This is a genomic window from Nitrosospira multiformis, from assembly GCF_900111585.1.
GTDB lineage: Bacteria > Pseudomonadota > Gammaproteobacteria > Burkholderiales > Nitrosomonadaceae > Nitrosospira > Nitrosospira multiformis_B.
On record NZ_FOHI01000010.1, the window covers coordinates 1 to 57,671 of the forward strand.

Below are 57,671 nucleotides of genomic sequence, written 5' to 3' on the forward strand. Positions count from 1 at the left end.
AATCATCGGCAATACCATTAATACCACAGATGGGTGTATCAAATTTCAATTGCCGATGTCGAAAAAACTGTATCAGTTTTAAATTGCCGTTGACACCGTACGCTATGGATGAGCCTTATTGCAACATATTCAATATAATTGTTATGTATGAACCTCGCAATCGGTATTGTTTTTAGATAATAATTTGATGGCTATGCCTACGGTTGCGCTTCAACAAGTTACAAATCCTTTCGCTAGAAGGAATGCGAAAGGTACTTTAGAAAAACCAATCCACTTAAAGTACATCCAACGATTCCTGGTCGACGTAGAAATTCGTCAAGCACTTGAGCTGGTTTGCGAGAAAGGAACGGTATATATATGGGGCGCTAAGCTTGAACGGTTGAGTCAGTCATTCAAGATGTTTCCGCGTCAATGCCTATTCCTATTCAGACAAGGTGGACAGATTAACAGGGTAGGTGTTCTCAGTGAATCTATTGTTAGCCTGGAATTGGCCGAGAAACTTTGGGGTATGGATGGGGATGGCGAAACGTGGGGATTGATATTCTTTTTCCGCGAGATGATAGAGCTTTCAATACCTGCATCAGAGATTAATAGCATCCTTGGCTTCCGTGAAAATAATCATTGGCAGGGCTTGATAGCGAAATCATCCCCCGAGGCAGATGAAGTAATTAAGTACATCAAGGGCGAGCGGGCAAGGCAATTAGGTAGAATGACCCTCGGAAATAGAGATTGATAATGATCCCGCACGTCCCTCAGCATAAACACTTCGGGTGATCCGAGTCCTAAGCACAATTCATAATCTTAAACTCCTCTAACATTCAATGCTTATATCCACTGATTTTGTTCAATTTCGAATAAAACTCTGCCAATTCAGATAACCCCATACGTTGTAATCCCGCAATCTCTCTTTTTCCTGTCACTGTATCAACCATTTCGTTGTAACGCTCCCGCATCCAAGAATATTTGATTCGTATATCTGCTTTGAAATGATGCGTAGAACTCATTAATCCCTTCCGAATGATCTTTCCAAGATTATCAATATAAGCGGGAAAATCGTAATCTGGATCATCAAGCTCTTGATGAGCTTTAAAAAAATAGTCCACGTAATACATCCCATCAGAGTCCATTTCGAGTAATGATTCAACATATTTACGTTCTTCGCTAAGGATGTGACCCGGGCTGCGATGCTTTGCTCCAATTTCCACGATCTTACGCTCTAGAATTACCCGAGGGTACAGAGCTGCCTTGGTTTCCAACATATAGGCCTCAACAAGGGCAGGCCCAAATATATATTCATTTTTGTGAATCAACTTACCTTTAGTCACAGCACCCCGGCAGAGTAATCCTAAATTTAGCAATCCCATGATGATGTGCTTGATTTGTAGCAATGTATAAAAAACCTCACCCGGCTCATTTGCTTTGAAAGAAATAACAATCAAATCAGAAAATATAGTTACCTGTCTTGAACTCTTGTTAGCTAATAATTTATTAAGCTCAGCATCCTCTTCCAATATCTCCTTGATCAAGTCATAAGCACGGATAATCTGTTTTATTTTCTCAATATCGTCTTGGTTATCTTTAACTGTTTGATCAAGTAGTGACTTAAAACCAATAATATCAATGTAGGCTACTACTCTGTTTTCATAATTCATATGAATACCTAAGGTAACGGTACGGGCGTAGATTTTCCAGCGATCCAAAGCTGGCTATCCTTGCAGCTTGGGCGGCCGGTGGTCGGCATCGAGCTCCACCTGCTTGGCCATGACTTCGCCAGCGTGGTACCAGGACAGTGTCAATAAAGTATTCGCGCGTAGAAGCTGCATCGATCTGCTCGTTGATATCCTCCAACAGTTGATGGACTTCTTTGTCCGTCCAGACGTACTCGCGCTGATAGTCCCGAAAGATGCAGAAGCACTCCCTGAAGGCTTCCTCTATGTGCTGTACTTGTGGGTTTTCTATCTGCCATACCCGTTTTTCCTTGATTCCTGAATCCAGCTCGATCATGCTTGCCACCAGTGGGGCGGCGTCTCGTCTCGAATAATCCAGCCATCGACAGCTTTGGTTCCGTAGCGGTAGGTGGCCATAGGAACCAGCGCTTCAGCCGGCGCGCAGCCGCCGTGGTACCCATTTCGCTTGCTGGCGTAACGCAACTTGTTGTTCCAAGCCAACACAACCTCGTCCAGGCCACTGGCAGTCTTGATTCGCTTGCCCTTCAGGGCAATCTCGCCGGGATAAGACTCCAGATTCGGTTCGCGCCATCGAGCGTTCGGACTGGCTCCCTGCATCATCGTGTCTTGGTCAAGCACGTGGCCGTGGTCGCTAGTGAATGTCACGGACCTGTCGGAGGACCGTGCTTCCGCCAACAGCGCATCCAGCCCCTTGAACTGGGCAATGTCCCAGCGAAGGCGAAGTTGGTCAGACTTCATCAAGTGATCGTCCACCGCATTGATCACAACGGCTACGACCCGTTGCCGCGTGTCGCTCAGCGCCGTTCTCAGATCATCCGAAAGGGTGACGCCAGAACTGTCGAGCAAGTCTCGCTTGTGAAAAATGGCCGGCGGCTTGCCCGCAACAGACAGGGCCACGAGCGACGGGTAGGCACTGAATGCTGACCTCTCCGTCGATGCCGAACCGGCACAAGGGGTACCGCAAAGCAGAGAAGTCCTCGATGCCTCTGTCGTGGAAGGCAGCATGGCCAACAAGGTTGAGCATGACTCCTCGGCACGTTCGAACTGAACCCAACCATGTTCGGACAGGCTGTGGTGCAGCTCCAAGAAAACGGGGATGCTCATACCGTCCACCACGATGAGCAAGCTGCGACCAGCCGCAGCAACCGGTGCGACGCATTTGTCGAGCGCGTCCTCGATCGGAATCAACGATGTCCCGTTTGGCTGATCGGCCGACAGCGATTCGGCGAATCGCCGATCAAATAAGTCCCTTCGAACGCGCGTGTTCTCTCGCAGCAGTCCGTAGGCGTTTGCCAAGTCAGCGGAGTCATCGCCTTCCAGCAGTACCGTTTGCGCCCAGTCCACCCAGGCAATCTCGTTACGATATTGCTCAGCAAGCGCGTTCAACGCTGAGGGAAAGGCAGTGGCAGTTTGCGTGAGCCAGCTCACCAAGCGCACCGCCATCTTGCACCTAAGCTCCGAGCGGCTGTTCAGAACTGGCCCGCGATGGGCCATCAGACGACCAAATCGCGAAATGGCCTGGGACAGGTTGAGTTCGTTCAGGGCGCTGGCGAATGCCTTCGTCTTTTCGCGCAGTGCTGCGCTTCCGTACCGTGCGTGCGCCGCCAGTGACTCTGCTTTCAGCTGCGTCACCAAGGACTCGTACCGTGCGACCTGCTGCTGTTTGGCAGCCTCCGTGGCGCGCTCGAACCAAGCGTCGGCGGCTCCTGCCAGTTGGTGCGTCGTGTGCGACGAGATCGTCAGACCATCAAACAGGACTTCCAGGCGCGCGGCGACTTTCGCCCGATTCGCTTCTGTGCCAGCGGTCTTATCCTCCAAGGCTTCACAAAGCATCGCAATGGCAACCAGCTCGTCGGCACTGCCCGTGTCGATGGCCGCAAAGACGAAGCTCACCAAGTCGCCCAGCGTTTCACGCAGCCGTTGGACTGTCTCCTGACGGGCGGTGTCCTCCAGGCTCTTGAACTGATCTCGCCGTTGGGCATCACCAGCCCACTTCAACAGGTCAAGTTCGGTCGGCGGATAGGACTCGAAGCCCAGGACAACACGAAATAGCTCTTTCCAGGCGCGGTCCTGATCCAAGACGAGTGACCGAACTGGGGCATATCCCTCTGCTGGCATGTATCGCACGAGCAGCTCAGCCAACCATCGGTGGCGGGCCAATCGCGGATCAATGTGCGCCGCCCGAAACAGCGCCAAGACGGTCTGCCAAAGGTCGTGTGTGATGGCGCGCCGCTTGGCGCAGCGAGCCAACACGTCAGCGCCCAAGCCACCCTCGTCGCCGGAGAAGAGCAGGACAACGGGTGTCGTGCTGATCGAATGACGTCGCATGGCGTCGCGAACGGACAGTGGCGAGCTGCAGGCCGAGACTGGCCAGCTCTCGGCGTTCACATCCACCGCTGCACCTTCAAAGGCATCTGGCGGCAGTCGCAGCAGGATGAACCTTGCCGGCGGGTCCGCCTCGTGGGCCTGCTTGGCCTGAAGACTGATCTGATGCGCTGGGACCTTCATTCCTGTTCCCGGATCACGATCTGAATATCCACACTGACCTCGCCCAGCCCTTCAAGCAGCGCGCGTGCATCGGCCAATGCTTGCAGGGCATCGGTCTTGACCAGCCTGGCGCGCTCCATTCGCTGCGGTGCTTTCATGCCGGGTTCCGGCTCTGGCTCCGGTGTGGGCTGAGCCTGCGGGGTCGGTGGCGTTGCCCGGTTGGCAACATCAGCCAGCAGGGTTCCCGCATCGCGTTCGAACTGGGCGACGGCGGTTTGGAGTCCGTCGACGTATTCGTAGCGGAGAACAGCGTGCGCAAGACCCTCCAGAATCTGATTGGCACGCGGTGCGAATTCACCGCTGCCGCCCGCGATCGAGCGCAGGCTGTTGATCAGATAGTGCTTGGCCTCAACACGCGCCAGCGCCTGCACACCACCGAGAACCGCCTTGGCTTCGGCGACTTCCTCGGTGCTGAAATCCAGTCTCGACACGATGTTGACGAGGTCAATCTCAAAGCTGCTGGACTCCATGGCGACAAACCAGTCGCGCAGACGTGTCGCACCTGTCTTGCGCAGGGCAGGCTCGCCCCTGGCGACGACATCGGTCTGCACCAATGTCATCAACTGCTCGACCACGCGCAGGTAGTTCGGCAAATGAGCTGCAGTGTCAGTCACGCGCTTGCGTGCCGCGCGTGAAAATTCAACCAGCCCTGGCGCTGATCGATACAGCGCCGCCATGGCGGGGTCCAGCATTTCGCCAGCGAGCTTGGTGGCCTTGTCCCACTCTGCCGTTGTCGGCAAGGGCTGCTCGCGCACCTCGCATTCGTTGGGCACGTTGCCGATTTCGCCCTTGAACGGTTGGCCGAAGTGGTACAGGGAGCGATTGCTCTTGGCCAGCCAGGTCAGGATCACCAGATCTTGCAGGTCGTCGCGCAGGCCGCGCCGGTCGGGAAGGTCGAGCCAGCGGCGCAGGTCAGTCACGGTGGGCTCGCGGCCCGACTGCTGGGCGATTTGTCGGGCAAAGTGCTGCGACCAGTCATCGCGCAACTGCAGCGCTGCTTCGCCCACCTCGGCCAGATCAAGCTTGGGAGCAATGCGCTTGGCGTCGTCCCGAAGCGAGGCTTCGAGCTCGACCCGATGGGCCGGCTTTTGGGCTGCCAGCACCATCAGATCAGCGAGGCGTTTCACCGCAATCGGCCTGGGCTCGGCGTCAAAGTGCGGGTGGGCCGGAAACTCGTAGTCGAGGGCTTGCTCGGCCAATTTTTCGAACGCGTCTTTGAAGTTGGCCGCTACAGGTGGGCGCAACACCAAAGACGGATCGAGGCTGAAATAGTGTTCGTCGACGGTTTGTGCGGGGTCCAGCGCCTCCTGAGCCACACTGTTGAGTCCATAGGCCGTGTAGAGGCAATTGTGAATGAACTGGCGCAGTTGGTCCCGCTGGTTGGTCAGCAGTACGCGTGCCTGCTCACGGTCGGCTTGCGACAGTTGGCTGGCGTACTGGTCCAGGTTGTTGCCACGCAGGACGAAATTGATGACCACCAGTCGCCCCAACTGGTCCTGGGTGTTGGGGGACAGGAAGGACGGCAGCCAGGCCATCGATCGACCGACCCGGCCGTCGTTAAGAAAACCGTTGATCTTGGCCACATCGTCTTGTGGTCCGTGTTCGGGTTGGTGGTCGAACGGGAAGTCGATCAGGATGCGCCACGTCCCCTCACGGCCCTTGAGGGTGTCGAAAGACTGCTCACGGACATTGCCAAACAGGATCTCTGCGTTGCGGCGCGAGCCGCGCCAGCTGATCTCCATCTCGGGCGGCAGCAGGCTGGAGCCGACATCGGCCAAGCCCAAACCGTCGGTGATCAACTGCCTGACTTCCGCCTGCCGGTTGCCCTGCGTGTCGAAAGACATCGCGTTGGCCAGGATGGCGTCGGTATCGACCTTGGCGACTTCCACCGACAAGGTCGGGTTCGGCGAGTCGTCGGCAATCTTGATCTCACCCGCCTGACCAGCCCAGCGCTTGAGCTTGGTCAGTACCGTGATGCCCTCACTACCGGGAACCGGCGTGCGGATCGTGCCGTGGTTCAGTGCAGCCAGCTTGGTCGGTGTCAGGTTCTTCAGCGCTTCAACTTCGGGCGCCAGTGCCGCCAACACCAGGGTCTTGAGCAGACGGGCGTCGTTTTGCAGCGCGGCCGCCTTCTTGGGATCGGCCTTGCCTGACTCGATGTCTTCCCTGGTCACACCGTGCTGGGTTTCCAGAATCGGCAGCAAGCGACGACGCCAGAGCTGCTTGGCCTGCTCAAAGAAGAGCTTGATGCCGTGGGTGAAGGGCTCGTCGCCGTCGGCGATCACGTCGAATAGATCGCCCACCGGGATGACGTCGCCAATCTCCAGCGTGTCGGACTTGTCCACCAGCATCTGCTGCATCAGCTTGAGCGCGGTGCGTTCGCGCTGCAGCATCGACGACACGGTGATCAAGGTTTGAACCAGCGCCGGCGTGAAGGGGTACAGGTCCTGCAACATCTGCTGATCGCCGTCGCGTGTCAGCAGGGTCTGCAGCACCTCGGGCTGGCTGCTGAGCAGCTTGTTGATGGCACCTTTAAGCAGTGTCTCCTCAGCGGGGCCGCGCGTGCGCAGCAGGCGCTTTTTGGCGATCTCAGGAAGGTTGCGGTCTTCCAAGTTCACCTTGTCGAAGCGAGCCTCCCAATACTGCAGGGTGTCGGCAAACGACAACTGCTCCGCACCGGGCATGTGTTCGCCCACCAGTTCTCGCAGATCGCGCTGGCGGGCCATGAAACTGATGATGGGCGTTGGGCGGTCAGCGTTGCTCGACTCCACCAGCTTCGCGACCTTTTGTCCTTCGCGGGCAATCCAGGCCACGTCGGCGGCTCGGCTGGCCAGCCAAAGGATGAACTCGTCCAGGAACAGGATGATGCCGTCGTAGCCCAGGTCTTTGGCGTGATGTGACATCGCCGACAACCCCTCGTCGAGCGAGGTGTACATCTCACGCTGCGAGGAAGACAGGTGGCTCACGCTGCCGTAGAAGGCGCGGGTCAGCGCCCCGACCAGTTGGAAGCGCTCTGGGCTGCCGGGAGGCACTTTCAGCGTGACCTCGAAGCGTGCGGCGGCCCAGGTCTGCGCGACACGACCCCAGCCGCCGCCCCCTGTGGCCGCACCGGTCGCACCGTTCAGGGTGCGGAAAAAGGCCTCGTCTCCCATCTGCGTGCGCAGCTTCTGCGCGTCGTTGAGCATGCCCTCGCTCTGGTAGAAGCCAGGGCTCGGTGCGTTCGGGTGCAGGCGTGCGGTCAGCTCGGCATAGCCCGAGAACAGTGCCGATTCCAGCGTTTCGGCATTGATCATGTGGTACGGCACGACCAGGAACTTTTTGCCCTGCGTCCAGCCGTTGTGCTTGGACACCACCGAGGCCAACTCGGGCTTGCCACGGGCGGTGGTGTCACCACGCAACAGCAGCGACAGGATGGCCATGAAGTGGCTCTTACCCGAGCCGAAACTGCCGTGCAGGTACGCGCCCTTGCTCATTCGGCTGTCGATCGCGCCCTTGACCACCCCGAGAGCCTGGTCAAAACACCTCACCAATTGGGGGGTGGCGATGTAGTCGCGCACGGTTTCCGCAGGGGCATTCAAGCCGTCCGTCAGGCGAAGAACAAAGTCGCCCTGGTGGACCTGTTCGGGCAGGTCAAATATCTCGCGTAGTTTTGGCATGTTGTTGTATCCCTCGTGATTCGTGTCAGGGCTGCACGGCTGCGCTGGAACGCCTGCCTCGTGTGTGGCGTACGGGCGCAGGGGCGCGCCAGGTGCGCACTGCCTCCAGCGTCAATCCGTGCTGAGCCAGCTGTGCATCGAGCAAGCCCTGCAGGTAGTCGCCTGTGCTCATGCTCAGGTCGTCGTCAATCTCTGGGTGCCATTGGTGTACCCAAGGCAGCAGTTCGTCCAGGCCAGCCAAGGCAGGCGTCAAGCGGGCGGCGTCGACGCCTTCGCGTTGCAGCATCTCGTATAGGTAGCTGGTTAGCGCTAGCGCGCGGGCCTTGGCGTCGTAGCCGGCCCATAGCAGCATTGGGCTTCCGGCGTCGTTGCCTCGTTCCAGACCCGGAAAGTTCACAAAACGCTCTTTAGGAACATCGAGTGCGCCACGCGATTTCCAGTAGGCCCCCTCACGAAAGTCTTCCGGCTTGTATTTCGGTGGAACAGCAATCGCGCCGACCTCCGCCTTCTTGCGCCGCTCTTGCTCGTTCGAGATGTCTTCAGCTGCGGCGCCAGCCATCTGTCGAACAACCTCCGCATCAATCGCATCCTCACGCCGCTGCAATGCCCAGGTCTTTTGCCAGACTGCATGCTTGCGTAAACCGCTTTCGCTGTAGCGCATTGCGCTCAGATAGGGCACGCAAGACTGCTGGATGAGTGCAGCCAAAGTGGCGTGTGCGTCACTCCCCCATCCTGCGTAAAGATCAATAGCCCGTCGGAACTCATCGTTGCCAGAAAGTGCATCCACCAACTCGCGTACCGAGCGCAGTCTGGGGGCGGGACTTGCGTCGCGTGGCCAAAGGTCGGGAGCTTCCAGACGGGTGAGCAGCCAATTCTCCAACGCAGCCTTCTCCAATGTCTCCCACGGTTCAGCGGCCCAGCGTCGCTTGCATTCAGGTCGTTCAATCAATGCAAGATCTCGATTGCGCCGAATGCCAGCAATGCGGCGCTCAACCAAATCCTGGTAGTCCTGCGGCCAGTGACTCGGTACTGTCGTAGTGGGGATGCCGTTGTGTCGCTCGAACCAAATGGTGGTCTTGCTGCCTGCCGCGCAGTCTTGAGCCAGGACAATTTCAAACGCACGCTCACCAAATTTAACTTCTGGCGGGTTACCGCTATACGTAAGGTCTTGGTCCAGTACGCCGTAGTACTGGTAGATCTCCCAATCCAATTCCTCCTGCCACGAAATCATTTCGTTCCTCACCCGCGTCGCCTGGGTACGTGATTGAGCAATTTCTAATTGACCTGGCACAGATGTCTTTAGTAACTGGTTAGGAAGTAGGCTGGAGTATTGCGTCGTAAGTCGATCGATTTCACGCGCTTTGACAGTTGGTCGCTGCGCAGCGACCGGAAACTGCCCAACTTTCGTGCCGTCAAAGGCATATCGCTCGTCCCATCCATTTTTGGTGTCTTTTTGAAAGCAAACTTGCTTGAACCAAAAACACGCCGTCGATGAATTCAATAAGCCAAGCAAACCATAATGGTCGTTCAAGCTAGCTTGTGAAGATAGCTTGATCACAGGTGCCGTTTGCTTAAATACATTGCCACCAGAGTCATGCGCAAAATGGTTATTCGTAGCAACTTCGGCAAATGAAATCACGTTTGTGTATTCAAGCCTGCTAACCGTAATTTGGTGCCAACTCCACCACTGTTTTCCATCAGAAAAGTATGTCCCCTGACCAAAAGTGGCGCGATTTCCAAGAAAAGTCCTGTTCGGCCACAAATAGCGATGTAGGTTGGGTGTATTTGAAATGGCTAGGCAATTTCCATTTACATACGGAACAATACCTTCCGTCTGACAGCGAATACTCCAATCCCTGACGTTGTCCCCTTCAATCAATGGGCGCACTGCTATTGATTCAATTTGAAATCTACTGAATGTCCCTTGCTCAGCAATAAAGGCATCGTCAGCGCTTGTACGGCCAGTTCCGCCCCAAACATCGGCTAAAGATGATAGGGATGTACTGCCAACATGATTCATTTTGTCTAGGAGTTCTGTTGCGCCACCGCCTTTAAGTGACCAGGGATGCACATGAAATTTTTCGCGTGATTGGTCACTGACGCTAATCCACTCTGTAACGGAATCTCGCAGGTCTATTTGATGAACAATCGATTGCCAAACACTACCAAGTGCGGGATATGTTGGTATGCCTGGGTCGCCCTTTATGCCTAATGCAGCTCTCACCGTTCCGCTGGTTGGGCCTCTTGCCCGACCGAACATGATGACGGTGTCTTTCTGATGGCCAGGAATCGTGGCGCCCGACGAATCGATGACATGCGTCAAATCAATTTTTGGAAAAAAACCTTCGACCAGCTTCTTGCCGAATTCTCGTTTCATGAACGAGTTAGAGGCGATCAATCCCACAAAGCCACAACGTTGGCTCTGGTTTTGATAACGGCACAATGCCCAAAATCGTTCGCAAAAAGGCGCAACTAAAGCGTATTGTCGGTAACAACTTTCGTATCTCTCGCGATAAAGGGAAGAAACGGCAGCATCACCGACATTGATGTACGGCGGGTTACCGACAACCACTGCGTACTTGCGGCCAAGGATCGAGTTTGTTGCCGCCAAATCTTCCGCCGCAAAGGCGTGCTGATACAGGTGGTCAGCCCCCATTGCCAGATTTTCTTGCGGCGTATTCAACGCGAGTGAAACTTGAGCCCGCGTGTAGTCACGTTGATCGAATCCGTGCAGCAGGCTGTCGCCTGTCTCGATATGAAGATGGAAGTCCGGGGCGAGCCGCAGCTTGTGCACCTGTGCCATCTTGAGCGCAGCCACCAGCAGTCGGAACCGGGCGATCACCACCGCATAAGGGTTCAGGTCGATGCCCGCAATACGGTCCAGCGCCTCCTGCAAGGCCATATTGACGTTGTCCGGTCGCTTGCGCAGCCATAGCGGGGCCAGGCATTCAAAGGCGCCAAGCAAGAAGTGGCCCGAACCACAGGTTGGGTCGATCAGATCGACTTCTTCCAGTGTGTAGATGTCGAGCGCACGCGTGAGCGTGCGGTCCAGGATGAAGGACTCGATGAACTCTGGCGTTTGCAGCAGGGCATAGCGTTCCCGCGCTGCTTCGGACAGGTCCTGGTACAGATCGCCCAGGAATCGCGTGTTCCAGTCAGGGTCTGCAAAGTCGTGAACCAGTGCCCCGCTGTCGGCATTGCTGGCGCGGAAGAACCGAACCAGTTGCTTGCCCATATCGGCAGAGACCGGTGCTGTCAGCAACGCGCGCTGGACCTTCATGACGTCCGACAGGCCAGGCAGGCGGCTCGCCACCGCGAAAACGTCGCGCAGGTAGTCGTTGTCCGATGCGGTCGGGTTTTGAAGGTAGAAGGCCTCTTGTCGCGCCACGGCGGATTGCCCTCGGGTATCCGTGCGGGCGATCAGCGGCGCGTCGAGGAGGTCGTTGTCTTCGCAGAAGCGAACGAACAGGCATGCCAGAACCCAAGCCACGGCGGACTGGGTGAACTGCGCTTCAGCCCACGTCTCCAGGGCCTCAGACATGCGCCCAGCGTCACGCGCCGCTTGCCAGTCCGCTGTAAGGCGGTTTTTGTACTCCGCATGAGTGGCAAAGCGTGCACGTAGATTGCTCTCCAGGTCTCGGACCTGGACCTTCAGGTCTGCCAGCAGTTTGGTGCGATTGATCATGTTTGTTTTGACTTCGTGCTAGTCTTGGCGGCTGGACTGCCGTCCGTGCGGTGGGCGTTTTCGAGCCAAGCGCGCGGGATGCGACCGTAGTCTGTTGTGTTGATGGTAACCGGAACGGCTTCGCCATCCAGCACGGGGCGGTTGTCAGGCGTCAGCGGGCTGGCAATCAAGGCAATCAGCGGCGGGCGCTTGCCGAACATGCAGGCATCGGCCAGCTTGGCAAATAGCGGCATCCGCTGCCAGCGTGCGGCCAGGCCGAGATTGACCAACAGGCCCGGTTGATCGTCCTGCAGAAGTTGCGCTTCGACCTTGGGCCAGACTTCGCCGAGCACGGTCGCGAAGTTCTGGGCATCCACCGAACCAGCGGGCGCGGCATCGGCGGCCAGCAGGATGTTCCAGTCAACATCCCATTCCTTGGCTTGTGCCTCGAGCAGAGTGAGCACGACCTCGTCGAAGTCAATAACCTTCAGACCAAAACGCAGCGACAGTTCGCGCTGGGCGATAGCGAGGCCCTTGGGATCGACAGACAAGGTAAGCAATTTGCCGCTGCTCAAGGCGTGCTTGATGCGCTCGTCGATCTGCAGAGCGGCCTGTACATCCGGTGCGGTTGCGGTGCGTGGCCGGTGATTGGTGCTGAAGCGCGTAATCTGTGTGGTGCCCGAAATGATGCTCGCTGAGTCGAGCGTGACAAAAGCGCGCTTGGCACCGTCCCACTTCACTTCCAGCCCAGCATGCTTGAGCAGTTGCTCCAGCTCTGTGGGGCCGGGCAACGGCGCTGCCTCGGGGTAGCGGGCAAAGATCCGACGCCTGATGGTCTCCAGGTCGAACTGACGCAATCCGAGCAGCGAATTGGTGGCCAGCTTGACGGCCCGCGCGGCAGACAAGCGGGCTGGGTAAAACTCGAGGCGTGAAGACAAAGCGGCCTGTTGGGCGCACGCGGCCGCCAGACGGATCAGTCGATCAGAGCTCAGGCCTGCGTCGCCCGCTGGGGGCGAAACACGCGACAAGGTGTCTGTCACTTGTTGTGAAGATGGCAGCGGGTCTTGTTGCGCCAGGCGGTCGGCTGCATTACCTAGCTCCACGGCATAGCTGGCTCGGACCTCGGGAGATGAGGGAAACAGTCCCGTTGCTCCGCTGCTGGCGAGGGTGGCGACCACCAGGTCATCGACTTGCGGTGCCTCGGTGAGCGGACGAATGTTGGCATCGCGCTTGACCAACTGCCACCGGGCTGCTTGCTTGGTGCGCTCGACGGTGATGACGGCGCGCGTTAGCGCTTCGGCCTCGCTGTGTCGTGCTGGCCCCGTTTGAACGCTGCCGCGCCGGGCCAGCAGTACGGTGGCGATTTCGCCAACCGTCGCGATGCCGCCCAATCCTGCCAAAACAAGGGCCACATCGTCTCGCAGGTGCGTGACTTCTGGCTGGCGTGACATGCGCTCGGCCATCGACTGCAACAGGTCCTCGGCCAGGGGTGAGGTGTCTGCCTGAGTGCTCAAGCCCAGCCAAGCTTCCAGAGCCTGGAGTTGTACGTCGTCGCCTTTTTTGGGCACGAGCAAGGCGGCTGCAGCATCCACCGACAGCTTGGCCACCGTGGTGTCGGCGGGGTGCTCGTCCTTGGCCGCGCCGCCGCTAAACTGTTGCCGCAGCCGGTCAGCAATTTGGTGCAGTTCGCGTGCCACTGCCAAGGCGATGCCACGGTGACGATAAAGCCTGTTGCGTGGCAAGTCGGCCAGATCACCTGCGGTGGCCAGTTCATCGTAGCCAATCCGATCGAGCAATTCGAGGTGGCGAGAATCCAGTTCCAGCGCACTGAGTGGCGTACTCGGCGTGATGGCGCCTTCGATGGCTGTTGGCTCGTCACCGAAGGGCAGGTCGCTTTGGGGTGTTTGAGTGGTATGGGTGGTGACAGGTCGCGAGACGTTCTCGAATACTTTGCGCCACTCGCGCAACATCTGCTCTGCATTGTCGAAGCGCTTGCGGTGGTCGCGGGCCAGTGCCCGGACAAAAAAGTCCAGCGCCTGTTTGCGAATCGACGCATCAAAGCGCTCTGAGTCAAGAGCGATCTCGGTTTTCAGGGTCGCGGGGTCGGCGCTGCCATCGCCCCATTCGGGCAAGGTGCCGGTGGCCATTTCGTGCAGGGTCAGCGCACACGAATAGCGCTCGGCGTACCCGTCCCACATGCCGCGCTTGCGCAAGAACGGGTCCATGTAGACCCGTGTGCCCGCGTTCAGATCGGTGGCCGGAACACCCGCCAGCGAGAAGTCAAACAGCGTGAGGGTGAGTCGTTTGCCGGTTCCCGGGCGGATACCGATGTTGTCTGGCTTGATGTCGCGGTGGGGCACGCCCTCGCGCTCCAGGTACTCCACAACCGAAATCAGCTCCTCACCGAACCGCTGCAGCAGGTCCAAACCCAGCCGACCTTCTTGCCGCAGACGTTCACCTAGCGTTTCCTCGCCCGCAGAGGAGAGGAACAAGGTCGCCAGCCCCGCGATCTCGAAGCGCTCAAAGCACTGAACGATGTTCTGGTGTGGCTGCAGGCGCACCAGCGTCTCGGCTTCGCGCTTGAGTCGCTCGTTGTAGTCTGGCTCCAACGCAATCTTGAAAACACCCTGGCGCGGTTGTCCTACGCTCTTGCGCCGTACCTCAAGGGCCAGACTGGTACCGCCCTTGCCGAGTCGCCGAATGACTTCGAAGCCGTTGAGCTCATTGCCGGTGTTGGCCTCCAGCGGCGACGCCAGCGGTGATGCGGGCGCGGTCATGGCGTCTTCGAGGGCTTCTTCTGCCTTGTCGAGGGCGGCCAGGAATTCGTTGGTCGAGCTGAACCGGTCATCAGGCGAGGGCCAAGTGGCAAACTGGATGAGTTCTTCGATCTCGGCCAGGCAGCCGTTGACCATGGCCGACAACGTGAGTCCAGGCCCTTGTTCGCACTTGGTGACGAGCTCATCACCGCTGATGGCAGGCGGCTCACCCGCGAGCACGAAATACGAGATGGCTCCCAGCGAGAAAAGGTCCAGCTTGATGGAGTCGGGCCGGGGCGCGATGCGCGCTTCAGGGGCGAGGTAGATCTCCTGAGCCACACGGTCCGAGAGCATTTCGACGTGCAGCGTTCCGGTCGTTTCGCCTTCGGCTTCTTGCAATTGGCGCGTGGCGATCTGCCAGTCGAAGATGGTGACATCGAACGAGCTGGCACCCACCGTCCTGACCATGATGGTCTGCGGCGACAAACCTCGGTGGTAGAGGCGGTAGCGGTGCGCAGCATCCAGCGCTTCGGCAATGGCGCGGACGAGCTTCAACCGCTGCCAGAGATCGAGGTGTTCCCCTTGCGCCCGGATAAAGTGGTCGAGTCGCTGCAGTCCTTCGTCGTACTCAAAGATCAGGGCGGGCCCGTGTTCACTGTCGATGAAGTCTGAGGCGCGCAGGATGCCCGGATGGCGTATGCCTTCCAGCAACTGAAACTCGCGCCGAGCTGCGTCGGCGAGCATCGAGCGCTGGGCGGCAGTGAGCGTGCGCTTGGCGGTGTAAAGACGAACACGACGGCGCAGGTTGGTCAGCGATATGTGCTTGGCCAGCCAGTCCTGGTGAAAGTCTGTTTCAGCGAGGACTTGCTCGAGTTGGTAGTCGCCAACACGCCGGCTCTGCTGCGGCGGTCGAATGCCGATGGTCTCCAGAGCCCGGTTCAACGACGTCGCCAGATCACGGTCAATTGGCTGCCCGCTGGCAACCGGGGCCATTTCATCAAACAGCTTGTTGGCGATGTCGGACCGCAGGTGGATATTTTCCCGAGCAGGACCGGTGAGCTTGCACCGTTGTGCAGAGTCGGACAGGAAGACCAGGGACTGGATGTAGGGAGTGCGACGTTTCTGAACGGTCAGTTGCTTGCGCAGCAGCGATGCGAGCTTCTTTGCCTTGCGGTTTGTGAGCAGCAAGGGGTTATCGTCAAAGTATTCACGGGCGCCGTCTCGCCAGATCCAGGTGTGCGAATCGCCACTGACTTCCCCAGGGCGACTCTTGATCTCAACGAGGAAGATGCTGTAGCGCGAAATGATCAGCAGGTCGACTTCGTTGATGCTCCCGTCGTCGGCAACAAACTCGAAGTTGCTATAGGCCCTGAACGGTTCACGGTTAGGCAGCGCGCGCTGCACAAAGTCGAGTGCATCTTGCTCCCACGGAAACTGGGACGGCGAAATCGTCTTCCAGCGCCCGCTCATCGGCAACCTCCGATCGTAGTGACGCCGTGAGTACGACCTCGAACGGTCGGCCCCATCTTTCCTCTGTTGTTTGGTTGAGGGTTCATGTCAGTCGCAATCTTGTTCTGGCTCGACGGGCTCTGGGCTTTCATAGCCGGGAGCCAATACCGCGCTTCCGACGCCATACAGCGCTAAGTGATTTCTGAGCCAGAGCCTGTGTTTGGACCATTCAATTTGTGGGCCGGTGAGCAGTCCACGCTCCATTTGCGCAGGATGTAGCCAGCCATCGCGGCGCACAGCTTCATCTTCAATATGCCCCGCTCCATGCCGTAGCCCATCTCAGGTTATCTGCCAAGAAATACCAAGCTCAACAGTTGATTACACAGTTTATACAAAAGAGCTGGATCTCGCATGGGTCTTCCTACCATCGCGGTCCGAGGTCTTCTATCAATGTGACGTCTTTATCTTTCAATATTGGTAAGGGTGCACTACCTAGGTCGCGAAGGAGGCAAAAGCAGTAAACAAGCGAGGAGCGAGCAAATTCTGTCAGGGCGCACGACAGTGCATTTCCGCTGCTATTTTTTCTTTCTATTACTCTGCTAACAATTGGACTTAAGTACACCGATCTTCGAGGTATTCCTACCGGTCTCCCACGTGCTTCCTTAATTGTTCGTATTCCTTAAAACGGTCGTTTTTCGGAGATAGGGAAGAGCGCGGTGATGGCTGATTTTGTCATCTGCTCTCTGTCTGGCGGCGCGATTACAACGAACATCGACCACACAGCGCATTAAATTACCGAACTCCAGCAGAGTTCGCAGCCAACTGCCGTATGTTGTCCATAACCTATTCCTAAGTTAATAGGAGAATTCTTATAAGGTATCCCCGTCTCTTAAAAAGAAGTAAATTCGCAACAATTCATATTGATAAAAGGAAAGATTGATTGAACTATCAATATCACGCCTTTATCTCCCACAACAGTGCCGATAAACCTGCTGTCGAATCCATCGCCGCCGCATTGGTAGCCCAGGGCCTGCACTGTTTTCTGGATAAATGGGACATCCTGCCTCGTGACCAATGGCTGAGAAATCTCGAAAATGGATTAACTGAAAGCCAGACGATCCTCATCTTCATTGGTACACAAGGCGTTGGTCCTTACCAACAAGCAGAGGCGGACGCAGCTCTGCGACGTCAAATCCAGCAACGTCAGGATTGCGTTATTCCGGTACTCCTCCCGGGCGCATCTCCCGAGGACCTTGCCAAACTCTCCATTTTTCTACAGGGTACAAATGCGCTGCGATTTCATGATCTAAAGGACCCGCTGCCCTTTCGTATCCTAGCCGCGTTGGTTCGAGGAGAAGAACCTGGCAATTTGCGCCAGTTGCTCCGTGAACAGGTGCATCCCTCCGTCGATTTGCTGCAAACACTCAATGACTGGCTCAGCGGTTTGCATATCGAGTGGCGGGAGAAAGAAGAAGAGTATCAAATTAGGGAGGGGCAAGGAAAATCTTGCCTCTGTATTCCCGATCTCAGCGCCAGTCCCAATCCTGACAGTATCGAATATCTGTTGAACTGGAAGAGTCGCCTTACTCCTCTGTTTGGGCGGGAACAGGAACTGAAAGTCCTGCATGACTGGGCGGATGCTCACGGCAGAATTAGTATCCGCATGGTAATAGGAGAAGCTGGGGTGGGTAAAACCCGCTTGGCTTTTGAATTCGGTACCCGATTGAGGGAAAAAGGATGGCAAGCAGGTGAAGCCCAAGGATTGGAAGGGCGCTGGTACACAGGTAGGTCAGGAACCTTGCTAATTATTGATTATCCGGAGCACCGTCCAGAAAAAGTAACTGCCCTCCTGGAAGCCTTTGCGGTTATGCCGCCACCTCAACGTAAGCTGCGAGTATTACTGCTGGGGCGAAATGGAGATTTTCTGCGAAAACTCCCGCAAACTGCACAAAGCCTTGTTGCTCCTCACATTGCGTTATCAAGCTTGGCTATGGATGAATCAGCTGCGTGGTGTTTATTTCAGCAATCCTGGCAGCGAATACATCAACTCAGACACGTGTCCCCGCCATCGCTTCCCATGTCGGCAGAAGGTTTTAAGGAATGGGGGTGCCAAGCCGAGCTGCGCAGTCGCCCGCTATTTATCCTGGCATTGACCATCCGCTTAATGCTCGACCCATCTGCAAGAGAACTGAATGGAAACGTTATCATTCGCGTACTAACTCAACAGTACGAAGTTAGTCGACTAAGGAAAGAAGCGAAGAAACGGAATATCGATGAAAACAGCCTAGTCATGCTGCGCGCCCTGGCTGTGATACCAGGGCAGCTTGAGGGCCAGGTGTTACGCCAGTTGATTGAGGAAAGTACAAGGCTGAAGCTGGACATTCAGCTTCCCGCCTTACGTCAACTTATAGATACCAGCCTATGGGTACAGGGCGCTATCCCTGCACTACAACCCGACCTGCTCGCCGCCGATCTGCTGCATTACGCATTAACCGAACTGGCAGAAGATCAGTCCGGTCAGTGGCAATACGTGGGACTAGAAGCTGCGGTGGATATTGCAGAGGCCAGTTCGATATTCGGACGGCTGATTCACGATGCACAGAACGTATTGGGCCAGCGGTGGCCTTTGTCGAGCCTGATTGATTGGGTGTGCGAAGAACGAATGCGATGCGAAAGGTTGAGTTTCGCTCTGAATCGAAACTACCTGGAACGTACGCTGTTACCTTTGGCAATAGCAGTTGAACGAGTATTGTTGGTGCACGCTGATTTGCCACAAACGCAAGCGTTACACCTGCGCAGCCTGTCGCTACGTCTAGGCGAGACCGGGGAGCGGGAGGCGAGTTTACGGGCTAGTCAGCGGGCTGTCGCGATTTATGAGCAGTTGGCGGCGGACAACTTCTCCGCCTACGGACCCGATCTGGCATCGAGCCTGAGTAGCCTCTCGATTAGCCTGGCCGAGATCGGGGAACGGGAGGCGGGCTTACAGATCATTCGGCGAGCGGTGACGATTCATGAGCAGTTGGCGCAGGAAAACTTTGCTGTTTATGGGTCCGGTCTCGCAATGAGCCTGAACAATCTATCGAATCATTTAGCCGGCAGTGGGGCTCGAAAGGAAAGCTTGCAAGCCATCCAGGCTGCGGCGGAGATCCATGAACGACTGGCTAAGGAAAACCTCGCCGCCTTCGGACCCGATCTGGCAACGAGCCTGCATAACCTGTCAAATCGCCTAGCCAACAACGGCGAGTCTGGTGCGGCTTTGGATGCCTGTCTGCGGGCGGTGGAAATACGCGAGCAGTTGGCTCAAGATAACTTTGCTGCCCATGGGTACGGTCTTGGAACAAGTCTGCATAGCCTGGCGAATCACCTGCGTGGGAGTGGGAAGCATAGTGCGGCCTTACAGGCCATCCAGCAGGCGGTGGCAATTTATGAGCAGTTAGCGAAGGAAAATTTCGCCGCATATGGATCCGACTGGGCAGGAGGTCTGACCAACCTCTCCGTTCACTTAGCCAACAACGGAGAGCATAGCGCAGCCTTGCAGGCTATTCAGCGGGCGGTGGCAATTTATGAGCGGCTGGCGCAGGAAAACTCTGCTGTCCACAGACCCGCTCTGGCACTAAGCCTGAACAACCTGTCGAATCGTCTGGCCGAGAGCGGAGAGCATGGCGCAGCCTTGCAAGCCATCCAGCGGGCGATTGCGATTCGCGAGCAGTTGGCGCAGGAAAACTTTGCTGCTTATGGGTCCGATCTCGCAATGAGCCTAATCAACCTCTGCACTGACTTGAGTAACAGCGGGGAGTGGAACGCGGCCTTGCAGGCATGCCTGCGGGCCGTGGAGATTTATGAGCAGCTGGCGGCAGACAACTTTGCCGCCTACGCACCTGATCTGGCAGGGAGCTTGCACATCCTGTCAATTCGCCTCGCCGAGAGCGGGGAGCGAAAGAGGGCGACGCACGCTTGCCTGCGAGGGGTGGAAATCTATGAGCAGCTGGCAGCGGACAACTTCGCCGCCCACGGGCCTGCTCTGGCAGGGGCCCTGAACATTCTATCGAGTCGCTTGGCCGAGAGCGGGGAGCAAAAGGCTGGTTTGCATGTTTGTCTGCGAGCGGTGGAAATTTATGAGCAGCTGGCGGCGGATAATTTCGCCACCTACGGACCCCAATTGACGGGCGGCTTGAACAACTTGGCAAGTCGCTTAGCTGAGAGCGGACAACGGGATACGGCCTTACAGATCAGTCGACGAGCCGTTGCAATTGTTGAGAAGTTGGCGGCAGACAACTTTGCAGTTTACGGATCCGTTCTAGCAATGAATCTGCACAACCTGTCACTTCGTTTAGCTGACAATGGGGAACATGACGAAGGTTTAAAAGCTAACTTACGGGTGGTAGAGATATATGAGCGACTGGCGACGGGCCACTTCCCCACCTACGGTGCCGAGCTGGCATCCAGTTTGAATAACCTGTCAAATCGCTTAGTCGAGAAAGGGGAGCTTGGCCCTGCCTTGCAGGCTTCCCTAAGGGCGGTTGAGATTTATGAGCAACTGGTGAAAAAAAACTTCGCCGTCCATGGACCCAATTTGGGTGTTAGCTTGAACAACTTGTCAGCCAATTTGCGCAGCAGCGGGGATCAGTGCGGAGCCCTGCGAGTCATCCATCACGCAGTGGAGATTTATGAGAAACTAGCCGGCGATAATTTTGCTGCCCACGGCCCTGTTCTGGCAGTTAGCCTGTACAACCTGGCAGTTTACCTTGATGCACTCGACACAAGCCAGGCAGCGGAAACCAGAGCCAAGCTACAAATAATCAAGCAGCGGATTTTGAATGAACAGGTTCAAGTGCCTGCCTGGCTTGCTCCCCTGTTTGAATAATGTCTTTCAAGGTGGGGCGTTATTCGAAGAGCTCGCCGATGAGCTTGGTCTAATCAGAAAACCTGGAGAGCCAATGGCATGGCAGCGGCATCCGTTAGCTTTTCTCGTTGAGGCTGCCGACGATATCTGTTACCACGTCATGGATGTGGAAGATGGTTTTAAGGCAGGATTTCTTGCCTATGAAGAGCTCCACTTGCTGCATAAGCCTTGGTTAACAGCGGAACAGTCGCGAAAGGCTGAGGAAATAAAAGACGTCCAACGTCGTGCAGAATACTTTCGCGCCGTCACAGTAAGCACAATGGTGGTAGCGTCGTACGCCGCGTTCCCAATTGTTCAAAATACCCGTGCGCACGGTACCCGAGTAGCCTTGCCCGCCAGGTCTCTCATATTCTGAACCTCGTGACTACACTATTTAGGCTTTCTAAACTCCCAAGGAGGAGTAGGGGAGGGATGGGACCATAAACCACGCCTTGCTGTCATCGCCTCGGACTGCAGGCGATAGAGATTTTGATCCCTGGCATAAGTCTTATACACCCATGCCATTCCGCGGCTCACTTGCTCGGCGTTCGCATCAATACCGTCGCAGCTTACCCGAGCGACAGTTCTTTTATATTGATCCTTCGTATGCGGGATAACATTAGCGCGCTTGCCGAAACAGAGGTCCGAGAGGGATTGCTTTGAGCGGGTCCCGAAAGGTTGATTCTTCTCGGGCGCGTCGATTTCGGCGAGTCTTATTTTGACCTGCTGTTTGTCCTGCTTCAGAACGGTGAGAGTGTCGCCATCAGAAATGCCGACAACCGTCGCCAAGAAGACCGCAGAGAGCATGAATGCTGATTTTAGTAGCTATAGCCATCGCCGCCGTATATTCCGGGGGCGTTCGTAGCGTAGGGATTATTGGCGCTATCATTGCTGTATTGGCTTCCGTATTGGCCATACGGATTATTGACAGAATCAGGACTATATTGACTTCCATACTGCCCATATGGGTTGTTGACAGAGTTCGGATCGTATGGATTTGCGCTCAGATTGCCAAGATACTTTCCGGTTTCCCGATCTCTTAAATGAGGCGGCTCAGCCTGGGCGATGTCGGCTAGAAGTGAGGCGAGGAGGGCGGTGATTATGAGTCTCATTTCGTGATTCCTATGTTGATTATCGCTTTGATGCGATCGTCGTATCACTTCTTTAGCGCAATTACTTCGTCAATTCGATTATCTTTATCGTAGCTCACCTCGTAGGCCATCTCGTCACCACTAAAGACGCCTTCCGCCGGCGTTCCAACCACTTCCCACAAACCGAGTGTCAACACATCGGCGGCACCATGGAATACTGCTCTTCCGGCCTTGGCTCCCGCAGAATAACCCTGAACGAATTTGTAAATTTCATATTTCTTTCCGTCTCTCATTTCGCTCACTGCCGGGGGCCCAAACTCAGCAAGCAGCATGCTTCTCGGGGTTCCCAGGGCAAATAGCTCCACATTCTTTTTATCTGGTTGTTTTGCTGCCATGAATACCGAACAGCCGGAAAGCATAACTGCGATGATTGTTAAGGCGGCGGATCTTGCCATCGTCACGAGTATTTCCCTCTTGAGCGCGACATCGAACGCTGTCGCCTGCGTATTGTTATTGTTATTCAGCGCAGACTAGTTGCCTATTGGACTAAAGTACATCCTCTCAAAATTTCCTCAGTTCCTTGCGCTTCATCACACCCTATGAAATGCTGCATCGTGAGAAAGCAAATTTTGTACTACCCAATCACGCGTAAAAAGAGCGTGCTTCATTTTATTCACCCTTTTAATTGGCGTTGCTGGTCCAGCGTCATTGCGCGCCAAATATCAACGTCCTTCACCTTGAACCGATCAAGCAGGGTTTGCATGCCCTGCCGGATCGTGACAGGTGCATCCGGGCGAGCACTCATCACCTCCAGGGTTGGCCGCACCTTGACCCAATCGTGCTGCGAGAGTATTTTTACATGTACGCCCGCAAGCAGGCGCCCTGTTGGGAATTAGCTCCAAGCCCTTGTACTGAAAAATAACGTGTGCTGCTTCAATGTTTCGGGAATCAAGTTGCCGATTGATCGACGGTGATTCAATAGTCGTAAAACATTTTCAGGAGCCATCGTCCCAGCCGCGCTACAAATGCGCAAGTCTTCCCAAACATCTATAAGCGTGCGGGGGGAGTTTTGCCATCAGAATGGGTTGACGCCTTGTTTCACTCCCTGCCTTGATGACCTCATGCATCTTTCGGTGAAGGCTGCCATGGCATCAATTCCAGTCCGGCCACCCTCTCCACGACTGAACGCGGCTTCGAAGGTCGGGGTATCAGGTTGCGAACCTGCGTGGTAAAGCATGCGGTAGTTATTGCGATACTTGACCAGAGCGGCATCCCGATATATCTTTCCCTTCGAGCTTCGGGCTTGCGACAGCCCGGCCATGTAGAGGCCGGAACGATCGACAAGCACGAGGCTTTTGTCTTTGTCGTAGTAGCGCAGCAATCCTTTATCAATCCACCTGCCTAACGGCATCTTCCCACTGCTCTTGTCGCAAGCGGTGACAAGCAAGGCAGCGCTGATTTCCTTCTTCTCCGGCCCGACAATCATCTCAATAGACATGCGTTGGGCTGCTTTGGCGCCAGAAATACCAGTCTCCAAAGAGCCATCTAGTCGAAAACCAGTGAACCGAGCACGGGTTCCACTGCGACAGCGAATGCTGTAATCTGCCTGAGCATCTTGCTCGTAACGCTCCTTATCCCAGGCTATTTAAAACAGATCAGGTTTCTCCAGCTTTTCTGTGATCGGAGAACGGCACCACTTCGCCATCCGGCGAGACAAAGACCACCTTCATCTTGCGGGGTGATTGTTGAGGCGCATGTTCTTTACGAAACAACCCCATGTGCCTGAACAGCCGATCCTGAGCACTGTTCTTATCCCAGAACCTTATTCTGCACGTTCTCCCTGTCACCTTGCCATCCGTAATGGTCTGGCCGACTTCGATGTTTGAGATAGCAGCAGCCGTGGTATCGTCCATTTCATGAATGGCTTTCGGTGATCCATCAGGGTTGAAGAGCTTCCGAATGTCCGAGAACGCGACGGCTGCGGCCTCCCGGAGGATATTCTCGGTGGTCAGTTCGCAGCGCTTGGCGACCTCCCTTTGCTTCTGCTCGATGGCTTCCTGAACCTTAACATTACTTAACAATCGAGAGGCGGCGGCTTCAGCCGAATTACCACGAGCGGTATAGCCAGCACGAAGATAAGCGGCGGTGGCATTCAGGTCGATAACGTACTCTTCCGTGAATCTCCGTTGCTTTGAGGTTAATTCCGATCTTTCGCGCTTGCTCATTTCAATATCCCCCCATGGTCCTAAGCTTGTCTGCCGCTTCCAAATAGGAACGCCTCGCTGCCGCATCGGTATTGCATTGGTCGAGCGCGTCACGAATCATGTCCTCATCAGTTTCACCGATGTGTCGCAACCATGCTCGAACCAGGACTTCTTGCTCCACTGTCAAAGGTTCATCCGGCTTCTGTCGGACCGGTTCAAAAGGCTCGACCTTTATCGCCTCCGGTTCCCATTCGAGAATCTGAGCCTGCGTGGCAAGAGGGCTATAGACCACTTCCATAGGCTTCCGGTCTTGGTAATGAATCCGCCACCAGCGAGAGGTGACTGCTTCTCTCTGGCTGGTGTCTCTTCCATCATTTGCATCATCATTGTTTTCAGAGGTAACAGAGGTGGCAGGGGTGCAAGCCTTTACTGGCGCGGGTTTCACTGATACCTCTGCTGGCTCAATAGAGGTGGCAGAGGTAGCACTTCCCCTGCTTTCAAGTATTGCCAATAGGTCATCAAGCCGCCCCATAATCATCTCCCAGTTTGCTCAGGTCTATGGGGTACAATCTTTTTGATTCCCCATTGACACGGGAAGTCCTGGAGTGCTTCCCCTGCGCATCCCTAGGCGGCAACACCCCGACTTCCGCCAAGAGGTCTTGTGCCCGGCCATAATCAAATCCCTTGAGCGCCTCACGCAGTCCTCCGGCTGTAAAAAGATAAATACGGTCGTCTGGAGTATCCTCCCACCACCCCGCACGATCACGGATCGGAATATCGGTTTTGGCATCCTTGTCGGAAAAACGCGAATCACCATGCCGGTCTATGAAGTCCCGAAGTCGTTCGAGAACTTGTATCCGCTCGCTATTACCGTGTCCACGAGAAGCTCGCCATGCCTTGAAACTTAAGGCTGCTGCCTGGATTGCATCCCCTGGTGACCACCCTGTTAGGCCGTATTCGGTTGCCAGTTCACCGCCTAGGGCGATGAGGGCGAAGCGTGCCGCAGCCCTTTTTTCCTGTCCTTCGCTTCCCTCGACAGAGAATTCCCGCAGCCCCTTGATGCGTTCGAGAAGAGCGCAAAAATCGCTATTGTCGCGGGTGAGCTTTTCAAGGAAGGCACGACCTGCATGTCCATGATGTGTGGCCGCTGCCCGCTTGATTGCATCAGAAAAGGTCGTGCCACTCGGTAGATCATGCAGGTTATCCCATGCACCAAAGGTGCGTGCTACCTGGAGGTCAAGCAACCGTACGGCCTGCCCAGCCTTAGACCTGTTTCCACCTTCCTGCATGGTGGTTTCAATGGTGCGCTCACCACTTGATAAGACCATGCAGCGCCATCGCGTCAATGCTCGAGGGCTTCCAGTACGACTGGCGCGCTGCTTGCCGCGCCCGTTGCCCAAGGCATAGACAATGTTCCCGACCTCGTTGGGATTACACTCGCTGATTTCATCCAACGCGAGAAGGCAGTCATTGAATAGGGCCGCCGCGCCTTCCATGCCGTTGGCAGTTGCTCGCCAGCTTCTGCGGTAATTCGCGCCACCCCAGACAGAACAGGCAGCTTCAAGGAGCGTTGTCTTGCCTGTGGAGGAGTCACCAACAAAATGCAATCCACCGCCTTCCGCATTGCATTTGGCGAGCAGCGGGCCGGAAAATGCAGCGGACAGGGTAAGCAGCAATAAGGGGTTGCCCACTGCCCGAGCAGCTATCTCGCTTTGCCAGCCAGCAAGCGTTCCCCCTATTGTATGTTCATCGTGGACACCCTCCCCACTTTGGAAGATCAGTCCTGATGCCTTCGGTCCTATGACCGTATCAGGCAACACGAACGAATCCTCGCACCACCCAACCTGCAAGGCACAGCGGATACGCCGTTTCGGGGGTTTGGCTTGCAGATAGGTGGAGAGCAGACGGCGTGCGTTGGGGGAGGGGTCGATTTCCACACCCATTGACAGCAGTTCCCCACGCAGTTCATCCCCCGTTCCAGCGAGCATTTGCATGGGCATCGCCCACTCGCGCCACCCACCAATCGTGTTTTTGAAGCGCAACATGCGCCCGAAGTGATTGTCCTTCCCGTCATAGGTGACGGCCTCGACATAGAGCGGAGAAGAAATCCAGGTTTGAATTGGATGTCCCTCCTTGTCAGTGCCAAAATGCCACACGCCTGGCCGTAGTTTCTTGCCACCGTGCTCCAACCACTCATTGAAAACGCGGAAGGTGGGTCGATCAGCAATGTCTGGAATGGGGTTGGCTGTACTGACTGTGCTATCTGCTACCTGTGCTACCTCAGCACTACTGGCAGGGGTAACAGCGTAAGCCTCGTCCCCATTGGCTTGCACCTCTGCTACCCGTGATACCTCGGTATCCGGTGAGGCAGAAGAGAGACTCAAACTCTGGAAATCCACTGCCACCTTTTGCTCGTCACCTCCTTGCTCGCCACCACTGCCTTGGTCCCCTACTGAAGCTGCCACACCCATTATTGCCAGCTTGACAGCTTCCAGTCCGCGCAGTCTTTCCATATCGTTGAAATCTGTCATCCCGTCCCGTCTGTCAGGGCCAAAATCAGGTATAGCAAGGAGTCCTCCCACAGCTCGTGCTGTCTCAGTGCCCTTGGTCAGCCCGGGATTGCCTTCAGTTGAGAAGTCATCGTCAGCACAAATGATCAGGGGCAGCTCAGGGAATTTCTCAGCTAGTCCTCTTGCTACAGATTCCAGGTTCCCCGCGTTAAAGGCCACCGCTACCGGAAGGCCTGTTGCTTCGTGAATGCTGGCACCGGTAGCAAATCCTTCGGCAATGCATAGTGCATCCTTGCCGTCCGAGTTGCCAATTCGGAAATAGCAGCCTGAAACACGTCCACCTGGCAAGAACCTCTTGTCGCCATTGGGGCTGATGAACTGGAGGGAATGCAGCTCATTTCCTTCCTTAAGGGGTATCACAAGCTCATCACCGAATAATCGGGTTTTGTTCGGCCCAATGCCCTTGGCGGCGAGGTAGGAGTGATTTGCGCACGGTATCGCGTCGGCCCAAATAAGATTTGCCTGCTCCCGCGCCTTTGCTCTACGCTTGTTTTGCTCCACCTCACGCAAATGCTTCATTGCTTCCAATTTGGTGCGGTGTTCTTCTTCCTCGATGCGGGTGAGGGCGCGATCTATGTCAGCTCGCCACTTGTAGTCGACCCCCAGGCGCCAGTCTCCAAAGGCGCCCGCCGGTATGCCGTCGTTGTAAAACACATACCACCCCGCATCATCGTCGGGCTTGCCGTTAGTGGGAAAACGATGAAGGACGCCATCTGCCTTGATCACGTCCGGCGGAGTAATGCCCGCAGCCTCCATTGCATTCCGGAATTGGGAGTAGATATCGAACATGACGTCTAGATTCCAATAAACCCAGGGAAGAGATTAGCTACAGCGTCTCAACGCTTGCAGTAAAGTCTTAGGTGATTTTTTCCTGTAGAAGGACCCGTCCAATAGGGATCGCCCTGATTGCTCAGGGATCACGGGTTCTGCGATGGAGGAATGCATCGAGAGCGGATTTGCGGTATCTGACAAGTCGGCCAACTTTTATATAGGGAATGTCATAGCGTCCGGTACATCTCCAGACGCTAAGCGTGCTTTCGGTCACCCCGATATATTCAGCTGCTTCAGCGGGCTTGAGTAACGGATCAGAAGCTTGGGACTTAACGAGTGGATCGTTTGGCGCCGGTATCAAAACCCGAAGTGGGCGATCAGGACTAGATTCGCTCCAGATGGGCATTAAGGATATCGCTTCCGAAGGAATGGCTAAGGAAGCAGCAAGCTGGAGCTTTAGGAGCTGTGCAAGTAGAGTTCGACCATCCATGATATTCCCCCGAGTTACGCTGTAAATATCCAGCAACCAGGGGAATATTAGGGAAGTTCAGCTTGATATTACCAGGGGTGTTTTTTGATGAATTACAGTGGAAAACCTACCCGTAGGTTAAATGCCAAATTAACTACAAAAAGCTACGGGGTATCGCCGAACTAGTTCCCGGACGTAATCTGAACTGATATTTTGGCGATCAAATACAACCTCTGTAGTCGCAGCTACAACTTCATAAAGAGGTCGGTTATATTTTTCTTGCAAATATTGATAGAGTTTACGCACGAAGTAATGAATATCCGCGTTTTCTGAGTTCGGTTTCTTAACTGGATGTTCTTCCTCACCGTATTGCTTTGCGCGTCTGGATATATCCTTCAATATGTCGGAGATTGTCGGAAAACGCGCACCGATGACCAAACCGCCAGAACTGACGTTCTCAGAGGATTCCAAATCTTTTCGCGCGGTCCTGATTTCGACGTCACTAAAAAGGTGGTGAATGTCATAGTAATCAAAGCAGGGAGTTTTCGTTATTAGGGCATCCAGCTTGGTGACGGTATCTTGGATTTCCTGGGCAATTGCTTTTCGCTCTGAAGCTTTTAACTTTAAATCCCCCCGCCATTCGTCTAGCGCTCTGTTGCATGTGAGTACGAATGAGACAAATTCTTCGTCGTCACAAACGCGCCTCCGAAGCGCACCCCACACATTTTTCATTCGAGGATCCGTTAAAAGCTTCTCCAGCCGTATCACACTCCGGTCGTCAGGAAGAAGGAACAACGGCAAATAACGCTTATTAAAGCAAACTTTTATCCTCATGTTCTTAAATCTTGCCAGGCTATTAACTCCCGTATCAGAGACGCTCTCAGCATCGATACTCCTCCTGTCTTCAAGATATTTCACGAGTATATTGGGTGCCCAGTCTGGATATTTCATACACAGTCTCCTCGTCGATGTTCACTCAAGCGTTACCTTGTTGCGATTAAACTTGACAACATTCACGTCCGCCTTTAACCCGCCAGCTACCAACATTGCATTTGTTGCAGCGTTCACACTGTCCCGCACCGGATCGAGGTCCAGCCGTGCATAGATTGCTGTGGTATTCTGATTTTTGTGATTGAGGCTTTTGCCGATAATGGCGAGGCTTGCACCCTGCTTGGCCTGCCAGCTTCCGAGAGTACGGCGCAAGTCATGGATGCGCAGATCACTGAGACCAGCACGGTGGAGAACCCTTGCCCATCCCTTTTTTGGTTCCGTCAAATGCCCAGTCTGGCCCTTTCCAGGAAATACAAAACCTGAGGGATCTGGAGGCATCCGATTACGTAAAACTTCCACAGCTTGAGGCGACAGGGTAACCGTTTGGGGCGTCTCATTCTTGGTGGTCTTCAAGCGCCATTCAGCCCGCTCGAGGTTAATGTCCGCCCAACACATAGCCAGCATGTTTGCGCGTCTGGCCCCCGTTAACAGGGATAGCAGGAAATAATCGCGCATCGTCTCATTCGTTTCCTCGCCAAGCGCCTGGAAGAAACGGGGTAGCTCATCTCCCTGGAGAAACCGGTCGCGAGACCTCTCTTTATTCCTTTTTATGCCTTTTACCGGATTAGCCTCCAATAGCCCGGCTGAAACCGCCCAACCGTAAATACTGGAAATCAACGCCAGTACTCGGTTAGCCACTACCGGGTGACCCGCCAAGGTGATGTCGCTGTGGATCGAAGCTACGATTTGCCGGTTGATCTGGCTTATTTTTTTCCTGGAGAGAGGGCCTTCCAGATATTGCCTGAAGCGCTGCTGATCTTCTTGCCAAGTGCTCTTGTTCTGCTTTGCGTGACGCTCGATGTACTGATTGAACAGTTCGCCAAAGGTAAGCTCAGCGTCCCGCCCGCGTTTGACTTCGGCAGGATTTGCTCCGTTGGCAATGGCGGCATTCATTTCAGATGCCTTTCCCCTGGCTTGTTCTATGGTCAAGCCGGGATAGGGGCCTAGCGTTACACGTTCGGGCCTGCCATTGATTTTGCGGTAGAGGATGAATGTTTTTTTACCACTTTTACCTATCCCAATGCCCAAGCCTTGAACCTTGAGGTCGTAGTGATAGGACCAACCCTTATCCGGAACTGGCAGTCGATCTATTGCTGCCTTTGTGAAATTAAATTTAGCCATGCTCTCGCCTTAATCGTTGCTACTCTATTGCTACCTTTTTTATAAAAATAGGTAAAATTCAGTGTAGCAGCGTAAATGTGATTATTCGTGAAGAATGGCTAATTGTAAGGGTTTATAAAGATTTATTAAAGATGAGAAATTTTCAGAAATAGGAAGGACTTGGGACTGTTAATCCGCAGGTCCCAGGTTCGAGCCCTGGTCGGGGAGCCAAATGCAGCGGATTATCTTCTTAGTTATCAGCTACTTATCCAGCGTATAGCTTTCTTGTGGTGGTACTTTTGTGGTACCCTCTAATGAAGCTATTGCTAGGTCACATCTTCAGCGTGTCAATCAAGTACGTCTATCAGCGCGGTAATACCTATTATTACCAAAGGAAGATTCCCCAAGACTTACTCCCGCGTTACCCCGGTACAACGCATATCAAAGTCAATCTCAAGACCAATGAACCCGCTCAGGTTGCCAAGAAGGTACGAGACCTCAATAGACAATACGAGTCTACCTGGGCTGCAATGCGGGGCAACTCTGATTTACAGCCATTAAGCATTCGGCAAGCGGCAGTAAAGCTGCTTGACCAGTACGGCCTCAAGCCTCAGCCAGCGGACAATGATGAGCATGGAGTTGACTCTTTCATAGGACTTCTCCAAAGGAAACATGAAGCATATGCCCAGGGCGACCCTGAGATGTACGAGAGCGCGGACCCTGAGGAATACCTGGACCCTACTGAACTGGAAGCACTGCGGTTACTGAATGAGGAGCCTAAGTTTCGCCTTAGTGATGCCCTCCAGCTTTACCTTCATGGGCACAAGAATAAAGATAAAAAGAAGTTCCGAGCGGATACCGAGAGGGTTTGGGGAAGACTAATAACGCTAATTGGGGATAAGGAACTTGAACAAGTAACCCGAGCAGATGCAAATGAGTTTGTCTCTAGGGGGATTGCAGAAGGCGCTAAGACTACAACGATAGAACGACACATAAGTATTCTCAGGGCAATATTCAATGTAGCCCTCGTAGAAAGGGAGATAGCGAAGCAGAATCCTTTCTTGCGCTTGAGAATCCCCAGACTAGGTGAGGATTCAAAGACTAGAGAGCCTTTCGATAATGACCAGTTAATCATCCTCGCCCAGGAATGCAGGAAAGAGGATGATGATATACGTTGGTTGCTAGCCCTACAGATAGACCTAGGATGCCGCATAGCTGAAGCTGCGGGACTGACATTGGAGGACTTACACCTGGACGCTCCTATCCCGTACGTCTCCATTCGCCCTCATCCTTGGCGCACCCTTAAGACTAAATCTAGCAAGAGAAATGTACCCCTAGTGGGGGTTTCCCTGTGGGCGGCACAAAGAGTTATCCAGGCAGCACAGCCGGGTCAACTCTTTGCTTTCCCTAGGTACACCGATAAGAACGAATGCAAGGCGACTCACGCCTCCAATACGCTCAATAAGTGGATTGAGTCCCGTCTGGGTGTCAAGAAGACAACCCATGCATTTCGCCACACCATCCGGGACCGCTTGCGTAATGTGGGAGCACCAAAGGATATTCAGGATGCAGTAGGGGGGTGGGGTAAGGAAGACATTGGGGACAAGTACGGACTGGGATACGGGTTACAGCAGTTGAAGATGTGGATGGACAAAGTAGTATTGTCAGCCTTCTAAGGCTAATTATTCGAATCAACTATGCCTCTGCCTGATGACACTCTTGGACGCTGGTGGATAGAACTAGCGGGGATGAATCCAAATTTAGTTGATGATTTTAGGCCATGCCTAGTTGCTTTTGTGGCTTTTGATCATGGAAACAAACCGGGGCTGGCCGGGACAGGTTTCATTATCGGAACTGGGGAGAACATAGCTCTGGTAATCACCGCCAAGCATGTCTTAACGGAGGGGGTGTTAAATATTCAAAGACCCGTACCTAGATATGCTCCGTCTGCTATTTTTGTTCCGGCTAGCTCCTTAGCTCCCGCTATCGAGAAAGAAAAACTCAGGGCGATGTGGCTTGATGGCACACGAGGTGAGGCGATGACTATTCCACATTGTTCCTATAATGATGTGTTGGATATCGCATGCTGTATTTTGCTACCCCAAGAGATTACTGAAACTCCATTCATGTTCAGAGGGGTTATTCCGCTCGATACTGCGCGGCCTTCAGTTGGCGACATAGTTCATACGGTATCCCTAGATGCAATGGATGTAATTGATCATGCGCACTCTGCCCCCTTCAGTGGCCCAAGACCATTCACGGCGTCTCAACGTATCAGCATACGTAGAGGTCTTGTTACGGGGGTTTATCCAGATGGATTTCGTCAGTATAGGTGGCCTTGCTTTACCACCTCTATACCTGTTGAACCTGGGATGAGTGGGGGATTTGTGTATTTTCCTCGTGAAGCATATACGATTTCGGCTTGTGGAATTGTGTGTGCTGACAACTCCCCATCTGAGGCCCGTTCTAACCAGATGATATCCGGCGAGTCAGTGATAGCTTATTCTTGGCCAGCCTTGGCTCTAAGTCTCCCCGAGCGCCTACCGCTCCCTGCACCTTCGTATTCACTACATGAAATGATGAGAAAAGGAGCAATGCCTATGGCAATTGGGGGAATAGATCATATAGAGATAAGTAACCGAGAACCGAACGGAGACTGCACAATTGAATATAAGATGTTACAGCGTCCTTAAGTTTTTTACCGACTCCAAATAGTTTCACTAAAAATTTGTCTCAGGGCACCCTACGTTACAGCGTTAGGATTTATCCCCCCCTCTACCCCCCCTTTGATCTAATGAAAGCTCCATCAAAAGACTTTTGATCTAATAGAAGCCCCCTGGACAACTTGTCCTAATCAATGAGAAGCCCAATAACAACAATACTGTTTAATCGAGAGAGCCTATGGATACAACCACATTGACATTGCCTACACCAGATGAGATTAGAAATGTACTGAAGAAACATGAGATAACCAGGGAGACAGCAGCAGGGTTAGTACATGTATCCCTAAGGGCATTCCATAATTGGATGGCTCCTGAGGGTAGCCCGCACCATAGAGCTATGCCCTTATCTGCCTGGGAACTACTCCTGATTAAGCTAGGGGAGATTGAAGTTGACAGATACGGCCAATGAGGGTATAGTACCCCACATGGTGACTAATAAATCACCTGTGTAACACCAGAAAGGTCAACAGTAAGTCGTAAGCGCATGTTGATATAAATCGAGTTCAATTGATTAGTTTCCTGTGTGTGGCAATAGTGCTGCGCCAGATAAATGAGGAGAAATATCATGGCAACATTCACCATCACCTTCCGCAAATCCGTTATTGAGTTCTACGGCCTTTCCGCTATCTATATCCGAGTCGGTTCCTTCGAGCGCTTCTGGAATACTGAGGGCTATCCCTCACACTAACTTTTAAGAGGGCCTGATTAGGCTACTACTGGGGAACTACCGGTTATCTATGGAGCACTCCTGGTTTACCTATAGTTATCCTCTTATATGAATGTTTAACGGCTTCTGCTAGGGGCTTTGGTCACACTACTTTTAGGGGGTCAACGGGGGAATACTGCTGAAAATTACTTGAGGGGATTTGGAGATTACGATTGGAGGAGTGCTGAGGGGTGCTCCTCCTTTCTATTTATTATCTCCCTGCTTATAGCCCGATGCCCCTTGGAGTACAAAGAGTTCCTTTAATACGTCCCTTTCATACTTAGGTTTTCCCCGCAAGTTACACTTCCTACCTTTCCATATTCCGTATCGGTAAATAACGTCCTACAAAGTTGAACCATACCAGTATGCGAATCAAGCTTAATCGCTAATCCAGCCACAGTAGCAGTCAGTGTAAAGCGATTGCTTCTACCGTTCTCTAAAAGAGCGTAGCCGATAATTAAAGAGCTAATGATTAACGCGGTTGGAAGTGTCAGCCGGTTCAGAAATGACATGTCTATTCCCTGGAGATTAATCGGGTGGGGCAAAGCCGGGTTTCCCAATCATCAAATAATCTACAAACTCCCACCATTGGACCAAGGTACTAGGAGCCTGGAGTGTAACGTTAGGGTGTACCCAAAACTGACAGAATGGGCCTGACACTTTTACCCCTAATTTATGTCAGATTAGGATTTCTTCTTTAATTAATTGACAGAGCTATACGGAGGTCTTAGACTTCAATCTGACAATTATTTGAAGAGGGAGGTAGGAGTGTCAGCACAGCGAGTAGGGTACATTCGGGTAAGCACGCTAGACCAGAATACACAGAGGCAACTTGATGGAATCCCCCTGGACAAGACATTTACCGATAAGGTATCAGGTAAGGATATTAACCGACCACAACTCCAGGCAGCCCTTAATCATGTCCGGGCCGGGGATACCCTGGTAGTGCATTCTATGGACAGACTAGCGCGGAATGTCGAGGACATGCTAAGACTAGTCCGGGAACTCAATGAGAAGGGTGTATCTGTTGAGTTCGTTAAGGAGAACATGGTGTTCACTGCTGGCAAGGAGGACCCTAGGAGCGCACTCATGTTCACCATGCTTTCAGCCTTTGCTCAATTCGAGAGAGCACTCATCAAGGAGCGACAAAGAGAGGGCATAGCGTTAGCGAAAGCTGAGGGGAAATACCGGGGGAGAAAGCCAATGCTAAGCCCGGAAAGGGTTGCGCTACTCCGCCAGCGTGCTACAGAGAAGACCAATAAATCAAAGCTGGCAGAAGAGTTCGGTATCAGTAGGGAAACGCTGTACCAATATTTGAGGGAAGGTAAGGTAGCTGGCGCGGCTTCTTGAAGCTTTGAGCCCTCCTCCTCCTTATGTATTAAGAGAACACATAAACCAGCAGTAATCTTAACCACGAGGCCCCCTGGAGGAATCCACTGGGGCCTCTTCTTATTGTCACGGCTGACTTCTAAGCGGTGCCCTCGATTGCTCTCTGCTACCTGCTCCCGCCCTCTAGCAGCAGTACCGAGAATATCCACGCCAGCAGCAGCTTCGTGTTCACCATCATTTGAGAACAAACTAAATGCAGAGAGTAGTACAGCCGCTAGGCCAAACGGTAGGGCTTTTCCCATTCAATCCCGAACTCCAGCAACAGGTCATTCAGACAGTAGAGTCTGATGCAATGAAGAGGCTGGATAGCCACATTCGTCCTTTTGTGGAACGGGGAGAAGCAATACCGGACGAAGGTATAGACCAGATAAGAGGAGAGCTAAGGGTGTCCTTCAAAGTATCGGGGACCCGCTTTAATGACCTCCTGTTCACAGCAATCAAACGTATTGGGGACGAGGGCAACCCGAGGATTTATGAGTTCTTCAAGAAGCGCCGTCCTGATGGTACTCCAGGTATGTACTTCATTCCCGCCTGGAAGGAGAAGATAGGGCAAGCTCAGCGTTATGCTCGAAAGGTGGCTAGCGCAAAAGGCTAAAGGCTAAAGGCTTAGCCGGGGTTCACATCAGTATCTCCAGTGGGTTCCTATGGGAAGCCGAGGATGTGAAGCAGCTCCGCAAGTTCCTGAAGAAGGTACAGCGGGAGCTAGAGTTACGGGAGGACCTATATGGCCGCTAAGGTTAAGGCCGTATTCAAGGCGAGTGATGTTCAAGGACTTGTCAATGTGTACGAGGAGACCAGCGGTTACTACGTGACCCTCGGTATCCCTCAGCAGTCCTTCACCAAGTCCGACCTTGGGGAGGTAATTGCTTTCCTGAGTGGACTTAAGGAACAGATAGAGGAGAGTTAGGTTGAATGAACTCATCAAGGTTGAAGGCTGCACAGTAGGAAACGAAGCGGTACAGACGGTGAACGCTCGGGAACTCCATGGGTTCCTGGGTGTGGGTAAGGACTTCTCAACGTGGATTAGAGACAGAGTGGAGCAATACAGTTTCCTGGAAAATCAGGACTTTGTTTGCTCCCCCGTTTTGGGGAGCGAAGGTAGGGGTGGACATAACCGTAAGGATTACCACCTTACCTTGGACATGGCGAAAGAACTCTCCATGGTCGAACGCAACGAGAAAGGTAAGCAAGCACGGCAATACTTTCTCGCATGCGAGAAACGGCTGAAGTCCCTCACCGTAGTCCCCACCCTCCCTGACTTCACTAACCCTGCCATAGCAGCTAGAGCATGGGCCGATGAGGTAGAAGCAAAGCAAGCGGCCCTGGTCCAACTCGAAGCAGCCAAACCTTCAGTAGAGTTCGTCCAGAAGTACGCCGAGGCTGAGTCAACCAAGTGCCTTGGGGATGTAGCCAAGGTGCTCGGGCAGAAGCCCCATGCTTTCTCTAAGAGACTGGCTGAGGATAAGGTCATCTTCAAGCGGGACGGTGTGTGGATTCCTACTCAAGCTCACGTAGATGCAGGTAGGTTCGTGGTTAGGGTAGGGGTGAGTAGTTGTTGATCGAGTAAAGACCTTAAGATATCCCCAAGACTCAACCAGAGGCCCTACAGTTAATTATTTTCTCTTTCCTATATCATTCCTAGGCAGACCCAATATCGCTCGTCCTAGGGCCTCCTAGAGAGTCACCGCTGAGAAAGAGGCTCCCTAGTTAAGGATGACCGGTCTGATGTTCTCTCCATGGCTGTCCAGTATTGGGTAGACCAGATGGACAAGGACGTTAGGAAGGCTGAAGAGGAGCATAGACAGGCCCTCCTTGAGTAAGAACTGGAGAGGTTCAGACACCATGTATTCGGGGGTACTCCTCATGCCAATAGCAACTGGCTAGGAAACAGGTTATTCTACTTTCTTTTCAGTGCCTTACAATAGAAACGGTGGGTAAAACCACCCTATAGCAGAATCCCCCTCCGGGGTCAGATAGTTCATATACTTATTAGTTAACTATTAGTGTACCTATAGGTGTACCTATAGTGTGTCACTGGAGGGGATGCTAGGTGATCTATGGTTGAGTATGTACTGAGTACTACCACCCAGGAGAGACCCCAAAGCCATAATCCCAAGTATCCCTGTAGGCTCCTCTCGTCCCCCTAACGTCCATCCTCATACTGATACCGAGAGGGAGTTACAGGGCAAATCTCTATGCCAATAGCAACTGGCTAGGAAACAGGTAGTTTTCCATTTGGAGTCATGGTCTTACAGCAGAATGAGGGGGTAAAACCCACCTTATGCAGAAGAGGAGAAGACCCCCCTCCGGGGTCAGATAGTTCATATACTTATTAGTTAACTATAGGTGTACCTATTGGTTAACCTATTAGTGTAACCACTGGTATGTCCCTAAGGTTTCTCTATGGTGGGTATGTCCTATGTACTCCCTACCCAAGAGAAACCTATCCTTGGTTAACCCACTGGCTCCCCTCCAGTAGAACCCATTCATGTCCCTTCTTGGATGGACTGGAGGAGGACCAGTGGGAATGCCCTTAGTGTCCCCCCCCCCAGGCTTACCCTATGGTGAATGTCTACTGAAGACATACTCCAGAGAGAAACACCATCATTGTGTAACCCTTAGAGTCCCTCTCGCCCTCCTATAGATGCCTTCCTCATCTACCGAGAGGCTGCCCCTAAAGAGCATTACCTTATCGAAGTCCTACTCTGTTGGGATGTACACCCTTCACTGTAGGCCACTGGGTCTCCTCCCTGCCCAGTGCTGTTGATGTGGACCCCCTAGGTATTCCAAGGCTGAAGCCCTAAGACATAGCTCATGGTATTGCTATGTGCCTAGGGGGTCCCCCTGAGTAGCAATATAGAAATAACTGTTTAGTCCCCGAGGGGGCGAGTGGTCTGAGGACTACTGTTATAGGCTCACGTAGTAAGCCCATATCAAGTAGAACCTCTTGCCCCCGCAATTGCCCCCTAGCTGAGGGCACATGCCAATATTCCTGGTGTGTGTCTTCGATTAGGGGGCTTTTGCGTTATGGCTGTCATCGGCTTACCACACCTCACCCTTTCCTTTTTTACTTTACCTTCAAAGGCACTCACCACCATGTTTACTGCAATAACAATTCTCTCTAGCGCACTCTCCGCATTCAAAGAATTCACTGGGGACTCTGATGTTCAAGTCCAGACAGTCCAAACCTTCCTTATAGTCGCCACTTCAAGAAACCCCAGTATGGAGGACATAACCCGAATCATCGGACTTAGCCAAGCTGCCACTAGCCGAAACATCAAGAAACTGGCTGAGGGTCCTAAGGCGCAAGAGGGGTACGGGTTAATCACGCTGAACCTGGACCCGTACGATGGACGTAAAAGAGTTACTAGCTTGAGTGCCAGGGGATATGAGCTTGTTCGCTTCATTGAGAACAGGACTATGCCCCAACTCTGGCAGCACTTCATTCAACTGGCGGTGAAACCGTAACCCATTCAGAAGCCCCCTTCCATCAATTCTATAAACTCAATCCATTCCTATGTGTGACCCAATCTCTATCGGGGTAGCTTCCCTGGCAATCGGTACAGCCTCTGCCGGTATGGGCTTTATGCAGCAAAGCTCTCAAGCCAAGATGCAGCGCAAGGCCGTACAGGAAGACTACACTCAGCAAATGCAAGCCCTCAATCTCCAGTATGACCAGACCAACAAACAGGCCATTGATGAAATGTCTGCACGTGCCAGAGAAGCCATGATCGAATCAGCAAGGCTTCGGGCATTCTCGGGGGAATCTGGTCTTGCTGGTATCAGTAATGAGCGGATAAAGAACGAGAGTGCCTTCAATCTCGGGACCGATATTTCATCTATTGAATCCAATCGGCAAGCCTCATTACGGCAACTGCATCAAGAAGGCAAGGGGGTCCGAGCGCAAACTACCTCAAAGATTAATGAGGTTGTGAAGAACCGTCCTAGCCTAATCGGTACTGGGCTACAGATAGCTGGTGTTGCTGCGAACACAGCATCCAACTATCAAGCAGCTAAAGCCAAACTTCCTGCCCACGTAAGAGGGTAACAGTTCGCACACTAGCTGGCCCCTGATTAGTCTTCCTGGCATCCAAGACCGTACCAGGAATTATGCTTTCTTGTTATGGATATTCTGTGGTACCCTTGTGGTACTTTCTTTAATTCCCCATCACAAGAGCTAATACTGGTGCGGTTCTAGGACGATAGTAAGAGTGCCCTGTTCCTGGTCGGGGAGCCAGATAACTCAAAGAGTTATGGCGATAAAAAGAAAACTAGCGAAACTCTAAGAATCAATGTAAGTGCAGGTGTAAGTGCCTAAGCACTACTGTAAGAGGCAGAAATGCCCGCATCGCGCTCCCAACGCGGGCGCAAGAATCAACGCGCTCCTGATAACTCTCTGCCTACCGTATCACTTCCGCCGCCTTCCATAGCGGCCGTCCTCTACCGCCGGTTGCCGAGGGTAAACGTATTGCTTTTGGAAAGCTCGGAAGACATACAACCCTACCCATTACCGTACCTCGGTCTCGTCTGAGAGAGACGGCGATATCATCCGTATTCCATAGAGCGATTTTGGCAAGGGCAGGTGGGCTCAGCTTCTGCTCAATCCGTTCCAGTATCTGGAAAAGCCTTTCCTCATTTGAAATGGTTTGCATAGCGTAATCCTCTTTCTCATGGTGTCGAGAGATACGATACGCTATGCCTAATTTCAATGAATATCAGTGCGTCCGCCCACTCCATTACTTCTTTGGCTTTCCATAGCAGTTGATCCTTTCCGCCAGTTGCGGAGGGCAGCTGTATTGAGTTCGGGAAGTCAGCTCGACGTAAGATTTCTTTCATTACCGTACGGGGATCCCGTTTCAGGTACGTTGCTATCTCGTTACCAGACCAGAGTCCAATATCAGAAGGCACCTTTGCATCCAGTTTGCGGGCGATGCTTTCCAGGATCATGAATAACATCATGTTGTCTGGAATCAGATTTGTAACATTCGTATGGACTGCCATTTTCTTTCCTCTTTTGACGTAAAAATACAGTCGAATATTAGCTGCCGATCGGCAGCTTTCAATTACTGAGGAATGCCTGATTTCTCAAGTTTTCCCCATTTCATTTTTAGAGTGTTACCATTTGTATACTCATACAACAATAAAATGAGCATATGGGTACATAATGTATCCATTTGGATACATTATCAAGGGAAAAACATGAATACTATCGCCTCTCGACTGCGCGAAGAACGCGAACGTCTGAAAATGACACAGGAAGCATTTGCCGCGGCGTGCGGAGTGAGCCGCATCGCTCAGGTACGCTACGAAACTAACATCCGGTCGCCTGATGCGAATTATCTAGCTGCAGCTGCGGAAATAGGCGTAGACGTTGCCTATGTAATTCGCGGGAATGAAACCGGCGATGGAGGTAATGCGCAACTGCGGCCGATTACGACATTACCCCTTGAAATCGATCTATGGTCAGAGGATGAGATCGCAGCCTATCTCAAGCGGGACCGGCGTACCGTAATGGAATCCATCACCTGTCACCCGGATTTTCCGGAGACAATACGGCTGCCCTCAGCAACCGGCGGTCACGGGCAGCCCCTATGGAAAGCCCGTGAAGTAGTGAAATGGGCGGAAAGCTACCAGGGTCGGTAATAGCTTACTGCCTGGCTTTCCTCGTCCCCGCTCCCCGCGCCAAATCCGCTGCGTTCTCAGGATCGGCCTTGCCCTCTGACACATCAGACAGATAGCCAAGTGTCCTTACCAGCGGTGCAGGAGGAGCAATCAGCTGTGAAATGCTTATGATATGGCAACAAGAAATAAAAAAGCCCGGCGGAGGCCGGGCCAGGAGTGAGTTTGCCACAATCGCTTTCCTGTTTTGGGAGGAGAAGCGAGTAGGTAGATTAACAATATAAGGAAAGCTCTACCGTTAAATACTTAACGTATAAGAATAGAAACTTCCCGAATTCGGGAATTTCATGCGACAAAAAACCCGCCGAAGCGGGTTTTTTGTGGTGATGCAAGTTATCAACTCCTCAAATGAGATTCAAATCTATTTGTGTCCCACCAAGTTGTGAAGCACGTCTGACACGTACTTCAAACCATTGAAAGCATAACTTGGATTCTCGAGGAGAATGCATGCCTCAGTAGCCTTTAGCACTTCTTTTTCGAATGCGTTTAACAACGATTGTTGGACGTGTAATGGTTGAGTTCTTGCAAGACAAGCAAGGAATGCACAAACAGCCAGAGTCTGGCCCTCGAGTTGGTCTAATCTCTTACGTGTATCTTCCAATGTGTTCATAAATATCCCTCTTGTTATGGTTGATGGGGAAATCAAATCTTAACATGAAGGATTCTTTTTTATTCCCTCCATCATTAGCTGTTCCTTGAGTCTTGAGCAGTTGCGTGTCGTTGATCTGTTTCTGCGAAGCTTGGTGAAGGCGCTCTGCTTCTCTTCTTGATTACGGCACGATAGCGTATCTGAGCAATATCTTCGTCGTGTTTGCTGGTCGCCTGCGTCTTTTTGTGAAAGCAGTGCAGAACATATATCGCTTCCTCAAATTTGGCGATACACCGCCCGCAGGCTCCATGTTCCTGAAATAGCCACGACGGATACGCATAAATGTTTCTCCACTTTCCCGTTTCCAGTTCTCATAACCCCCAAGAAAAACTCCGGCGCGCCTCGCGTGGGTGAGCAGATTTCAAGCGGCAGCAGAGTGCCTACTAAAGTTGGGGAGTCACATCGTCATCTTCGCCCAGCAAAAGTCTCATAGAAAATACACTCGTTGAAGAACATTTGATTATCATATGACATACTAGGCTGTGCTCTTTCAGTTGTACCTGATCCTCCCCAGATGGGCGTTATTCCATCGGTACCAGAGGCTGTCACGTATCATCTCGTAGGAGTTTTGAACATGCTTGAAGGCGTACGAAAGGCATTTTCGTAGTACAAGAATTATCCGGACCGAAAGACCGTCACCTTGCTTAGGTAATACTCAGCGGTTAAAGATATGTCTCCCGGAGTACAAGTTGATTGTGAGCGAGTTGATGTGCTTAATCTTCTGAGCAATGTGTTGCCTGTAGTACGAATTGTTCTGGGGATCATGCTGTTTTCGAGTATATCGGCAATGCTTCACGCAGCTTCTTTCACGGTTCAGCCAGAATCTGCAAAAGAGGGATTTTCCATCACCGAACAACAGGCGATCGCACTGTTCTATCAGAGAAACCTTCACCTGATTGCAGCAAGTCTCAATATCGACAATGCCGAGGCTCAGGAAATCATCGCTGGAGCCATTCCCAACCCTGTTTTCAGCTTTACTCTTCAGGAATTAACCCCGAAGGCATTTGCACGAGAGAGCCGTCATTTGGCGGTACCTGCACAGGTACCCCAAATTCAGCAGCTCATAGAAACCGCCGGTAAACGCCGCTTACGGATAGAAAGCAGTGAACTTGCTACTGAGGCAGTAAATTTTGATGTGCAAGATGTTGCACGCCTGCTCACCAATGCTGTCCGGCATAACTTCTACAATCTTTTACTAGCTCAGAAGACAGTTAGCGTCGCAAACAATAATCTGGAACATTATCTGGAACTCGTCAGGGTCAATGAAATAAGACTCAAAGCAGGCGATATCCCGCCAATGGAGGTCGTTCGTATTGAAGTTGAAAGCATAAAAGCACAAGCGGACCGAGATAGAGCTCAGGCCGAATTGAATCAGGCTCAGGCGGATCTTTTACTGCTATTGGGCTGGCCAGAAGACAGTCCCGAAATCAGTGCAGTTGAGGCATGGCCCGAAGCAATTCCGGAAATTGCAATGATTGGGCAGGAGGAATTGGTTAGAGGCGCGCTGGACCGTCGCCCTGATATGCGCGCCGCGAGAGTACGTATCGCTCAAGCCAGAAAAATGCTTACCCTGGCGCAGCGACAAATCATTCCAGATGTAACCATAAGCGCCTTTTATGCGCGCGATCAGGGCAATCAATTCGCGAATACGGGAGGGGTTGGAATCAGCGTTCCCATCCCCCTGTTTTATCAGCAAAAGGGTGAGATTTCCCAAGCTCGTGTGGGATTGAATTCATCCGAGCTGGCATTGAGGCAGATCGAGCAAAGCGTGCGGACAGAGGTAATGAAAGCCGCTGCAGCCTGGCGAAGTGCGGATACCATTGCCCGTCGCTTCGAAGCATCGGTAACGGGCAAAGTCGAAGTCTTACGCAAATCGCAGGAAACCGCTTACCGGAAAGGTGCTGTAGGCGTGCTGGAGTTGATTGACAGTCAGCGCAGCTATCGGGCGATCATGCTGGATTATTACACCGCGCTGGCCAACCGCAGCAAGGCCTGGGCAGATTTATTGATGGCGTACGGGGAGGAAGTAAAGGAAGTAAGGAACTCTCCTCGCTACTTGACGGACCAGTTTGCCCAGTTCCCCGAAGATCGTCCAGAATTCAGACAGGCGCCTGGGAATCAATAAATCATGATCGTGCAGTCGCTACCCGTAGCCGCCCTGGCGGGCTTATTAGTACTGGGTTGCCAATCTCAAGACTCCGATGCGTTCAAGCAGGATATTGCGCACAGGGGGGATGAAATCATATTCAGTCCCGATTCGCCCAAACTCCAACATATCAGGGAAGAAAAGGTTGAATTGACTCTACGGCCGTTGATGGATCCCATTCCCGGTAAAGTGACTTACGACGAAACGCGCACTGCGCGTGTTACTTCCCCGATTGCCGGGCGAGTGGTGGGCTCTATCGTTCCGCTGGGCGAACAGGTTCGCTCAGGCACTCCGCTGGTCGAATTGGATAGTCCGGAATTGGGACAGGCGCGTTCGGATCATGCCAACGCGGTTTCCGATCTGAATCTTGCCAACCAGACTTTTCACCGAATAGAGGAGTTGTATGGTGACGGTATTGCGCCGCGCAAGGATCGGGAGCAAGCGGAAGACAATCTCAGTCGAGCTCGCAGCGAAGCCGAGCGAACCCGGTTGAAACTGGCTAATCTGCGGGTGCACGCCCAGAAAATGGACAATCGCTTTGTTCTGCAGTCGCCCATTTCCGGAACAGTTACAGAACGTGAGATCAATCCCGGCATGGAGGTCAGGCCAGATGTGGCAACACCGCTGTTCGTGATTTCCGACTTGGACCAGCTTTGGGTGCAGGCCGATGTTTTCGAGAAGGATATTGGGCTGATTCAGGCAGGCAAAAGTGTGCGAGTACGTGTCCCGGCTTACCCCGGTGAAAGCTTCACGGCCACCATAAGCTATATCAGCCAGATCGTCGACGAAACCACGCGCACGGTGAAGGTTCGTTGCACTCTACCCAATGCGGACGGGCGGCTGCTGCCTTCAATGTATGCCGCGGTCGAGGTGTTGAGCGACCCGGACGATCTGGTGATAGCAATTCCCCTCTCCGCGCTGGTAACCGGAAAAACCTCTGACTGGGTATATGTGAACATGGGCAATCACCACTACCAGAAACGCCCGGTCAAGGTGGGCCCTCGCCTGAAGGATCGGGTCGTCATTCATGAGGGCCTGAACCCGGGTGAACATGTCGTGATTGAAGGTGCGCTGTTGCTGCGCGCCGAGCAAGGCAGCGCCCTACAAAAAAGGCAAGACAAGCGGTGATTGGCAAGCTCATCGCTTTTTGCCTGCAGCAGCGGCTGTTAATCATCAGCACGTCGATAGTGCTGGCGGTGATAGGCGTTCTCTCATTCGAGCATCTCCCTGTTCAGGCTTTTCCCGATGTGCAGAATGTGTTTGTCCAGGTTGTAACCCAATATCCCGGCCAAGCTCCCGAGGAGGTGGAAAAGCTCATCAGCCTGCCGATAGAAAAGGAAATGAACGGGTTGCCGCATATGATCAACATGCGGTCCATATCCATCTTTGGCCTATCGGTGGTAACGCTCACCTTCGATGATGACGCCGAAGACTACTTTTCCCGCCAGCAGGTACTGGAGCGGCTTAAAGCAGTCAGCCTGCCTGCAGGCGTAAAGCCCACTTTAGGCCCATTGACAACGGGCATCGGCGAAATCTACCGCTACCGGATAGAGGCAGCCAGGATGCCACTGGTAGAGCAACGGGCTTTACAGGACTGGCTGATCGAGCCCACGCTCCGCTCGGTCCAGGGGGTGGCGGACGTCGTCGCGTTTGGAGGAGGAATCAAGCAATACCAGGTCCAGGTTGATTCCGGCAAGCTCAGGAATTATAACCTGACGCTATCGGACGTATACGAGGCTATATCCTCCAACAATGCGAATACTGGCGGTGGCTATATCGAGCACGGCAGCGAAGCAATGATTGTGCGGGGAACCGGTTTATTAAAATCGATAGATGAGATTGAAAATATCGTCATTGTCACCCGTGAAGGTATTCCTGTCTTTGTGAAGAATGTCGCCGCGGTCGCTATTGGGCCGCAGCCACGCACCGGCATAGTGAGCTTCAACGAGTTCGACGACGTGGTGCAAGGCATCGTGTTGCTGATCAAAGGCAAGAATGCAACTGTTGTATTGAACGGAGTAAAGGAAAAGATCGAATATCTCAACAATTATGGGCTGCCTCCCGGGGTGAGGATAATTCCCATTTATGACCGCACTGATCTGATCCGGCATACCGTCAATACGGTCGGGCACAACATGATAGAGGGAATAGTGCTCATCCTTCTCGTGCTGATCATCTTTCTTCGCCGATTCTGGGCGTCTCTGGTAGTCATCACGGTCGTGCCGCTTTCGCTGCTGGTTGCATTCATACTGATCGACATGATGCATGTCTCCGCGAACCTCATTTCCTTGGGAGCGGTGGACTTCGGCATCATTGTGGATAGCGCCGTAGTCCTGGTCGAAGCCATTATGGTCAAGGTGAGCCTGGACATGCATCAGGAAGCAAGCAAGGCGCACATGCGCCAGTCCATGCTGATAACGACGGCGGAGATGGCTCGTCCCATCCTTTTCTCGAAGGCTATTCTTATCATCGCCTTCATACCCATCTTTACCTTCCAGCAGGTGGAGGAGAAAATTTTTTCTCCCATGGCGTTCACGCTGACCTTTGCGCTTCTCGGTTCACTGATCATCAGCATGACGCTGGTCCCCGTACTGCTGAGCTATTTGCTCGGGCCGCATCTCGTGGAGTTACCCAATCCGCTCATCCAGAAAATGGAAGAGTGGTATCTGCGCATCCTGCAAGCAGCGCTTCGCCATCCCTACAAGCTGTTTTCCAGCGCGGGTATCATGCTGGCCCTCTCCCTGGCTACATGGCCACTGATAGGCACCGAATTCATGCCTAAACTGGATGAGGGGAATGTCTGGCTGACCATCACTTTGCCAACATCAGTGTCATTGAACAAAGCGAAAGAATTGGAAAGGGATATACGCGCTCGCCTCTCCGAGCTCCCGGAGGTGAAATCCATCGTCACGCAATTGGGCCGTCCCGAGGACGGAACCGATCCCAAGGGCTTCAACAATCTTGAAATTCTGATTGATCTCAAACCCAGGGAAACCTGGCGCTATCGCAACAAGGATGAGCTGATAGCCGTCATGGAGAAAAAACTGGCAGCATTTCCGGGACTGCAGCTTAATTTTTCCCAGATCATCCAGGATAACGTGGAAGAGGCGATTTCCGGCGTAAAAGGCGAGATCTCCATCAAGATATTCGGAAGCAATCTCGACATACTTCAGGAAAAAGCGGATCAGGTTACTGGCATCCTCCGCTCCATCGAAGGGGCCACAGATGTGGCGGCGGAGCAGCAGTCCGGATTGACTCAGCTGGTCATTTCGATCGACAGGGAAAAGATTGCGCGTTACGGCATGAATATCACGCAAGTGGAAGATGTAATCGCCATGGCCGTGGGCGGCCTACCCGCCACGCAGATGCTTGAGGGTGAGCGCCGCTTCGACGTTACAGTCCGGCTGGACAAATCGGCGCGTGAATCGGTGAGCACAATCGAGGACATCACCGTTCTATCCTCGAATGGCAGTCGCATTCCACTGGCCGAGCTGGCAGATATCAAAATAAATCAGGGGGCAGCCAGAATCACGCGCGAGAACAACATGCGCCGCATTGCCATCAAGTGCAATCTGATCGGCCGTGATCTGGGAAGCTTTGTTGCCGAAGCGCAACAGGAAATTGCCCGCCAGGTGGTGCTCGAGCCGAGCTATCGCATGGTCTGGAGTGGCCAGTTCGAAAATCAGCAACGTGCAATGAAGCGGCTTTCCATCATCGTTCCGGTAAGCTTTGCCCTGATTTTTGTACTGCTGTTCTGGACTTTCCGTTCGGTCAGAAATGCTTCGTTGATTGTACTCAATGTCCCGTTTTCGCTGATCGGGGGTTTGATCGCCCTGTTGCTCACCGGCATTCACCTGAGCGTTTCCGCAGCGGTCGGGTTTATCGCTCTGTTCGGTATTGCCGTACAGAATGGCGTCATTCTGCTCTCACAGATCAACTCGCTCAGGCGCGAAGGAGTTCCGATAGCTGAAGCGGTTGTTCAAGGTTCCGTCAGACGGCTCCGACCAGTCGTAATGACTGCTCTCATGGCAATGCTCGGTCTCTTGCCCGCTGCGTTGTCCACCAGTGTCGGCTCGGAAACAGTCAAGCCTTTTGCAGTGGTCATCATCGGAGGATTGATCAGTGCGACTCTTTTGACCCTGACCATGCTCCCCGTACTTTACCGCACCTCCGAAGAGTGGGTTAAAACCAAGGTGATTCCGTGAAAGAAATCCGCGCGTATATTGAACCCTTCATGTTATCCAAGGTAACGCAGGCGTTACTTGAAATTCCAGATTTCCCGGGCATGAGCGTCTCGGATTGCTACGGGTTTGGCGGAGAGCGGATCGCCGATAGCAGTTTCGATCCTTATATGCCGAAAAAACGCATCGAAATTTTTGCTTCCGATGAGCAAGTGGACGATATTTTCAGCACGATCGTGCAGGCCGCCAATACCTATCAGCGCGGCGCAGGCAAAATTTATATCATAGACGTAAGCGGAAGCGGGAATATCAGCAGTGGAGAACGTTATCAGAAAGATTCCCCTTCCAGACCCAAGTAACGATCATCAGAAGATGTTGTTTCATGTCCGATAATTAATTATTTCGACATATAACCACCCTCAAGCACAGCCTGAAGTACCAAAATCCTCATCCTTTTCAGTTCGAGGATCTATGCAATGTGTAGTGTGACTTTTAGCAGTTTGGCCATGCCGGACATTGTTTCCTGCTCTTCCTCAATCATCCTGGTTACCAACAATGAGACGACGTATCGATGAGACGACATATCGGTTTTGGTTTGCTCTTTGCCTTTACCGTCACGGCAGCTTACGCGACTGATGACTGTCACGTCATCAAGAAACTCGCGTTGCCAAAGCAGCAACTCACCGTCGTTGTCTCAAATGGCGAACTGGAGGCATGTTCATTGGGTAGCTATGCTGTGCGGATCTATTCGACCCGAGATGCGCAACCCGGGGATGACACGGCTTTTTACGTTGCCGGGATTCTGCATGAACGGGATGGCACGATTGAAGATGTCTTCACGGATAATTTGGGGGATAGGGCACATAACGCACTCATCATTACGACGAGATCCGCAGGAACTGGAAGCTATATCAGCGCGCAAGCATATATCGTTGGGAAGCAGGATATTCATTTCTTGATTGCAGTCGATGGAATGGATGGAACAAGCAATAGAGCCAAGATCGTTTCGGCACTTACCCAAAAACTTACTACATCCGATACCCAGTGACCTGATACTGGACATCGTGGTATCCAGCATCACTCCAGTCCTCCGCGCTTTAGAGAGTGCAATTGTCTCTTGCGCTCCAGGCATGAGGTGCTATATCTAAATAAACCCTGAAAGCCATAGCTTGGCTATAAGTTTTTGAATAATTGATAAATCTTCATATAAGAGAGGGAAAAGGAGTTTTATCATGAAGACTGCAAAGGCGGTATTAGCAGGAATCGGCGCGGCTATATTGTTCAGTATGGGGCCAAATACAATTGTTCAGGCGCAGCCTGGCCTGATCAGTGTGGATCTCAGAAACGTTGCGAACGATATTGCGAAAGACATCAATGTTGATGTCAATCAGATCCCAGCCACTGTGCAAGCACCTGTTTCTGTAGCCACCCTCGTATGCGGCATTGCCGCAGATGTTCTGGGCACCCAAGCTGCCAGCGGGACTGGAAGCTGTATGGCGATGGGCACTTCTAGTGCTCTGGATCAGATCGTGCTCGAACAAATAAAGCGAATGAGGAAAATGTAAGTTGTTGCACTACATTAAGGAACGGCTGTGATCGGATCATGAAGAATGCCACAGGAATTTCCATGAGCAGCTTGATTGAAAAGTTTTTGAGGTAACTCCAGGAATGACCTCGTCGTTCCTGATGAACAAGACTCTTACCGGATCGAATTCCTCTTGATCCCTCGGTAATCCCCGTTTCCGCGCTTATAAATCTCTGGTCGCGACCGGACAGGAGATTTTCGCCTTCAGGAATTATTCCCATCTGATTACAGGCTGCCAGAGGGAAGGGGAAGGATATCTTGTCGAAAGCATCGACGGATCTTTTGTTCTATAAATAGGCTTCATGCAATGAAAGGGGATCGCAGGATTCTCCAAATTGCGATTTATGGAAAAGCTCTTTAAAGGAGTTCATATATAGGAGAGGAAACGACATGGAAAAGCTCAGGATAACGCTGGCCATCGGGATAGGAACTACGGTGATCATCCTCCTCTTAGTCAGTACAGCCCCCGCCATAGAGGCTGCAAATGAATCAGCCGCACCCCAAGATGCCTATACGGCCGCCGAAGATCAAGAAAAACGCCACTTCACTGTCTCATGCGAGATACCCGGAGATACAGCCAATTTCTCATGGGTGGAAGGCAATCTCGCCACCACCGTCTACTACAACAACCACTGCTCGCATGCGGTGAAGGTCACGGCCCACCTGCGTGATCTCGCAGATTTTACGAAATGCGTCACGGTTAAGGCCGGTATGAAAGACAAGAGGGTTTATCGGCTGAGTGAGAACGGGAAGCTCTACAAGCTCACCAGAGGTTGCTGACCGTATCGCTGGCTCGGACAGCACACGCTAACAAATCGTTCCACATGTAGCTCATCGCCGATCACGCGAAGAAGCCTTCCCCATTCCGCCCAGCTGCAGTTACAGGCCCTTCTCAGGGCCTGTAGTTAACATTCAGCGTCTACTCTCCGGTACCGGTGGGCAGGCCTATGAAGCCGGAATTTTCCACTTTAGATCGGTACTGATTCCGGAGTAGGTCCGGGGGAGGGCGAACCTTCTTTCGAGGCTAAAAAACAGTACCACCCAGACCCAGATCGAGAATAGGTGAGGGTTCATCAAAAGTTCTTTTCTTCTTATTGGAAGTAAACCTGTCATTCTCAGAGTAGCAGACAGGGCGAACAGAGCAGGATGGCCTCCAGGAAACCGCTTGCATTTCTCGGAAGCGCTGATGGAAGTATTCCGATCGACCGAGCAATGCTCATTTTGAAACCAGTTCCTAACTCGGCTGGTTTTTTGTTTCCGCCTTTTCTTAATCAGCTGTTTTTTGTACTTCGAGGCGCGGCGCAAAGCCGATGCTAGGGCCTTCAGGGTTTATCCAAAATACGGTATTTTCTGGAAAACCCGTGAGCGATCCTTGATGGAAATGGCGCCTCAAAAGATCGTGGGGATAATTGCTGGAAAAACTTCTTACTCGTTTGACATGTCCTGTATGAGTTCTCGCATAGACGGCGTATTTAGGCATAACTCCTTCCCGGTTATATCGAAGCTTCTATTTTGACCGCGGTTTATTGCAGTATCAATGCAGCTAGTGAAGCTTGCATCTTGCTCGCTCTCAGAGTTATTAACAGCAGATAAAGACAGCTCATTTTGCAATCACTTTCCCTGATGAGCTACAGGGGCCTCGAAAGCTTCAACCGCAATGACCTGCCGTAGCTTCCATTCTCACCCCGGAATAGCTTCATGCAATGCTCGCAAGGCATGCAACTGGGCGACCACGGCGGCGCCTTCGCCTACAGCGGCAGCGACCCGTTTGATTGAGCTGGCACGTACATCGCCAATGGCGAATACCCCTGGTACTGAAGTTTCGAGCGGCAGCGGTTGACGGTGATTTTCCGGATATGCCGACTGCTCATGGTCGGCAGGCGAGAGATCCAGGCCGGTGCAGACAAACCCCTTGTCGTTTAATTCAACACCGCAGTTCTCAAGCCATCCGGTGTTTGGATCAGCCCCCACGAACAGGAAAATATGCTGAGTCGGTTTCCTTTGCATGTTGCCGTTCTGGCGATTACGCCAATGAACGGCGCTCACGCCTTCTTCACTGCCTTCGATGGCAACGATCTCGGATTGCGTATGCACGGTAACGTTCGCCAGCGACCCGATACGATCGATGAGATATTTCGACATGCTCTTTGCCAGATCGGCTCCGCGGATCAGGTGATGTACATGGGCCGCGTGGCTAGCCAGGAATACTATGGCTTGGCCAGCCGAGTTGCCGCCTCCGACCAGCACCACTTCTTCCTGCCGGCATAGCGCTGCCTCAATCGGCGAAGCCCAGTAATGAATGCCGCGACCTTCGTATTTATCCAGTTCGGATATGGCGGGACGGCGATATCTTGCACCTGTGGCGATAACCACCGTTTTTGCAGAAACCTTGACACCGCAATCCAGTTTGAGCGCGAGTGGAAAGCGGGTGCAATCGAGCGACGTCACTTCGACCGGAACCACCATGTCGGCTCCGAATTTCTGCGCCTGAACATAAGCGCGTCCCGCGAGCGCCTGACCGGAGATACCGGTCGGGAAACCGAGGTAATTTTCGATTCTTGCACTTGCGCCCGCCTGGCCGCCGAATGCATGGGTGTCGAGCACCAGTACGGAAAGCCCTTCCGATGCGGCATATACCGCGGCGGCAAGACCGGCGGGACCGGCGCCAACGATCGCAACGTCGTAGATACGGTCCGCGCTCAGCTCGATGTACAAGCCGAGGCGATGCGCCAGCTCCCTTTCGCTCGGGCATTTAAGGATTGTTCCATCGGGACAGACAACCAGCGGCAATTCCTCTGGACGCGGCCGGTGCAGCTTCATCACATCTTCCGCAACACTGTCGAGGGCCGGATCCAGTACCGAATGGGGATGACCATTCCTTGAAAGAAATCCCTGCAACCGGACCATATCCGCTCCGCCGGGAGGACCGATCAGCAGCGGACCACCTCCGCCGATTTCGATCAGTCCCACGCGTCTCAGAATCAGGGCCCTCATGATACGTTCCCCAAGCTCGGCCTCGGCCACGACCACTGCCCGCAAAGAGGACGGATCTATCACCAATGCCTCGACCATCTCAAGGGCACGCCCATAGGCAAGCGGAGGGTGGCCCGACAGCTGGCTAACTTCGCCCGTGAAATCGCCCGGTCCGCCTTCAATTATGGGAATCTCGATGCCGAGGCCATTTTTGCGTGTGACCAGAATGCGTCCGCGTAGCAAAACGAACATGCCGGTCCCGCGCCTGCCGGGTTCGAATAATAGTTCACCTGGCTGCCAGGTGCGCACCGTGCCGAAACGCTGCAACCGGGTAATTTCATCGGGAGCAAGCTTGGGAAACATCTGGTGGCGGCGCGATTCTAGGCTTGGCGGCAACGGAAAATCCGCCGTGTCGGGTGGAATTTCGCCCGCTTGATCAGACCCTTGCGGGAGCAAACTGTCAGGAATCTTTTTCATCGTAATACCGGATCCTTCTTGAAAACCATGATCCCCCAGTTATCCGCCAGTTTTACCATGTCATAAGAAGCATTATAGTCCGTGAGCTATGTGCCGCGATTTTGCTCGCGCCGGCCGTCCGCGTTCCATAGGATCGCCACCCCGAGGATCGCGGATGCTATTGAGGCGGCAAACACTGCGATCTTTGCTGCGGCAAAATCAGCCGCTATCGGAAAGGCCTGGCTCGAGATAAACAGCGACATGGTGAAGCCGATTCCTGCAAGCGCCCCCGCGCCGGTTAATTGTCGCCACGAATATTCGCCGGGCTTGGTGGCGATTCCAAGCCGCACGGCGATAGCCGATGCCGATACCAATCCCAGGGGTTTGCCGATCACCAATCCGAAAATAATCGCAAGCATAAGAGGTTCATGGCCCATGAGGCTATCCGGCATAATCGTGACTCCCGCATTGGCCAAGGCGAACAGCGGCAGCACAAGGTAGCTCGACTTGGCACCGGCATTGCGCAGCAGGCGGTCGGCTGGGGATTCCAGGCGGGCATGGATCGCATCGAGCGCCCGTAGCGCCGGAAGCGAAGGGCCATGCCGCAAGACCTCACCGCTACGTCGCGCCTCGGTGGTGAGGATCGCATCCGCCTGAACCATTATCGCCGTCAGATTCGGGGGCGGTCTCGTCGGAATGAATAGCGCCAGAATCACCCCCGCGATGGTGGCGTGAAGCCCGCTTGCAAGCACACAGCCCCAAAGCAGGAAGCCCAGAAAGACATAGGGTGTGACACTGAAAATACGGGAGCGGTTGAGAAGAGCCAGCGCCCCGACAATGGCCGCCGCACCCGCAAGATAGCCGAAATTCATCGCCCCGGAGTAAAAGATCGCCACGAGGACGATTGCTCCAATATCATCGACGATAGCCGCCGCTGTCAGGAAGATGCGTAACTCAGCCGGGACGCGATTTCCCATCATTACGATCAGCGCCACGGCGAACGCCGTATCGGTTGTCGTCGGAACCCCCCAACCTTGGGACCAGGCTCCTGCAGGAATCAATAGCAGATAAACGATCGCCGGCACCACCATGCCGCCGATAGCCGCAGCAACCGGCAAGGCCCCCGATCGTACGCTGGCGAGGCGGCCCACGGTGAATTCTCGCTTGATTTCCAGTCCCACGACCAGGAAGAAGATCATGAGCAGACCGTCATTGATCCAATGGAGTAACGACATCTTGAACTCGGCGCTACCAAGTGAAACGCCCAGATACAGCTCCCACAGTGCCGCGAAGGAGGGCCCAAGGCCGGAATTCGTAAGAATCACAGCAAGGATCGTTGCCAGTAAGAGCAGGATACCTGCGGAAGGCGCCCAGTCGGCAAAGTCGAGGGCGGCACCCCGTAACCGGTGCCCTGGCGAACCAAGCATCGCATCGGCGAAAGAGCTTTCATCCCATGGGTCATCATAGCGCCGACCATTGATAAAGAATGTCGGCGTGACCAGAGCGTGACTGACCTGGGCGCTCTTTACGTCCGCCTGGACGCGCGCCTTGGCGCGCTCATCGGCTTCTCCGGCTTTGACAGGATCTGGCAAGGGCACTCCCAGATCGCGGGCAACCGCAACCAAATCCTCCTCCGTCAACGTCTCGGAACGTGTCATCAACGCGATGTGGGCATCCCAAAAGCTTTTGGTGTCTTTCGCATGCTCCACCAGCTCGGCAGCGCGGAGAGCAATATCGCTTCCAGCCAGGGGGTAATGCCGGAATACATAACGAAGGCGATCGCCCAGCTGATCACGAACCTGAGCGATTCTTTCATTCGCAGCACGGCAATACGAGCATGCGTAGCTTCCGTACTCCACCAGGGTTATTTCAGCGTTCGCTGGCCCGAGCGTATGGTCGTAATCGTTATGGACCGGGCGATCGAGCTTGTTGCTTAATTTCACCTGCGACACTGAATGGCCTCGCTCAATGGACAATATTTGCAATCACTTCGTCTTTGACTGAGTAGCTAATGAAAATATTATAGTAGTGGCTCCGGGAAACCGGATGCCATGGCATACTCAGCGTACTCAAGATGATTCTGAGGAATTGACCGGTCATCCCGGATAAAAGCCAGCGTGATTTATCATCCGGCACGCTCGTTCGACCCCCTCGTCTGTATCGATGCAAGTCATCATATTAACTACTACAGTATATAAATAGGGGATGTCGACTCCGAGAAGCCATCATTCAGGGGAATGCCGTTTGGAGCCACATTGTATGAGTGAAAGACAATCTTCAATAAATTAACCATGCGGGAAGTGCCTGACTTGATTGCTTGTGAAGAATGCGATGCGGTTTACCGCAGATTAACGCTGGGCCGCAGCGAAGTCGCATTCTGCCGCCGTTGCGGCGCCGAGTTGGAACGCGACAGGCGTGCTCAGCGCAAGCATGTCTTACCACTGGCAATTGCCGGCTTATGTATGTATCTCATTGCACACGTCTTTCCAATCCTTGAATTGGAGCTGCGGAGTGGTTTGTTCAGCCACGCAACGCTCATAGGCTCGGTCCGTTCTTTGAGAGGTGAGGGGATGCTCTTCGTGGCATTGCTGGTGTTGGCTACAACAATTCTGTTTCCCTTGATTCAACTTCTGGCTTTGATTTATTTGCTTACCTTCCCAATCAGATTTAGAAGATTCGGACACCCAACAACGTTTAATTTATCGGGACGCCTGATCCAGGTCTTGCGACCATGGGTAATGGTGGAGGTATTTCTGCTCGGTGTCATCGTTGCGTTCGTCAAACTGACGAGTATGGCAACCGTACTGCCTGGCATTGCGCTGTGGGCATTTGGTGCTCTTGCTTTCCTGCTGACGGCGGTGTTTTCGTTTGACCCGCGCTGTCTCTATATCAGCAGATATGGTTACAAGAAACAAGGGAAATAAAGCGTGCCAGCAAATAGAACCGTTCAACCAGCCAGCCAGTCGCCGGGGAGCGGAGTGCCCGTAAAGACTGCAGCGAAGCTGGGCATGGTCTCATGTCCTCATTGTGCGACCTTATGGGAAGATGTAAAGGCTCATGACCGCTGCAGGCGCTGCGGTGCAGGATTGCATCTGCGTAAACCTGACAGTCTCCGCCGCACCTGGGCTTTAGTGATCGCCGCCTACATAATGTATGTCCCGGCCAATATATTACCGGTCATGATCACTGTTCCTTTCCTCGGAAAGGAACAGCAAGACACGATCATGAGCGGCATCATTTATTTCTGGAATTCCGGTTCCTGGGGATTGGCGCTTATTGTTTTTACTGCGAGCTTTCTCGTGCCTCTATTCAAGCTGGCGGTCCTTACTCAGCTATTGATCGCGGTACAAGACCACAGTAAGCGGCACCTCTTGCTACGAGCGAAACTTTATCGCGTTGTCGCGGTAATTGGCCGCTGGTCGATGCTGGATGTTTTTGTAGTAACGCTGATGACTGGACTCATACAGATCAAAGGCTTTGCCACGGTGCACCCGGGGGAGGGTATCGCTGCCTTTGCCGCAGTGGTGGTACTGACCATGCTTGCTTCGATCAGCTTTGACCCCCGTTTGATGTGGGACGTGACCGAACATGAGCCCGGAAGATCACATGAATCAAGACGAGGCGGGTGATCCCGCGCAAGGCGTTCCTTTGCCAAAGAAGGTGGGTCAGCGAAACTGGGTTTCCTCGTTAATCTGGCTGGTTCCGATACTTGCCGCGGTTATCGGGGTTTCGCTTCTGGTTCAGGCCTGGGTTCAGCGTGGCCCCGAGATCACCATTACATTCCTCTCCGGCGAAGGAATCGAGGCTGGCAAAACCAAGGTCAAGTATAAAGAAGTCGAGATCGGCACAGTTCAGTCAATCGCGCTCAGCGAAGATCGCACTCACGTTTCGGTAACCGTGGGATTGAAGAAGGAAGCCCAAAGTTTCACCGCAGCCGACAGCCGTTTCTGGGTCGTGCGTACACGTGTCTCAGGTTTGCAAGTGTCCGGGCTTGCCACCTTGCTATTGGGCCCTTACATTGGAGCGGATGCGGGCATTTCAACCGAGCAGACAAACAAATTTGTGGGACTTGAGACGCCGCCAATAGTCACCCACGATGTTTCCGGAAAGCAGTATTTTTTACATGGGGCCGATATCGGCTCGCTGGATATAGGTTCGCCTGTCTATTTCCATCGGATCAAGGTGGGGCAAGTCACCGCATATGATCTGGATGAAAATGGCAAAGGCATTATCATGCGGATATTCATTAACTCGCCCTATGACAGATTTGTGGGTATCAATACCCGCTTCTGGCATGCCAGCGGCTTCGACGTGCAACTTAATGCAGATGGGCTAAAGTTCAGGTCGCAATCACTGGCTACTGTTCTGTTTGGTGGTCTTTCTTTCCAATCCCCCGATGATAGTCCCGGCACTCTCGCTAAAGAGGACACGGCCTTTATCCTGGCTGAGAATCAGAATGAAGCATTAAAGGAGCCGGATGGCGACGCGCAAATAATATTGCTTAATTTCAAACAATCCCTGCGTGGTCTAAGACCGGGTGCAGAAGTGAGTTTCCGGGGGTTGATATTGGGACAGGTTAAATCGATAGGCATTGATTATGACCCCAAGCTGCGCGAATTCACTATGCCAGTTCTGGTTCAGGTTTATCCGGAGCGTCTGGGCCGGAGATATGCACAGTTTCGAAAAGAAGCAACGTATACAGCCCAACAGCGTTTGCAGTTCATGATCGATCGTGGCTTGCGCGCGCAGTTGCGAAGCGCTGATCTTCTTACCGGACAACTTTATGTTGCCTTCGATTTCTTTCCTAACGTCGTCACAAAAAAAGGAGATGTTTCGAAGCGCAAAGCCGATGTAGCTGCTTCCCAGGCGCTGTTGGCAATACCCACCATTCCCAATACGGCAGAGGAAACTCAAACGCAGATTTCCGAGATAGCGCGAAAGTTGAACAAGGTACCTTTCGATCAAATTGGCAGCGAATTACAGGAGTCGTTAAAAACCCTCCAAAGGACGCTGAATAGCGCCGGACAGTTGACGGAGACATTGAATAATGATGTGGCGCCCGAAATAGCCGTGGCAATGAAGGACGTGCACGAGACTCTAAATGCTGCGGGGCGCACATTGTCCGAAGAGGCACCTCTGCAGCAGGATTTACGTCAGACATTGCAGGAATTATCGCGCGCGGCGATTTCACTCAGGGTTGTGACGGACTATCTGGAGCGTCATCCTGAATCGATAATTCGCGGCAAGCGGGAAGATAAACAATGACGAGCCTGGGGCGAAGTGCAT

Annotated in this window: 43 protein-coding genes and 2 pseudogenes; 23 read left to right on the forward strand and 22 right to left on the reverse strand. The window is 53.2% G+C overall.

Annotated elements, in window-relative coordinates:
- The first annotated feature begins 166 nt into the window (after window positions 1-166).
- Entirely contained in the window at window positions 167-733 is a 567-nt protein-coding gene (locus tag BMW46_RS12825; protein WP_143121467.1) for a hypothetical protein, read from the forward strand.
- Between the two features lie 85 nt (window positions 734-818).
- Here the strand turns inward: BMW46_RS12825 and BMW46_RS12830 are convergent, their stop codons facing one another.
- The 6 genes and pseudogenes from BMW46_RS12830 to pglW form a co-directional block, all read right to left on the reverse strand.
- Window positions 819-1,700 (reverse strand): hypothetical protein, encoded by an 882-nt coding sequence (locus tag BMW46_RS12830; protein ID WP_177171095.1) that lies wholly within the window; start codon window positions 1,698-1,700, stop codon window positions 819-821.
- A gap of 127 nt (window positions 1,701-1,827) precedes the next feature.
- Window positions 1,828-2,004: pseudogene (locus tag BMW46_RS15835) on the reverse strand (hypothetical protein); the annotation flags it as partial.
- Window positions 2,001-4,196, reverse strand: a complete 2,196-nt coding sequence (pglZ, locus tag BMW46_RS12840; RefSeq protein WP_074709068.1) for a BREX-2 system phosphatase PglZ — start codon at window positions 4,194-4,196, stop codon at window positions 2,001-2,003. The gene pglZ and the pseudogene BMW46_RS15835, both read right to left, overlap by 4 nt.
- Window positions 4,193-7,891, reverse strand: a complete 3,699-nt coding sequence (locus tag BMW46_RS12845; RefSeq protein WP_074709069.1) for a BREX-2 system ATPase PglY family protein — start codon at window positions 7,889-7,891, stop codon at window positions 4,193-4,195. Before BMW46_RS12845 ends, pglZ begins: the two co-directional genes overlap by 4 nt.
- Window positions 7,892-7,916: 25 nt before the next feature.
- Window positions 7,917-11,576 carry a BREX-2 system adenine-specific DNA-methyltransferase PglX gene (pglX, locus tag BMW46_RS12850; RefSeq protein ID WP_074709070.1) on the reverse strand — a complete coding sequence of 1,220 codons (3,660 nt, stop codon included), beginning with the start codon at window positions 11,574-11,576 and terminating at the stop codon, window positions 7,917-7,919.
- The gene (gene pglW / locus BMW46_RS12855) at window positions 11,573-15,781 is read right to left on the reverse strand and encodes a BREX system serine/threonine kinase PglW (protein ID WP_074709071.1); all 4,209 of its coding nucleotides are present in this window, start codon (window positions 15,779-15,781) and stop codon (window positions 11,573-11,575) included. Before pglW ends, pglX begins: the two co-directional genes overlap by 4 nt.
- 721 nt (window positions 15,782-16,502) lie before the next feature.
- Here pglW and BMW46_RS12865 point away from each other — a divergent pair.
- From BMW46_RS12865 to BMW46_RS12875, 3 genes and pseudogenes are all read left to right on the forward strand, one after another.
- Window positions 16,503-16,613, forward strand: a pseudogene (locus BMW46_RS12865) (integrase core domain-containing protein); the annotation flags it as partial.
- A gap of 87 nt (window positions 16,614-16,700) precedes the next feature.
- A complete protein-coding gene (locus tag BMW46_RS12870) occupies window positions 16,701-20,624 on the forward strand; it encodes a toll/interleukin-1 receptor domain-containing protein (protein ID WP_074709072.1) in 3,924 nt (1,307 codons plus the stop codon).
- A gap of 73 nt (window positions 20,625-20,697) precedes the next feature.
- On the forward strand, window positions 20,698-21,018 hold the full coding sequence (locus BMW46_RS12875) for a hypothetical protein (protein WP_143121468.1): 321 nt from the start codon (window positions 20,698-20,700) through the stop codon (window positions 21,016-21,018).
- A gap of 14 nt (window positions 21,019-21,032) precedes the next feature.
- Here BMW46_RS12875 and BMW46_RS12880 read toward each other — a convergent pair whose 3' ends face one another.
- The 11 genes from BMW46_RS12880 to BMW46_RS12925 form a co-directional block, all read right to left on the reverse strand.
- On the reverse strand, window positions 21,033-21,449 hold the full coding sequence (locus BMW46_RS12880) for a thermonuclease family protein (RefSeq protein ID WP_074709074.1): 417 nt from the start codon (window positions 21,447-21,449) through the stop codon (window positions 21,033-21,035).
- Window positions 21,450-21,460: 11 nt separating this feature from the next.
- On the reverse strand, window positions 21,461-21,754 hold the full coding sequence (locus BMW46_RS12885) for a hypothetical protein (RefSeq protein ID WP_074709075.1): 294 nt from the start codon (window positions 21,752-21,754) through the stop codon (window positions 21,461-21,463).
- A gap of 44 nt (window positions 21,755-21,798) precedes the next feature.
- Window positions 21,799-22,188, reverse strand: a complete 390-nt coding sequence (locus tag BMW46_RS12890) for a hypothetical protein (protein ID WP_074709076.1) — start codon at window positions 22,186-22,188, stop codon at window positions 21,799-21,801.
- A 218-nt stretch (window positions 22,189-22,406) separates the two neighbouring features.
- Window positions 22,407-22,538 carry a hypothetical protein gene (locus BMW46_RS15840; RefSeq protein WP_256377064.1) on the reverse strand — a complete coding sequence of 44 codons (132 nt, stop codon included), beginning with the start codon at window positions 22,536-22,538 and terminating at the stop codon, window positions 22,407-22,409.
- A 270-nt stretch (window positions 22,539-22,808) separates the two neighbouring features.
- On the reverse strand, window positions 22,809-23,231 hold the full coding sequence (locus BMW46_RS12895) for a hypothetical protein (RefSeq protein WP_074709077.1): 423 nt from the start codon (window positions 23,229-23,231) through the stop codon (window positions 22,809-22,811).
- 157 nt (window positions 23,232-23,388) lie between these two features.
- Window positions 23,389-23,958 carry a terminase small subunit gene (locus BMW46_RS12900; RefSeq protein ID WP_074709078.1) on the reverse strand — a complete coding sequence of 190 codons (570 nt, stop codon included), beginning with the start codon at window positions 23,956-23,958 and terminating at the stop codon, window positions 23,389-23,391.
- A gap of 1 nt (window position 23,959) precedes the next feature.
- A complete protein-coding gene (locus BMW46_RS12905) occupies window positions 23,960-24,382 on the reverse strand; it encodes a hypothetical protein (protein WP_143121469.1) in 423 nt (140 codons plus the stop codon).
- Window positions 24,383-24,455: 73 nt separating this feature from the next.
- Window positions 24,456-27,296 (reverse strand): DUF927 domain-containing protein, encoded by a 2,841-nt coding sequence (locus BMW46_RS12910; RefSeq protein ID WP_143121470.1) that lies wholly within the window; start codon window positions 27,294-27,296, stop codon window positions 24,456-24,458.
- A 121-nt stretch (window positions 27,297-27,417) separates the two neighbouring features.
- Entirely contained in the window at window positions 27,418-27,768 is a 351-nt protein-coding gene (locus BMW46_RS12915; RefSeq protein WP_371113517.1) for a helix-turn-helix domain-containing protein, read from the reverse strand.
- A gap of 129 nt (window positions 27,769-27,897) precedes the next feature.
- Window positions 27,898-28,698, reverse strand: coding sequence for a hypothetical protein (locus BMW46_RS12920; RefSeq protein WP_074709080.1), 801 nt, complete (start codon window positions 28,696-28,698; stop codon window positions 27,898-27,900).
- A 21-nt stretch (window positions 28,699-28,719) separates the two neighbouring features.
- Window positions 28,720-29,919 (reverse strand): tyrosine-type recombinase/integrase, encoded by a 1,200-nt coding sequence (locus BMW46_RS12925; RefSeq protein WP_074709081.1) that lies wholly within the window; start codon window positions 29,917-29,919, stop codon window positions 28,720-28,722.
- Window positions 29,920-30,212: 293 nt separating this feature from the next.
- Between BMW46_RS12925 and BMW46_RS12930 the strand changes: the two genes are divergently transcribed.
- The 8 genes from BMW46_RS12930 (at window position 30,213) to BMW46_RS12970 (ending at window position 38,764) form a co-directional block, all read left to right on the forward strand.
- Window positions 30,213-31,574 (forward strand): phage integrase, encoded by a 1,362-nt coding sequence (locus BMW46_RS12930; RefSeq protein WP_074709134.1) that lies wholly within the window; start codon window positions 30,213-30,215, stop codon window positions 31,572-31,574.
- A 72-nt stretch (window positions 31,575-31,646) separates the two neighbouring features.
- Window positions 31,647-32,591 carry a trypsin-like peptidase domain-containing protein gene (locus BMW46_RS15435; RefSeq protein WP_177171096.1) on the forward strand — a complete coding sequence of 315 codons (945 nt, stop codon included), beginning with the start codon at window positions 31,647-31,649 and terminating at the stop codon, window positions 32,589-32,591.
- Between the two features lie 595 nt (window positions 32,592-33,186).
- Complete coding sequence (locus BMW46_RS15845; protein WP_256377065.1) at window positions 33,187-33,309, forward strand: hypothetical protein; 123 nt, start codon at window positions 33,187-33,189, stop codon at window positions 33,307-33,309.
- Window positions 33,310-34,032: 723 nt separating this feature from the next.
- Window positions 34,033-34,677 carry a recombinase family protein gene (locus BMW46_RS12945; RefSeq protein ID WP_442512560.1) on the forward strand — a complete coding sequence of 215 codons (645 nt, stop codon included), beginning with the start codon at window positions 34,033-34,035 and terminating at the stop codon, window positions 34,675-34,677.
- A gap of 232 nt (window positions 34,678-34,909) precedes the next feature.
- A complete protein-coding gene (locus BMW46_RS12950; protein ID WP_074709084.1) occupies window positions 34,910-35,311 on the forward strand; it encodes a hypothetical protein in 402 nt (133 codons plus the stop codon).
- 129 nt (window positions 35,312-35,440) lie between these two features.
- Window positions 35,441-35,623 (forward strand): hypothetical protein, encoded by a 183-nt coding sequence (locus BMW46_RS12955; protein ID WP_074709085.1) that lies wholly within the window; start codon window positions 35,441-35,443, stop codon window positions 35,621-35,623.
- Window position 35,624: 1 nt separating this feature from the next.
- Entirely contained in the window at window positions 35,625-36,275 is a 651-nt protein-coding gene (locus BMW46_RS15440) for an antA/AntB antirepressor family protein (protein WP_074709086.1), read from the forward strand.
- Window positions 36,276-38,233: 1,958 nt separating this feature from the next.
- The gene (locus tag BMW46_RS12970) at window positions 38,234-38,764 is read left to right on the forward strand and encodes a virion core protein, T7 gp14 family (protein ID WP_074709088.1); all 531 of its coding nucleotides are present in this window, start codon (window positions 38,234-38,236) and stop codon (window positions 38,762-38,764) included.
- Between the two features lie 352 nt (window positions 38,765-39,116).
- Here the strand turns inward: BMW46_RS12970 and BMW46_RS12975 are convergent, their stop codons facing one another.
- Together BMW46_RS12975 and BMW46_RS12980 are read right to left on the reverse strand one after the other, a co-directional pair.
- Window positions 39,117-39,368, reverse strand: coding sequence for a hypothetical protein (locus tag BMW46_RS12975; RefSeq protein WP_074709089.1), 252 nt, complete (start codon window positions 39,366-39,368; stop codon window positions 39,117-39,119).
- Window positions 39,369-39,384: 16 nt separating this feature from the next.
- Complete coding sequence (locus tag BMW46_RS12980) at window positions 39,385-39,717, reverse strand: hypothetical protein (protein WP_074709090.1); 333 nt, start codon at window positions 39,715-39,717, stop codon at window positions 39,385-39,387.
- A 198-nt stretch (window positions 39,718-39,915) separates the two neighbouring features.
- On the opposite strand from BMW46_RS12980, the gene BMW46_RS15615 reads away from it, so the two are divergent.
- Complete coding sequence (locus tag BMW46_RS15615) at window positions 39,916-40,359, forward strand: helix-turn-helix domain-containing protein (protein WP_074709091.1); 444 nt, start codon at window positions 39,916-39,918, stop codon at window positions 40,357-40,359.
- A gap of 720 nt (window positions 40,360-41,079) precedes the next feature.
- On the opposite strand, the gene BMW46_RS14950 is transcribed toward BMW46_RS15615, so the two are convergent.
- Window positions 41,080-41,352, reverse strand: a complete 273-nt coding sequence (locus BMW46_RS14950; protein WP_081355807.1) for a type II toxin-antitoxin system RelE/ParE family toxin — start codon at window positions 41,350-41,352, stop codon at window positions 41,080-41,082.
- Between the two features lie 401 nt (window positions 41,353-41,753).
- Here BMW46_RS14950 and BMW46_RS13000 point away from each other — a divergent pair, with 401 nt between their 5' ends.
- From BMW46_RS13000 to BMW46_RS13030, 7 genes are all read left to right on the forward strand, one after another.
- Window positions 41,754-43,169 (forward strand): TolC family protein, encoded by a 1,416-nt coding sequence (locus BMW46_RS13000; protein ID WP_256377066.1) that lies wholly within the window; start codon window positions 41,754-41,756, stop codon window positions 43,167-43,169.
- A 3-nt stretch (window positions 43,170-43,172) separates the two neighbouring features.
- Window positions 43,173-44,318: an efflux RND transporter periplasmic adaptor subunit gene (locus tag BMW46_RS13005; protein WP_074709093.1), complete on the forward strand. Its 1,146-nt coding sequence runs from the start codon at window positions 43,173-43,175 to the stop codon at window positions 44,316-44,318.
- Window positions 44,315-47,395, forward strand: a complete 3,081-nt coding sequence (locus tag BMW46_RS13010; protein WP_074709094.1) for an efflux RND transporter permease subunit — start codon at window positions 44,315-44,317, stop codon at window positions 47,393-47,395. The genes BMW46_RS13005 and BMW46_RS13010 overlap by 4 nt, the downstream gene beginning before the upstream one ends.
- Window positions 47,392-47,730, forward strand: a complete 339-nt coding sequence (locus tag BMW46_RS13015) for a P-II family nitrogen regulator (RefSeq protein WP_074709095.1) — start codon at window positions 47,392-47,394, stop codon at window positions 47,728-47,730. Before BMW46_RS13010 ends, BMW46_RS13015 begins: the two co-directional genes overlap by 4 nt.
- 212 nt (window positions 47,731-47,942) lie before the next feature.
- Window positions 47,943-48,419 carry a PliI family lysozyme inhibitor of I-type lysozyme gene (locus BMW46_RS13020; protein ID WP_074709096.1) on the forward strand — a complete coding sequence of 159 codons (477 nt, stop codon included), beginning with the start codon at window positions 47,943-47,945 and terminating at the stop codon, window positions 48,417-48,419.
- 184 nt (window positions 48,420-48,603) lie between these two features.
- Window positions 48,604-48,936 carry a hypothetical protein gene (locus BMW46_RS13025; RefSeq protein WP_074709097.1) on the forward strand — a complete coding sequence of 111 codons (333 nt, stop codon included), beginning with the start codon at window positions 48,604-48,606 and terminating at the stop codon, window positions 48,934-48,936.
- A gap of 410 nt (window positions 48,937-49,346) precedes the next feature.
- Window positions 49,347-49,736: a hypothetical protein gene (locus BMW46_RS13030; protein ID WP_074709098.1), complete on the forward strand. Its 390-nt coding sequence runs from the start codon at window positions 49,347-49,349 to the stop codon at window positions 49,734-49,736.
- A gap of 900 nt (window positions 49,737-50,636) precedes the next feature.
- Here BMW46_RS13030 and BMW46_RS13040 read toward each other — a convergent pair.
- Together BMW46_RS13040 and nhaA are read right to left on the reverse strand one after the other, a co-directional pair.
- Complete coding sequence (locus tag BMW46_RS13040; RefSeq protein WP_081355801.1) at window positions 50,637-52,406, reverse strand: FAD-dependent oxidoreductase; 1,770 nt, start codon at window positions 52,404-52,406, stop codon at window positions 50,637-50,639.
- A gap of 86 nt (window positions 52,407-52,492) precedes the next feature.
- The gene (nhaA, locus tag BMW46_RS13045; protein ID WP_074709137.1) at window positions 52,493-54,328 is read right to left on the reverse strand and encodes a Na+/H+ antiporter NhaA; all 1,836 of its coding nucleotides are present in this window, start codon (window positions 54,326-54,328) and stop codon (window positions 52,493-52,495) included.
- A gap of 357 nt (window positions 54,329-54,685) precedes the next feature.
- On the opposite strand from nhaA, the gene BMW46_RS13050 reads away from it, so the two are divergent.
- From BMW46_RS13050 to BMW46_RS13060, 3 genes are read left to right on the forward strand one after another with little or no spacing between them, the layout of a single operon-like run.
- Window positions 54,686-55,309, forward strand: coding sequence for a paraquat-inducible protein A (locus tag BMW46_RS13050; RefSeq protein ID WP_256377073.1), 624 nt, complete (start codon window positions 54,686-54,688; stop codon window positions 55,307-55,309).
- Between the two features lie 3 nt (window positions 55,310-55,312).
- Window positions 55,313-56,014, forward strand: a complete 702-nt coding sequence (locus tag BMW46_RS13055; RefSeq protein WP_074709101.1) for a paraquat-inducible protein A — start codon at window positions 55,313-55,315, stop codon at window positions 56,012-56,014.
- Window positions 55,992-57,650, forward strand: a complete 1,659-nt coding sequence (locus BMW46_RS13060) for a PqiB family protein (protein ID WP_074709102.1) — start codon at window positions 55,992-55,994, stop codon at window positions 57,648-57,650. Before BMW46_RS13055 ends, BMW46_RS13060 begins: the two co-directional genes overlap by 23 nt.
- Window positions 57,651-57,671: the final 21 nt, after the last annotated feature.

Excerpts from the sequence above, each read along its gene's own strand:
- pglZ (WP_074709068.1), bottom strand. The coding sequence starts at position 4,196 with ATGAAGGTCCCAGCGCATCAGATCAGTCTTCAGGCCAAGCAGGCCCAC.
- BMW46_RS12845 (WP_074709069.1), bottom strand. The coding sequence starts at position 7,891 with ATGCCAAAACTACGCGAGATATTTGACCTGCCCGAACAGGTCCACCAG.
- pglX (WP_074709070.1), bottom strand. The coding sequence starts at position 11,576 with ATGATCAATCGCACCAAACTGCTGGCAGACCTGAAGGTCCAGGTCCGA.
- pglW (WP_074709071.1), bottom strand. The coding sequence starts at position 15,781 with ATGAGCGGGCGCTGGAAGACGATTTCGCCGTCCCAGTTTCCGTGGGAG.
- BMW46_RS12875 (WP_143121468.1), top strand. The coding sequence starts at position 20,698 with ATGGCATGGCAGCGGCATCCGTTAGCTTTTCTCGTTGAGGCTGCCGAC.
- BMW46_RS12880 (WP_074709074.1), bottom strand. The coding sequence starts at position 21,449 with ATGCTCTCTGCGGTCTTCTTGGCGACGGTTGTCGGCATTTCTGATGGC.
- BMW46_RS12885 (WP_074709075.1), bottom strand. The coding sequence starts at position 21,754 with ATGAGACTCATAATCACCGCCCTCCTCGCCTCACTTCTAGCCGACATC.
- BMW46_RS12890 (WP_074709076.1), bottom strand. The coding sequence starts at position 22,188 with ATGGCAAGATCCGCCGCCTTAACAATCATCGCAGTTATGCTTTCCGGC.
- BMW46_RS15840 (WP_256377064.1), bottom strand. The coding sequence starts at position 22,538 with ATGAGTGCTCGCCCGGATGCACCTGTCACGATCCGGCAGGGCATGCAA.
- BMW46_RS12895 (WP_074709077.1), bottom strand. The coding sequence starts at position 23,231 with ATGTCTATTGAGATGATTGTCGGGCCGGAGAAGAAGGAAATCAGCGCT.
- BMW46_RS12900 (WP_074709078.1), bottom strand. The coding sequence starts at position 23,958 with ATGAGCAAGCGCGAAAGATCGGAATTAACCTCAAAGCAACGGAGATTC.
- BMW46_RS12910 (WP_143121470.1), bottom strand. The coding sequence starts at position 27,296 with ATGTTCGATATCTACTCCCAATTCCGGAATGCAATGGAGGCTGCGGGC.
- BMW46_RS12915 (WP_371113517.1), bottom strand. The coding sequence starts at position 27,768 with ATGGATGGTCGAACTCTACTTGCACAGCTCCTAAAGCTCCAGCTTGCT.
- BMW46_RS12920 (WP_074709080.1), bottom strand. The coding sequence starts at position 28,698 with ATGAAATATCCAGACTGGGCACCCAATATACTCGTGAAATATCTTGAA.
- BMW46_RS12925 (WP_074709081.1), bottom strand. The coding sequence starts at position 29,919 with ATGGCTAAATTTAATTTCACAAAGGCAGCAATAGATCGACTGCCAGTT.
- BMW46_RS12930 (WP_074709134.1), top strand. The coding sequence starts at position 30,213 with ATGAAGCTATTGCTAGGTCACATCTTCAGCGTGTCAATCAAGTACGTC.
- BMW46_RS15435 (WP_177171096.1), top strand. The coding sequence starts at position 31,647 with ATGAATCCAAATTTAGTTGATGATTTTAGGCCATGCCTAGTTGCTTTT.
- BMW46_RS15845 (WP_256377065.1), top strand. The coding sequence starts at position 33,187 with ATGGCAACATTCACCATCACCTTCCGCAAATCCGTTATTGAGTTCTAC.
- BMW46_RS12950 (WP_074709084.1), top strand. The coding sequence starts at position 34,910 with ATGCAGAGAGTAGTACAGCCGCTAGGCCAAACGGTAGGGCTTTTCCCA.
- BMW46_RS12955 (WP_074709085.1), top strand. The coding sequence starts at position 35,441 with ATGGCCGCTAAGGTTAAGGCCGTATTCAAGGCGAGTGATGTTCAAGGA.
- BMW46_RS12970 (WP_074709088.1), top strand. The coding sequence starts at position 38,234 with ATGTGTGACCCAATCTCTATCGGGGTAGCTTCCCTGGCAATCGGTACA.
- BMW46_RS12975 (WP_074709089.1), bottom strand. The coding sequence starts at position 39,368 with ATGCAAACCATTTCAAATGAGGAAAGGCTTTTCCAGATACTGGAACGG.
- BMW46_RS12980 (WP_074709090.1), bottom strand. The coding sequence starts at position 39,717 with ATGGCAGTCCATACGAATGTTACAAATCTGATTCCAGACAACATGATG.
- BMW46_RS15615 (WP_074709091.1), top strand. The coding sequence starts at position 39,916 with ATGAATACTATCGCCTCTCGACTGCGCGAAGAACGCGAACGTCTGAAA.
- BMW46_RS13005 (WP_074709093.1), top strand. The coding sequence starts at position 43,173 with ATGATCGTGCAGTCGCTACCCGTAGCCGCCCTGGCGGGCTTATTAGTA.
- BMW46_RS13020 (WP_074709096.1), top strand. The coding sequence starts at position 47,943 with ATGAGACGACATATCGGTTTTGGTTTGCTCTTTGCCTTTACCGTCACG.
- BMW46_RS13025 (WP_074709097.1), top strand. The coding sequence starts at position 48,604 with ATGAAGACTGCAAAGGCGGTATTAGCAGGAATCGGCGCGGCTATATTG.
- BMW46_RS13030 (WP_074709098.1), top strand. The coding sequence starts at position 49,347 with ATGGAAAAGCTCAGGATAACGCTGGCCATCGGGATAGGAACTACGGTG.
- BMW46_RS13040 (WP_081355801.1), bottom strand. The coding sequence starts at position 52,406 with ATGAAAAAGATTCCTGACAGTTTGCTCCCGCAAGGGTCTGATCAAGCG.
- BMW46_RS13060 (WP_074709102.1), top strand. The coding sequence starts at position 55,992 with ATGAATCAAGACGAGGCGGGTGATCCCGCGCAAGGCGTTCCTTTGCCA.